Source organism: Ensifer adhaerens (assembly GCF_000697965.2).
Lineage (GTDB): Bacteria > Pseudomonadota > Alphaproteobacteria > Rhizobiales > Rhizobiaceae > Ensifer > Ensifer adhaerens.
In genome coordinates this window covers 1,384,584-1,442,254 of sequence record NZ_CP015882.1, presented here as the reverse complement: position 1 = coordinate 1,442,254, position 57,671 = coordinate 1,384,584, and the positions used below count along the sequence as shown (strand labels likewise).

The window sequence follows — 57,671 nt, the reverse complement described above, 5'->3', positions numbered from 1 at the left end:
CTTGCGGGCATGGAGCCTTCGCCTACCATGTGGGAGCACGAAGGTCGTAGACTTCCGGACCTCACGTCCATCTCCGAAACTTGGGCTGGCCGGAGATCACCATGGCCGGGCTCCGCAACATGGCGTTATCTCCGTTGGCAGCGGTGCCTTCCTGTGGCCATCATCCGCACCGCGATCGCTCAAGGTCTACTGCGCGAAGGGCCGTCGGGGAGCATGTGGGCGGCACATACCGACGATTTGGGTGCGGTTTGCGGATGGGAATCCCGTGGGCCGGAATGGCGTGGATTTGCGACCGGCGGCAACAAGGTTTTGTTCCGGCTTGGCTGCACAAATGCCACTCGCCTCTGTGTGACCGAGGCGGCGATCGATGCCATGAGCCTGGCGGCCATCGAAGGGATGCGAGCGGGCACCCTCTATCTTAGCACTGGCGGTGGCTGGGCGCCGGCGACGAGTGCCGCCTTGCGCGCGCTGGCGGCAGGCTCGGACGCGCAACTCGTCGCGGCAACAGACGCCAATTCGCAAGGCGACGCCTATGCCGGCCGGCTCCGCTCATTGGCTGACGACGTCGGTTGCGCATGGCATCGACTTCGCCCCTCCGCCGACGATTGGAATCATGTGCTGCAGCAGGATAAGGAAAGAATGAAAAACAAGGCAGACGTGCCGCATACCCGCTGACCGCATCAACGGAGGCTTCGCCCCTGCGCCGGACTTTGACCAGGCTGGCCGGGATGCCGGCGAGCCAGAAGGTGTCATGAAAAACCAAAGTGGAGACTGAGGTAGCGCCGGCGCACGCGCAGCGCGCGACCGCGTTTCTCCACGGGCTTCAGCCAGAAGAGACGGAAATGCGAGATGCGGCTTGGTAGCGTCGGAGGCGAATGATTAAGGCCGGTCGCCGCTTTTGGCGGTGGCCGGCTCCACGACCGGCTTCAGGTGGTCCATAAGGCTGTCAGCCACGCTCAGATCCAGTTTCCCCCAGATCGACGGTTTGTGAATTCCGGTTTTCGGCTTTCGGGACCGCTTCATCTCAACGATGAACGGCTTGGTCTGCTGACGCTTTTTTCCTCCGGGCGACGAAGCGCGATGTAACTCTAGCACTAAGTTTGTCTCGCAACCGACCCTTGGCGGAGGGGCAAGCGAGAAGCATGTCTTGACCGTTGTGCTGGCAGTCAGGTTAAACCCGGTGCGGCGTCGGCTTGGGATCGTCTGATGTCGATCGCCACAGTCATATCCTTTTTCCTGAGCGCCGGGGCACCATCCGCGGTCTCGATGGGGCATGTCTGCCCGGGGAACGGCTTCGCCTCGCTCTTGTTCCCGCAACGGCTCTCCGAAACTTTCATCCCCTGGCGGAGACCACCCCACTTGAGTGGGACCCCGGATCACCGCCATTCCTCGCGAAACAAGAAAGTTTCTCCGTTCCGCCCTTCACGTGTGTTCCGGCCCTTGCGGGTGCGGTCCGATCATCCCCGGCCTTTGCGACTGCCATCGAGGCCGCAATGGTGCGGCCCGAAAGCAAAAAGGAAAAGGACAATGGCTACCATCGGCACCTTCACCGCCAACGAAAGCGGCTTCACCGGCTCGATCCGCACCCTCGCCCTCAACGTCAAGGCACGCATCGCCCGCATCGAGAACCCCTCGGACAAGGGCCCGCAGTTCCGCATCTTTGCGGGCGCCGTCGAACTCGGCGCCGCCTGGCAGAAGCGCTCCGAGCAGGACCGCGACTACCTCTCGGTCAAACTCGACGACCCGAGCTTTCCGGCTCCGATCTACGCGACGCTGACGGAAATCGATGGCGAAGACGGATACCAACTCATCTGGTCCCGCCCGAACCGGGACTGAGGAGCGACCAGCCCCGCCGCAACGCGGGGCCAAGCCTCGTGTCTGAAGCCGGAAACAGGCATCGAGCCGGTTTCCGGCTTTTTGCTGCCACACGAGAGGTTGGGATTTGCTCAGATCATCCCATTTTGACGTGGTGAAAGGGCCGCCTCAAGGACGGGTGGTTCCCCCAAAATGCTTGCGCATTTCGGCTCCCCCACCCGCCGCGGTACGGGCGCTTGGCGCTCCTTGACCCGGCCCTCTCCCCACGACCGCGGATGTCATCTTTCTCAAACATCTGGAGATGACGATGATGACGATCGAACAACACATCGAAGAACTGCTGGCCGAGCTCAGGAACGCCGTCTGCACTGGCGAGCGTCGGCAAATCGAGACTGAACTTGAACTCGCCAAGGCCGGGCGCGAGCCCGCCCTGGCAGCACAGGAGGGCCGTGTCAGCGCAGAGCCTCCGTTCTGACGGAGGCTTTTATGCATGCAACTGACACCGTGCCCATCTTTCTCAAGTTGGAGGCGCGGACACCTGTCGGTATCACGCTGACGGCCTCCGCACCGATCGTTATTGCGCAGGCAGGCTCGCGGTCGATCGTGTGCGAGGCGCGGGGTGCAGTCGGTCCCGCCTCCCCTTCGGGCCTCTATGTTGAGGCTCCTGCGGCTGCTCTTTTCCCGCCCTCCGCACGACGAGAATTCCCGAAATCTCGCCCTTCGGGCGCCGCTATGCTGATTTCTCCGATACTCTTCATTTTTCTGGGTCAGCCTTGCTCGTGGCTCTTCGCGCCGGCTCGATCCTGGAGCCTCAGACGTCTTGCGCGATCTTGTGGAACCTGTTCGCATCGACGCAAGCCTTCATGTCTTTTCGCCTGAACCAGATCGCCCGTCCGCAGCGAAGCGGCGGGTTGCCGGCGGTGAAGACGATCTGCTCATCGGTGCGCATGCGAAGCACTTCGTGTGGCTGGATCAGCGCACGCGCGGCAAGCTGCTTTGATCTGGTTCGCGACGCTCCCTTCGATTGGAAACTTCGACTGACCTGGTCGATCTCGACCGTGGTCATGCCGCAGCGTTTAGAGATGTAGTCCGCCGTGTCGGGATCGTTGATCGCGGCGAAAGAAATCCAACTCGCACTCTCGAACCATTTGCTTGCGGCATCTCGGCCGCCATAGGTTTCGCGCATCTGTCCGATCGACTGGTAGATCATCGTCAGCGTGATGCCGTACTTGCGGCCAGCATCACGCGCGGTTTCGAGGATCCGCATGTAACCGAGGCGCGCGACCTCATCGAGAAGGAAGAGCGCCCGCCCCTTCACCTGGCCGTCGCGATTGTAGATCGCATTGAGGAACGAGCCGATGATCACACGCGCAAGCCCGGCATGCGTCTCCAAGGTCTTGAGGTCGATGTTGATGAACACATCGGTCCTTCCGGCGGCAAGGGCATCGGTAGAGAAGGTCGAACCGGACACCAGGGCCGCATAGTTCGGATAGGACAGCCAATGCGTTTCCTTCACAGCATTGGCGTAGACACCCGAGAAGGTTTCCGGCGTCATATTGACGAAGGCGGCGACGTTTTCCTTCACGAAGTCCGAGTTCGAATTGTGATAGATCGACTGTAGCCGTTCGCGCAGTTTCGGCTCGGGTTCCGCCAGATTGGCCCGAACCTGCCGCAAGGTCTGGTTCTCCTGGTCGGTATGGCCGGACAGGCAGACGTCAGCGATCAAAGCGGTCAACAATTGCAGCGCCGAAGCGCGGAAGAAGTCGTCGCGCAAGCCACGCGCACCGCCGCTGTCGCTGATGATCCATGAAGCGACCGACGCGATATCTTCTTCCTTGGTCCCGCCGAACCGACCGATCCAGTCGAGCGCATTGAAGCCGGTTTCCGGTTCCTTCGGATCGAGGATGCGGAGGAACCGCGCTGCGGCTTTGCGATGCCGACAGACCATCGGCGCCACTTCGCTTGAAGGGTCGAGCACGACAAGCGCGCCGCCCCATTTGAGTGCCGTCGGAATTGTCACCGATGTTGTTTTGAAGCCACCGGATCCGGCAAAGACGATCCCGTGCGACGATCCGAATGACCCGTCGAAGCAGAGCAATGGCGGTTTGCCGCCAGCGCCCCAGGTCTCACAATGATCCGAACGAAACGGCTGCGCCGCCGTACTGTCTTGGTCGACGCGATAGCACTCGCCAATGACAATTCCGCCTGTATCGGGAAAGAGCTTCGCCGCTTGCCCCATCTTCATCCAGTCGGCCTCTCCATGAAGGGCCCTTTGTCCCTTCACGCGTTTGGGCTCGGGACGTCTGAAGGCCGCGTTTCCGATCAACGCTATGCGGAGCGCGAAACCTCCAGCCAACAGCGCGGCAGCTGCGCCGACCATTGTTGCTGGATCCAGGTACGAGGCAACCGACATGCCCGGGGGCACCTCTCCAGTAAACGCGGAAAGACGTGATGCCTCACGGAATGCTGCCGTCAGAAGCGTTGCTGCGGCTCCGAAGAGAGCGCTCCAGCCCGCGAGCTTGATCTTGACTGCGCCCGCGCTTGCGAACAGGAAGATTACCCCGACCACCGCGGCGCTGACATAGGGCGCGGCGATGCCAATATGTCCGAGAGTTTGCCTTGCCGCATCCGTTTTGCCGAACGGCGAAAGCCAGTGCTCGATGCCATGCATGCCGATAACCGTCAGCGTCATCAGCGCGAGGGGGATGATTGCGAGCGCAAGCTTATTGGTCGTCATGGCTGAAAGCCTCCGCCCCGATGGCGATCAGCCGTGCCCGCTCGCCTTCGTCGGACTTCAGTCTGAGGCTCAGTTCGACCAGTGCTCCAAGCAGAAGCGCGCGTTTTTCGTATCGCAGGCCCGCCTTCACAATCAGACCACCGAGTTCAATCTTTTCCCGCGTGTCCTTCTTGCGGGAATCGGATGTCCTCATTTTCGCCATCCGCTTAAGCCTCGCCACTGCTGCCCTCAGCCGTGCCAGGCGCGAGCGTCGTAGTCCCGGCGGGTCCGCCGTTTTCGCCAGCGCTCCTTTTTCTTCCGGTCGAGGCGATGACGCCTTGGCGTTGGCGAAAGCGCATCACCAGAGCCTCGAAGGCGGCGTGAAGCTCGATTTCGTCGATCTCGATTTCGCCAAGGCCTGCCTTCAGCGCAATCCGGCCGATGCGTTCGGCTTCCCGTGTCTCCGCTTGTTTGAGCTGTTCCTGCAGTTTGGCGATTTCGTCGCGAATTTTTGAAGAAGGTTTCTTCATGTGCGCAGTTCTCCCTGGCTTCAGAAAGCTTGTCTTTCGAAGGCAGTTTTGCGGACCGGAGGGCGCAGCGCACTACGGTGAATCCTACAATCGCCAAGGGCGATGCTTTTGTGAATGATCACGGCCGTTCCGAAGGAGCGGCATCAAAGTGCGCAATTATACGTCGCCGATGCGACGCTTTGCTTTTCTCCCCCTGGCGGGGCTGCCGTTCCCCACGACCGTTTGAGTTTGTTCGCAATCGGGAAAGATTTCTGCCGTGGCCGTTCCCCATTTCTCCGTCAGCGTCGTCGCCCGCGGCTCCGGTCGCAGCGCGGTCATGTCGGCGGCCTATCGGCATTGCGCCAAGATGGACTACGAGCGGGAAGCAAGGACGATCGACTATCGCGCCAAGCAGGGTTTGCTCCACGAAGAGTTTGCCATCCCGGCCGATGCACCCGCATGGTTGCGGTCGATGATTGCAGACCGCCCCGTCTCGGGAGCAGCAGAAGCCTTCTGGAACAAGGTTGAGCAATTTGAGAAGCGTGGTGATGCCCAACTCGCCAAGGATGTCACGATTGCGCTGCCGCTCGAACTGACAGCTGAGCAGAACGTCGCGCTCATCCGAGACTTTGTCGAGCACCACGTCACCTCCAGGGGCATGGTCGCTGACTGGGTCTATCACGATGCGCCGGGCAACCCGCATGTCCATCTGATGACGACGTTGAGGCCGCTGACCGAGAATGGGTTCGGCGGCAAGAAGGTCGCGGTTCTGGGGGTGGACGGCAATCCAATCCGCAACGATCATGGCAAGATCGTCTACGAACTTTGGGCCGGAAACCTCGACGATTTCAACGCATTTCGCGATGGCTGGTTTGCCTGCCAGAACCGTCATCTGGGGCTTGCCGGTCTCGGCATTCGCATCGATGGCCGTTCTTTCCAACAGCAGGGTATCGAGCTTACGCCGACCATTCATCTCGGAGTCGGCACCAAGGCGATCGAGCGGAAATCCGCGGCGGACGAACAGGCAGCTTCGCTCGAGCGGCTGGTATTGCAGGAGGAGCGGCGAAGCGAGAACTCGCGACGCATCCAGGGTCGGCCGGAGATCGTGCTCGACCTGATCTCGCGTGAAAAAAGCGTCTTTGACGAACGCGACATAGCCAAGATCCTGCATCGCTATATCGATGACCCCGGCCTCTTCCAGAGTCTGATGGCGCGCATTCTGCAAAGCCCGGACGCGCTTTGTCTCGACCGCGAGCGGCTCGCTTTTGCGACAGGCTTGCGTGTGCCGGCAAAATACGCCACGCGCGAGCTGATCAGGCTGGAAGCGGAGATGGCAAGTCGCGCGGTTTGGCTGTCACGCCGATCCTCGCATGGCGTTCGGGATGCCGTGCTCAAGGCGGCGTTCACACGTCATTCGCGCCTGTCGAAGGAACAGATATCGGCGATCGAGCATGTAGCGGGACCCGAGCGCATCGCCGCTGTCATTGGCCGCGCCGGCGCCGGCAAGACGACGATGATGAAAGCTGCGCGTGAAGCGTGGGAAACAGCGGGCTATCGTGTCGTCGGTGGTGCGCTCGCCGGCAAGGCCGCTGAAGGGTTGGAGAAGGACGCGGGGATCGTCTCGCGCACGCTTTCGGCTTGGGAACTGCGCTGGAAAGAAGGTCGAAACCCGCTCGACAACAAGACGGTCTTCGTTCTCGATGAAGCGGGTATGGTATCATCCCGGCACATGGCGCTGTTCGTCGAGGTCGCGACCAAGGCTGGCGCCAAGCTCGTCCTGATCGGCGACCCGGAGCAGCTGCAGCCCATTGAAGCGGGCGCGGCCTTCCGCGCCATTGCCGATCGGATCGGCTATGCCGAACTTCAGACCATCTATCGACAACGCGAACGGTGGATGCGCGACGCGTCGCTCGATCTCGCCCGGGGCGATGTCGGCAAGGCGGTTGAAGCCTATCGCGCAAATGGCAGGATCGTTGCTTCCGAGCTCAAGGCCCAAGCGGTCCAGAACCTGATTGCGGACTGGGAGCGCGATTACGATCCTACCAGGACCATGCTGATCCTCGCCCACCTTCGGCGCGATGTGAGAATGCTCAACGATATGGCACGTGCCAGGCTCGTTGAGCGAGGCCTGCTCAACGACGGTTTCATGTTTCGGACCGAGGACGGGAACCGCCATTTCGCGCCCGGTGATCAGATTATTTTCCTCAAGAACGAAGGATCTCTGGGCGTCAAGAACGGCATGCTCGGCAAGGTCGTCGACGCGGCTCAAAATCGTATCGTCGCGGAGATTGGCGAAGGACAGCATCGGCGCCAGGTGACGGTGGAGAGCCGCTTTTACAACAATATCGACCACGGTTATGCCACCACGATCCATAAGAGCCAGGGCGCCACCGTGGACCGGGTGAAGGTGCTTGCTTCGCTCTCCCTCGATCGGCATTTGACTTATGTCGCGATGACCCGACACCGTGAGGATCTCGACGTCTATTACGGTCAGCGTTCATTCGCCAAGGCCGGCGGCCTGACTGAGATGCTGTCGCAGAAGAACTCGAAGGAAACCACGCTCGATTACGAGAAGGCGACCTTCTATCGCCAAGCGCTGCACTTCGCTCAAGCACGGGGCCTGCACCTCCTCAATGTCGCTCGAACGATCAGGTTTTGACTCTGGAGACACGAAGCGCAGAAAAATCGAGAGGATCACGGGAGCAGCCCTGGACTGGAATTCTAGATTTCAATTCTGGAACCGAACCAGTATTTGGGACTGCCCGCATGTTGTCAGACCGTCGTCGCGGCACTGCCGTGGCTCCGCGCAAAGCTCCGGAGAAAAAGGAGGAAAGACCGTGATCCCGAGAGAGTAGGCGTAACGCCTTGGCGGATAGGCTGCCAACGCGCACGGGCAACGGCACTTCAGGCTCATAAGCATGCTTTGCAGGATCCCCGCTTGTCGCTATGAGGCACAGACGGATAAGACCGTCGCTTCTATTTGCCGGCGGGTGGCAGAGGCCGTCCAGGGTAACGAGGCCCAAGTCGTGGCCTACCTGCATGATGTTGTCGAAAGGGAAGGGGTGGACTCTCGACCGTCTACCGGAGGAGGGATCTCCGAGATCCTGGCGGCCGTCAATGCGATGTTACGCCGCGACTACTAGGCCTAGGGAGGATGCCGTTCGCCGGGCGGCGGCGAACGCCTTGTTTCGGCGTGTCAAACAGGCCGATCACGAGGGCAACCTCGCGCAGGTACAGACGCTGGGGAGAATGGCGCGAAGTACGCAGAGAGCCTTGTGCCGCTGAATACGCCACGAAAATCACGAATAGCGAGGTGCTCCACGGAACCGACGGCCGGCCCCAAAAGTTTGTCACTCCATCGGAACCACTGCTAAACGGGAGGAATCCAATGAGCAGTTCGACGACCACCGACCATGACGTAATCCGTAAATGGGTTGAACAGCGTAAGGGCCGGCCCGCCGCGGTTCGCACGAAGGGCAAGGGTGGCATTCTTCGGATCGACTTTGGCGAGAAGGACGAGGACCTTGAAGAGATCAACTGGGATGAGTTCTTCGAGATTTTCGAGAGCAGCCGGCTTGCCTTTCTTCATCAGGAGAAGACGGAAGGCGGCAAGACTAGCCGCTTCAACAAGTTCGTCGAGCGTGAGTAGACGGACTAGATGGCTCGCCCCGGGTCTGATGAGAGGAATTCCTGGGTGAGGATTCCATCTGCGCGGAGAGGCGATTGCCAAGCGATGCGTTTTGTCTGCCCCGCTGGATACCGCCTCTTTTACGCGGGAATAGCGATGTGCAAGGTAAATGGCGACGAAAGCGGGTAGCGTTGTTGCAAAATGAAGGAAACCTCTGGACCAGTCTGATATGGTCGCCATTGCCTGCCGACGGGGCGTCGCGAGCATGACGCTCGTTGACTGGGAAGTCGGCGCGTTCTACTCGAATTGTCACCGTGCTTACGTCGGGGACTGGGAGCGGCCCGTCCAGCAGGAAAGTTCCACCGACGGCACGCCTATCGAAGGAGACCGTCGCTCCCGAATTCGTCCCATCCGCTCAAGCCGGTCGCGGCTTCGTCGGCTCGTTCGCTTGGTTTGACTTTTTCCTTTTTCTTCAGCGACCGCGTCAACTTCGCCTGATACGCGGCCCGCCTGCGATTTTCCGCTTTTGCCGCTATATCTTCTTCTCGCCACTCATCGACGGCGCCACGGTCGAGTAGATCTTCGACGACACGAGGATCGAATATGTGAAAGGTGATCTTCCTTGCGCGTCCTGGTAGCCTCACCGTTCGCGTCCCGGCGCTGGGCAGACGACCGTCTGCGAGCCAGCGCTTCCGCTCTGATGCCGTGATCGTCAGAATATCCTCGATCTCTCGAGGAATGATCGGAAGGTTTGCGATGCCGTCCAACGCGCTGGAGACGGCCGATGCCGTAGCTCTGAAGGCGGTCTTCGAAGTCTCTGGCATGACGAGGATCAGCCCGCCTGGCTGCATTTCCAGCGACTTCCGGATCGTGGATGGTAGCCGGGACCGGATTTCCTGCAGAATACCCTTAAGCCTGACACCAGATCCGAGGGTCGCCACCACGGGAAGCGGCCACTCCCTGATCAGTTCGGGATCGTCACTTTCCTTGCTCTTTGTCTTCGTCTTGGGCATTCCGCAGGAGATGGTGTTGAAGGGGCCGCGCGTCAACGGAGCTTGGGATGATTTGCCAGGTTCCCTCCTCATATCTGTGTCGATGCCGAGTTGGTTTCCGGTCATGGGACCGCAAAACCCCGTTTAGAACTGAGGAGATGCCCAGGTTCCGGCGGACCGCCGGGACAGACGCCTACCTCGGTCGATCGGCCGTTACATAAGCTGGGTGCGAGCCGAGGCGGCACCAGCGCTGACATTGACGCCAATCAGCAGCATGGTATCGCCTTCCGGGCTGTACTGCTCAAACCAGTGCCGAGCGAGCTCCCGGATCGTTTCAAGCCGGACACCTTGCGATTATCGCTTACGGTCTCCTTTTCCGGCCAACGCGCCGCTGCGCCTCAGCTTCGAAATTTCAGCGTCTGGACTTTTACTTGGAACGGGCGAGTTTCATGCGTCAGGACTTTTACCTTTCGCTCGCAGAGGGCCAGCCAAACTGACTCGGCACACGCCGGCGATGATACGCGGCACATCTCAGCGAGCCGGGCACGGTTCACCGTCCAGCGGCCGGTGAAGAACATGAAAGCGGCGATTGAGCCGATAACAATCCGGAGCGCAGCGATAGGCAGGCATAGGGATTCCAGGATGGCGCAAGATCTAAAGCGCCCGCGCGACTGGTTCGTGATCGTCGAAAACGATTATGTCCTTCAGCTCTGATGAGCCGGCGTGGGCTAAGCGGCGCGCGCTGTTATCCTAGCGCGCAGTGCTGGCTGTTGAGGAGGCCAGCATCACTGGAACCAATTCGGTGGCACTCGAGTTGGTGCTTCGACGGATGCGAACCGTACTACAGCCCTCTTAAGTTTGAAAGTCTTGCCATGCGCTACGAAGACACCAAAGAGCAATACAGTAAGGTAGTGCGTGGCTGGAATGCGCGTTACGACCTGAATGAGTTTATCGCGCAGCATGGGCTCCAACCACTGGCCGCGCGCGAACTCTTTGCAAAATTCGGACCGTACAAAGTGGATCTGGATCGCAAAGTCGCAGAGCTACGGAAGGAATGGCACAAGAATCGCTGATCCGTCAGCGGAGCATTCTTGCCGAGACAATGGCCAGACGACGTTTCGTGAACTCATCGGCCGCACCTGGGGTCCCTGTCTAACCGATCCCGAAAAAGGCTAGAATTGCGATCACAATAACGACGAGGCCGACGAGATAGATAATCTGGTTCATGTCACCTTCCTTTCCCCGAATCAACGGCTGCCAAGCCAATAGGTTCCTCGCGCCACGTTCGGGAATGGTTTGCGAAGTTGAGATGCGTCTTATGCAAAGCGATCACACCCGGTATTGATGATTGCGAGCCAGGTTTCATCGATCCGCGCGGGCTGGAAAGACCGAGCGCGGTCATCGCCTGGCTCTGGCCAAGTCTGCGGTCCCAACTCCTTGTCAGGCGCTCCTTTCCCGTGCATCCATCTCACCGGTTGCGTCTCTTCCACTCGCGATATGGCGCGAGCAACTGACCCGGAAATCGCTTTTCAATTTCTTCTTCGGTTATTACAATGCGCGCCAACACCTCGTCGCGTTCCGCGCCTTCGACACGTTCACTCGCAGCCTCCAGATCAGTCATGACCGAAAAGACTTCGTCCTTTGTCATCGCCTCAAGTCGGTAGGCGAAATCTGCGACGGGAATGTTGTTGAAGTTCGCCATGGTTCACCTCCAGCCTTCCCAGCCCTAAAGCTAAATTCGCCTCGAAAGTTCCCGGAGGCCTACCGCAAGGGCCGTCCTGACAAAATATCGATGTGGATTTCCTTTTCGTTTCGATTTCACTGTGGCTGGACCTCCCTTTCAGCAAAGCCAAGCACGACGTGTCCCGATCAGACCTCGGGCCGATGCGATACTGTCAAAGTCGCACGACGTGTGCGACCTTCGTCTGAATTCCCATGCATGCCAGTCCGACGGGTGCCCAAATGGATTGAGTCTCAACTTAAGGTTGGTACTTCTAGGATAGAAGCTGCGATAAAGCGCTCCGGGCCATCTCGATCGTTGAAGTAGTATACAACAATAATCTTGCCGTCCTGTCTAACCAAGGCGCATGGATAACCTAGGTCCGCATCGTCACCATCATCGCGGAGAACCGCCGGTTCGGACCATGTTCCGCCCCTATCGCGGCTGACGACAGCGCTTAGTCCGAAGGGTGGATCTCGAAAACCGTAGAGCAGCACCAATCTTTCGTCGGGCAGAGCGACAAGCGCAGGCGGATTGCCCATGATTCCCGTATTCCGGACAGGCGTACCGACACAGGACCAAGTCCGCCCCAGATCCGCTGACCGATATGCCTCCAGCCAGAACCGATCATGGGCCCTACGACGAACGACTGTGTAAATCGTGCCGTCTGCGAGGCGCGTCGACGACGGCATGATGGCGTACCCCGTCTGTTCATCCCAGACGAATCCTTCCGAGGAAAAACTCAATCCTCCGTCCTGCGTGCGGGCGCAAAGGATACGACCTTCTGTCCCATCGGCTTTCGGCGCGGTGAGCATAAACAAAGCGTCGTGTCGGCCCAGCGTTATGATGTCGGTACGCGCAGAGAGCGCCTCTTCGTGAGACTTCAACCCTTCGAACCTAAAAGGCCCATTCCACGAGCGAGCACGATCCTTGCTGACGTAAAACCAGCTCACTGATCGCCCCGATATCCCGGTGCGGGCTGCCATGACGACTTGCTCGCCATCGGCAAAGTCGATCGGGGTGGGGAGAGTAATGAGATCAAGCGCCGGGTCCACATTGGGTCCTGCTTCCAAGTCCTTCGTGACATGTTCGTCCGCCGAAAGACTGCGCGCACCCGGTACGCTCCCACAGAATGGTTCTGCCTGCCAAGTCAGGCCGCCATCGAGGCTTCTCGCCTGAACCGGAGTGAACGCGTGATGCTGATCTTCGAGATGAAGGTTTTCGCTTTCCCTCCCTAGACGGCCTGTGGCGAAGACGCAGACAATTTCGTCTCCCCACGCCCACACGCCGTAATTCGCGGGCCATCCCGCGAATGCGCCGAGTCTCCGATATACGACGGTATGAATCGCTTCAAACCTTGCGGTCATCTCTTCTATTCCCGCGCTCGCAGCCTCCAAGCTTCCGCAAAAGGATGAATGCTGAAAGGCAAAAGCAAATCGCATTGGCGATAATTATCGGCCACTCTCCTTTGAGGACACCAAAGACAGTCCACAGCGCAAAACCGGTAACGGTGAGAACGTACATCCGGGCAGAGAGCGCCGAGGTATCGCCTGTTTTTACGACCTTGCATGCCTGCGGAACGAAGCTACCCACTGAGCAAATTGAGGCGAGATAGCCGATGAGCAGCGTTGCTTCCAAGTGTTCTCCATAAACGTGCGACCAGGATTCTAGCCGGGCACCGCCGCAGCCGCTGTGACTGTGAGCAGACCGAACAGAGAGCCTTGCGAAATGTTCCTCTCATAGGACCGGCCTTGGTCGCGGTGAGCTAGCGAAAGGCTGGAAATACTTCGCGTGCCATGTCCGCCGATCGATATTGTTTCCTGCCGCAGCCAGAATGCACTGCTCGCACCGACTTCAAGATCCTCTGCACTTTCTTCGAGAGGCCATCGAGCGCGGCATGCGGTTAGTCTGCGACGGGGAAGCCAGCCAAGGTATCGCACACCCAGCAAATGTTGCAGTTTCGTAATCCGCGTTATGTCATTAACAGGTTGTTTGCTAATGCGTTTTTATGGTTTGAGAATACGCGAATTATTTCAGTTCCCTACGGATCCCGCGATCGGTGAGGCCTTCGCGATAGCCGATTAATTGTGTCATCCCCTGACGGAGCGGGGTACTGCTACCGGAACGGTTGGTCCCTGTCGGCCGAGATTTTGGTTAAAAAGGGCACATAGGCTTCTCGAAATTCCAATTGCCCGAAGGAAGTTCCCTATTGCTATGTTGCGCCCAACCCCGCGAACGGTGTTTCGCGCGTCGCACACTGTCGATTCCTACAATTCGAGCTGCGATATTCTGCCGTTAGGATCTAACCCCGGTGCCAAGGCGGGGGACGTCGTGTCCGAATTTCGAAGCGCTCGTCTGAGGGTCGACCATCGCATACTGTCCCTGTCGTTGAGGACGCTACGGGCTGCGAAGTATCAGGACACCTCTCGCCCGCTGTAAGCTTTGCGGGCGATACGGCGTGTCTCACATGACGTTTCTTGTCTGGGCCGGAGGAGCTTCTCATTCGTACCCGTATTAGTGCACCACCTATCCAGAGGCCTGGGTTACGACCTATCTCGAACCGGGCTACTTTGACGTAGATCCGGTCCTCGACATTATCCGGTGGGGGTTCCTGCCCGTGGACTGGTCTTTTTCGAGCACCGGTCAGATCCGTCCGCACCCATGGCATAGGTTCTTATGGCTTGACCATTCCCATCCGTGGGCCAAATGGCGAACGCAGCCTTTTTCCGTGACTTGGCGCCTTCCCAGACAGCAATGGACACATTGCGAACTTCTTTCATTCACGAAATGTAGGTCCTTGCAAGCCATCTCCATGAAACTGTGTTTGAGGCGGTCGGTTTTCGAAGGCTCAGCCGTATTCGCAAACTCTCGCGACGAGAGACACAGTGCCTGCAATTGCTCGCAATGGGCCGGATCGCTTCGGGGAGGGGCATGCCGGGGCGGGCAGCCTCAGTAACATACCCGATCTCATTCCGTGAGCCGAGAACAACGTGGGGTCGAGGGCAGGCCTGCTTGCACCGGCATTTCAGGATTAGATGGACCGACTGGGGCGTGAGCGCCCGTCGGTCGATGCTACGGAACCCCGGTCCTTCACCGGTGCAGGCCTTAGCAAGCGCCGCAGTACCTGGAGTTTTTTTGCCGTATCAGTGTGTTGATATTTGCCTGTCCGGCCGCTTAAATCTTCAAAGACGCTGAAGCCACTTCGACCTTCCGGACATCGGAGCAACATTTATGACCCGCCAACTTTCTCTCCCACGCGAGCGAATTTCCGTGCTTCTGCTGGAAGGCATTAGCCAGACCGCCGTGGACTACTTTTCTTCGTCCGGCTACACCAACCTCATTCATTTACCGAAGGCGCTCGACGACAAGGATCTTAAGCGCCACATCGCCGACGCACATATCATCGGCATTCGTTCCCGCACGCAGTTGACGGACGAGATTTTCGAATCCGCCAAGAAATTGATCGCCGTCGGCTGTTTTTCCGTCGGTACGAACCAAGTCGATCTGGATGCGGCGCGGCGGCGCGGCATTCCGGTGTTCAATGCACCTTATTCAAACACGCGATCGGTGGCCGAGCTTGTGATCGGCGAAATTATTATGCTGACACGGCAGATCTTTCCGCGCTCGGCTTCCGCGCATCAAGGTGGGTGGGAGAAGTCCGCTGTCGGCAGCCGGGAGGTCCGCGGCAAAACACTCGGAATTGTCGGCTACGGCAATATCGGATCGCAACTCAGCGCGCTTGCCGAAAGCATGGGCATGGTCGTGCGCTACTTCGATCTTTCCGATCGGCTGCGCCGGGGCAATTCGGAGTCGATGGCCTCGCTCGGCGACCTTCTTGAGATCTCTGACTATGTGACAATGCACGTTCCCGAAACACCCTCGACGCATAACATGATCACTGAAACCGAATTGCGCCGCATGAAGAAGGGCGCCATCTTCATTAACAATTCTCGCGGGACGGTGGTCGATCTCGACGCACTTGCAAAAGTCCTGAACGACGGTCATCTGGCGGGTGCCGCGGTGGACGTGTTCCCCAAGGAGCCCGCATCGAACAACGACCGTTTTGAGACGCCGTTGCAAGGTTTGAGCAATGTCATTCTGACGCCGCATATCGGCGGCTCCACTGAGGAAGCCCAAGAACGCATTGGCGGGGAAGTTTCAAGGAAGCTGGTCGAGTATTCCGACATCGGCTCAACAATGGGCGCCGTCAACTTTCCGCAAGTGCAACTGCCCGAGCGCCCGAACGGCACGCGTTTCATTCACGTGCATGAAAACCGCCCCGGCATGCTCATCCAACTCAACGAGATCTTCTCGTCGCGCGGGCTGAACATCGTCGCTGAGTTTCTTCAGACGCTTGGCGACACGGGCTATGTGGTGGTCGAGGCCGATGGCATTTCCGAAAATGCCGACGAAATTCTTCAGGCTCTACGCGCAATTCCTGGAACGATACGAACGCGATTAGTCTACTGACAGCTGTTAGGGCCGATCTGTTGCGGGGCAATAAGGGTGTTTTCGCGGGACAAGTGAAGACGTCCAATGCTTAGAATGCTCGATTCCAAGGGCTCGAGCGTTTCTGCCTGGGCAGGCTACCGAATGCGACAAGGGAGGGTCGAGCTAACGCGCACATGGCCAACGTATGCTGGCCGGGCTCGCGAGCATTCGCCCAAAAATACGCACCCATTGATGGTTTGACGGAAGAGTGGATTGGCAGAGCATGAGGCACGTCAGGCCGCTGCGTTTGAGCAGATGGCAGCGGAAGGCACCGACCCGCAGGAAGTGTGGAGGACGCGCCGATGACCGACTCCCCCGAAATGATCGTGTTGTTCAACAACAGCCACTTTGGCCTCACGAGCTGCGGCAAGGAGAGCCAGTCTAGCCCGCGTTGGAGAGCATTTTCCTTCGGTTGCGCGAGCGCAGAAGGCGAGGGCGCGCTGAAAGGCCGGGCCGTAGGTCACCGGCCATCTCTCGGCCAGGACGAACATGGCGTTTCGAGCGTCTTTGATCTCTATCGCACGGGACATTCCCGGAAGCAAAATTATAAGGGTGCTATCCCAGGTCGCAGCAAGCATTTCGAATTTCCCTGTCTCACCGGGGCTATGAATGCAAATTGTGCGCAGGTGGTTCCGTGTTTTTTCGATGAAATTTATAAGAGGCGGACGGCGTGAACGAGATCCCACTCCTCACGGACGAACTCGCCGAGCTCGAAGCTCAGATCTTCGGCATCGGGATCAGCATGCTGGGTCGATGGCGTGAAACTGCAGAAGCTGGCGGTGATCCATTGCCTGTGACCGGTGCAATCGGTCTCTGGACTCCCTCGAAAATCGGGTGGGCAGCATGACGAGAGTCAATTCAGCGCAATCTTGTAACCTTGGCCTCGGCGATCGCCGCGACGAACGCTACTCGGGCTTGTTCCCATGTGTAGGTACCAACCATCGCGTCCCTGCATTTTATCAACGGCGTTGAAGTAAGCGACGCCCGAGGCGGCAGGCCAGTTTTCACCAAGCAGGACCATGGCCTTGTTCGGTGTCCAGACTATCTGCGCGCCGTCGAGCTCGGGAAGTTCGATGATCACGCACTTGTTCCAGCTCTCAACCATGTTCCTTTTCTTTGTGATTGCTCCCCCGCCGTCAGGCGTTGAGCTTCGGTGGCGTGTCGTTCTCATCCGGGTTCGGGTTGGGAACTTCGTCAGGAAGGATGTCGGGCTCCGGTTCCTCGATCGGTGGCTGTGGCACGTCCGGGGGCATGTCCGGCGGGAAATCAGGTTGGGGCGGCCTCGGGATCGGTTCGGTAGGCATCATGATGGACTCCTGTTTAGGAGGGCAACTGATCTCGCGTTGGGATTGTTCCGATCTTTCGGTCAAGGTGCCAGCATGATCAAGCTTCACCTCCCATACCCGTCGGTCTGGGGCCTATACGACGGCTGGGGCGCGAAGCGCCGGCTGTCGCCGACCTACACGAAATGGCGCGTTTCTTCATCAAAGTCGAGGCTGACACTCGGCAGGAACTTCTTCCGCTAGCGATCTGCCGAGCTCATCATGCAGCAAATGCCAGACCGCGGCGTCCGATGGGAGGTGGTTCGTGCGCCGCTCGAATAAGTGACTGCCTGTGCGCGATGCGAGGATAAAGTCCTCATCGACTTGCTAGCGACACATTCGGTCTATAAATACACAGGCATCGATATTTGCTTGTTGAGCTTTGTTTTCTCGCCTTTCGCGTTCAAGCCGACCTTCCCTCTCAAAATCGATCTATCTGCCTTGGCTGTCACAATGTCGGTCGGGGTCTTCAATCATGATTTTGAAAGGAATTGTCATGAACACTGGAACCGTAAAGTTTTTCAATAGCGCTAAGGGCTTCGGCTTTATCGAACTCGAGAACGGCGGGACGGACGTATTCGTTCACGCATCTGCTGTCGAACGAGCCGGTCTGCGTTCGCTTGTCGAGGGCCAAAAGGTCACCTTTGACATCGTTCGGGACGCACGCTCTGGCAAGAACGCAGCTGACAACCTCGCAGCTGCCTAAAAAATTCGCTTCTGGCCACTGACCACGGATGTACTGGCAGTGCCGCTGAGGCGTGTGTAGAAGGTCGGGTTTTGCCCGGCCTTTTTTATTGGCAACGTGGTCTGTTTGCCGCCCCGCTCCGCGTTTTCGGCTGACCCGGCGGACCCTAGAAACTGCGGGGAAAAATGGGGCTCGTCTATAAGAGCGACGTTCTCGAACTGTTCTGTGCGTAACAAGCGCTGGAGGCTTGGCTCTCAACCGCTGCGAGATTGTAACGGAAAAGAGGGTCGAATGTTCATTAACCCGTAGGGATTAGAAATCCACTTTTGTACACGCCCCGTTCTCACGCCGTTCGGCGCGTATTAGCGATCAAACTTTCAGTAGAAATTCAGGGTTTTTCTCGGAAGAGAGAAGCGGGTAGCTCGCTAGCTTCGGGGACGCGCATCATTACGTGAGGCGTGCGTTTCACCCATAAATCAGCAAGGCACCGCCGGAAAAGAGGATCGCGCACCACGCCATAGAGGGTGCATTGGCGCTCAGAGGAACCGTTGCCCTCTTAGACAGTTGAACCCTATTAGGCCGCAATTCCTGCTGAGATCTGCCCATGAACCAGTCCTCGAATGGACGAATCTATGACTGCATCGTCGTTGGCGGTGGGCCAGCGGGCCTTACCGCTGCTATATATTTGGCACGCTACCACCTCTCCGTTTTGGTGTTCGACGATCAAGCAAGTCGCGCCGCCAGTATTCCCGTGTCCCACAATCATGCGGGCTTCCCAAACGGTGTGAGTGGCGAAGAGTTGTTGGCTCGTATGCGAACGCAAGCGGAGCGATACGGGGCCTATGTGAGGTATTGTCAGATTACGGAGCTGCGCAAGAGAGGTTCGCTGATCGAGGCGATGTCCCCGATTGGTCATTGGAGGGCGAAAACGGTGCTTCTGGCGACCGGGGTCATCAATCGGCGACCGCAGATGCCGGCGGCCGTTCATGATGACGCGCTAGCCCGGGGGCTTCTGCGGTACTGTCCGGTTTGCGATGGGTTCGAGGTTACGGATAAAACCGTAGGCGTTATAGGGGTTGGGACGAGAGCGTTCCAAGAGGCGATTTTCTTGAGAAGCTATACGCGCCACCTCACCATTATCTCGTGCGAGGATAGGCCTCATTTGAATGAGACGCAGATTTCTGAACTTCAGGAGATCGGCGTCAAGCTGGAGCGCGGTCCCGTGAGTTCCATCGAAATCGCGGGCGATCTTCTCGTCCTAAACACACCAGACCATCGTCTCTTCTTTGCTTCGGTCTATCCAGCGTTGGGCTCGGACGTGCGGTCGGATTTAGCATCGCGACTGGGCGCTCGGCTATCACGTGAAGGATGCGTGTCCGTCGATGCCCATCAAAGGACGACCGTGAGCGGCTTGTACGCGGCGGGCGACGTTGTACAGGGGTTGGACCAAATCAGTCGCGCAATGGGGCAGGCGGGCGTTGCCGCCACTGCCATCCGAAACGATCTGTGCGAGCAAGTGTTGCGGGTGCGGTAAAAGAGGCCGGACGGTCTCAGATGCAGTTGGGTCGCCCGGCCTATCATTTGTTGCTTCGATAGTTCCACTGCATACGCTTGAGGCGATCTATCGATCTGCAGCAGTCACCTTAGTTGTGCTCGGAATGACTTCGAGAACCAATCTCAGCTCCACCAGCAGGGCATGATGCTGATCGAGAACTTGGATGCTGATCATAGAAATTGGGTCCTGCGGAAGGCCGTCAGCCGCCATCTCCGCCAGGGTGACCTTTGCCTCTTTGATCGCCGCCTGTTCATCTGCGAATTCGAACGCCCGATCTTCGGCGCTGAACCCTTCCTGATCAGTTGTCCTGAAGTAGAAATTTGGCATGTGATGTTCTCCTACTGTCATATCGATACACGGGCTGCCGCGCAGTCGCTTCAACCTCAGAACCGGAGGGATGGCCGCCTAGCGTGTTGTGACCACGTTCTTAAGCAATCGGGTGACATCGACCTCGATCCGCGCGCAATCGGAGTCGAGTTCGGCCACATGACTGGAATTCCGGCCTTCAACTGCCCGCACCTGGTCGCGCTGATGAGCCGCAAATCCGTACGCGCGCAGGAGATCTTTCAGCTCGGGAACGCGCAAAAGCTCGATCTGGGGACGATACGTGGGCAATTGTATCAGTAAGCGCGAGCGCCCTATTGCTTCGAAATCCAACGACGTGCCTCCTAAGTTATGTTTTGGGCATCCAGTCGCGAAGGGCGAGAAAAGTTCCTCATGCCACGTGCGGACGGGGGTGTTGAGGCCCCGAAGGGCGACGTTGCCGCGCTTGTAGGGCTAGGCGCTTGCTGGCTTCTCTGTCGACGCTCTCTAGAAAATAACATTGTGTTTGAGGAACCGATTGGAGGTGCCCCGGTTTGGAAGGCCACAGCTACAACGGAGTATCCAATGGCAGGATCAACGGAACCACCCTGCTCCGCAGGGCGGCGGCCAGCAGAGTCGCCAGGGGTGACCAAGGCAACGACCAGGGTGGCCAGCAAGGGGGGCCGCAGCGAGATCGAGGTGGCACGGGTACTCCTCTTCCAAGAGTTTCCAACCTGAGGCATGGCCGATGACCGACCATCAGGTTAAGCAATGATCGCCAACATTTGTCTTAACTGTAGTTGCGGGACCTTCGCCATTTGCTCCGCGTTATACACACCGCAACGCGGCGCACGTCCAGCCATGTCTGAGCGGCCTTCGTTAATGGCACGAAAGGAGAAACCCACCGGCAGGCGTGACTGCGGGCATGGGTCTGATCCCTAGCTAATTGTGGAGATCTGAATGAAAATACTGCGCGACAACGGCCTGACGATCGTATTGCTGCTGGCCTCGTTGGGCACGGTGGTGGGCATGCTCTTTACCGGACTCCACGTCTATAACGACGAATTGGCCGAACACGGAGGGCAAATGGTAACGCTGCCAGCTTACCTTATAAGCGGTCATTTCCTCTCCGCCTTGTTCGAGAATTGGGAGTCGGAGTTTTTGCAGATGAGTGCCTATGTGGTGCTTACGGCGTTCCTGTTCCAACGCGGCTCAGCAGAGTCAAAAGATCCCGACGAGCCGTCATCCCAGAATAGCAACCCTGCGGACGACCAAGACAACGCCGAAGCACCGCTGCCCGTAAGAATGGGCGGCATGGCAAGCTCTCTCTACTCCTATTCGCTCGGTTGGACATTGTTTCTCCTCTTCGTACTCAGCTTTCTAATGCACGTGAGGGAGAGCGCGTCTGCGCAGGCGGTTGAGGCCATGCTGCATGGGCAGCAAGCACCTTCGATTGGCGAACAATTCTTCAGTGCGAGGTTGTGGTTTGAGTCTTTCCAAAATTGGCAATCGGAATTCTTATCGACTGCAGTTCTCGTCGTCCTATCGATTTTTCTGCGGTTTCGTGGGTCCCCTGAGTCGAAGACGGTCTCCGACCCTCATTCCAAGACAGGAGCATAGACAGGTAAAAGGGCCGGCGGATATTTACTTTTGGATGTCCTAGCGCTGACAATCCGTTCACGACAGCGCTCGAGAAAAACCAGGTTCCGCTGCTGCGCCGACCATCGCGATGGCAGCTACTCTGGCTGTTTCCATGTTCGAATGTTTCCGCGTCGTTCATCGACAGGTGGAGTGGCAGCGCTACGCTCACTCGCCGCCGCGCTCGCGGCTTGCCGAACCATGCGGCGCACCCGCCTTGGTAGCCCTGATAACGGTGTTCCGATTCCCTGCGCGGGCTCGCAATTCCGCGGTAGCCCAGCCCGCGCAGAATTTCTGACCGATTTCGCGGGGAGAAGGACCTTGGTCGTGGAAGACGTCCGCCCCACCTCCTGGGCTCGGGCGAAAGATTCATCTGTTGCACCAAGCCGGGCGTTAAGGAGGCGGTGCTGTGAACACGAAGCTGCATACTGACGGATCATTTCAAGCCATGCGTCAGGCGATCGACGATGCGCGCCAGGCGTTCGCGGGCGGAGGCGCCGATCATCATCGCGACGCCCTGCAACACCTTGGTCGCGTGGTAATGAACTCACTGGCTGAGATCATTGAAACTGACGGCGGCACAGATGGTTACCTCTACGACGCCGACGGCATCGCGCAGGATATCGAGGATTGCTACCAAAAGCTGGTCGAGGAGGAAGAGGCGGCGCAACCGGACAACGCAGCGCGCCAACCTACTCATGGAACGATGAACCTTCGACAGCAGGGAGTGGGGCGATGATCACTGGCCCGGACCTGCTGCAGATTTCCCTTGCACGCATAAACATGGAGCGCTCCGAAATCGAAGAGGCCGGCGTGATCGATAAGGGTATCGACGGCGACAAAGCATGGTCGAACTTCGGACGCGACATTGATACTTTCATTGTCAAGCTGCGGCAAAGTCGACTCGCTGCGTTAGCCGCGATGATCCAGAGACGAGCAAATCGTCTACGTTGACGGCATCTGGGGGGAATGCGGGATGGCTCGTTGAGCGACGGCTAGGAGCGGACCGTGGCGCGCGCTAGCGGCAACAGAGGTGCCGTTGCCGGCAGTGTCAACAGCCCGTGATTATTTCCTGACCCACGGAACGTGCTTCCTGCTCGATGGTTGGGTAGGTCTCTCTCAATAAAATGATCGGACCCTAAAATGCCTGAGAAGACATTGAACGACCTCTTCCTTGACACGCTGAAAGATATCTACTTTGCCGAAAAGCAAATCGTGAAGGCCCTTCCTAAAATGGCCCGCGCCGCCCAGTCGGAAGAGGGCAAAGCTGGTTTCCTGCAGCATCGTGATGAGACTGAAGGACAGATCGAGCGTCTCGAGCAGGTGTTCGAACTGATTGGCAAATCTGCCCGCGGCAAGACCTGCGAAGCCATCCAAGGGCTCATAGCCGAAGGCGAAGAAATCATGGAAGAATACAAGGGCACGGCCGCACTGGATGCCGGCCTCATTTCGTCGGCCCAAGCCGTCGAACACTATGAAATTGCCCGCTATGGGACGCTCAAATCGTGGGCCGCCCAGCTTGGCCTCGATGCGGCCGTCCCGCTCCTCGACGCTAATCTCCAGGAGGAGATCGCCACCGATCAGAAGTTGACGGCACTTGGTGAGGTTGCGGCAAACCCGAAGGCGTCCAAGCGGGCGGCCGAGTAGACCACCTCAACGAAAGCCGCGCACATAGTTGGTTTTTCATTTCGCATCGGCGTCGGATGGTCGGTGGCGCATTGCGACGGCACACGACCGGACGACCAAAACGCCCCTACCGTTGCAGACTGCACGCAACCGAGGCATCTCATCACCCTTTTTGCCGACGGGCATGGAACCTTTTCATGCGGCAATGTTTGGGTGATGGCGCTTTTCAACCGTAACCGCTCCAGAACAATCACGATCTGGTTTCATGGTTAGCAGCGGTTGGGCCGCGTTTAGCTTAAGGAGGTACGTCGATGGGTCGCGGTATTCTACTCTGGCTACTTGGTGTCCCGATACCGATCATTATTCTGTTGATGCTTTTCATGCGATAGGAGGCTGCCATGGCACCGTCAGTGCTTGCCGATGTTTCAACGCCGGCCGAATCATCTGTTCCAGCCGTCAGCTGGGCGCCGATCATTGCAGGTGCCTTCGCGGCCTCTACATTGACGCTCATTCTCATGCTCGTTGGCTCCGGCCTTGGCCTTACATTGATATCACCGTGGTCTGGGGAATCCGCCAGCGCCACCACTTTCGCGGTCTCAAGCGCCATCTGGCTGGTGATCGTCCAATGGCTCTCGTCGGGCCTGGGCGGCTATCTGACCGGGCGCTTGCGCACCAAATGGGTCGGGCTTCATACCGACGAGACCTTTTTCCGTGATACAGCGCATGGCTTTCTGGCCTGGGCGCTAGCAACGATGCTTGTCGTGTTCGTCCTCGGCTCCGCAACCTCCGCTGCAGTCGGAACGGGGGTGAAGGCAGTTTCCTCAGTCGCGTCAGGCGCGGCCCTTGGGGCGTCAGCGGGCGCAACGAGCGGTCCTGAGGTGGGCGATTCGAACGGGATGCCGTCTTATTTTGTCGACTCCCTTTTCCGTCCAACCGATCCCGCTCGCCTGACGGCGCCGGGCGCCGAGGGCGATGGAGCCGCAGCAGCGCAAGCTTCCCGAATTCTGGTCGCGAGCGCTGCGGCTGGCGAAATGTCGCCGGAGGACAAGACGTATCTGGTCCAGTTGGTCGCGGCACGTACCGGGTTATCGCAGGCCGATGCGACAACCCGGGTCGATACGGTACTTGCGCGGATCGAAGAGGCCAAGGTCGCCGCTCAGAAAGCTGCTGACGCTGCCCGAAAGGCGGCTGCGACATTTGCCCTTGTCGGCGCCTTATCTCTCATCATCGGAGCATTCATAGCGAGTGCCGCAGCCGCCCTTGGTGGACGACAACGGGATGACCTCGAAACGCTTTCCTGAGGGTCCTTCAGCTAAGCTTTGCATTCTACCTCTTCCTCGACGTCCTTTTTGCCGGGGCAATGGCTGCCTCGGCATCGCTGATCGACGTGCAGGCGGGCGCCGCGATTTCACTATCGCTCTGCTTGCTCTACTGCTCGTCGTCACGACGAAGACCAAGGTGCTTGGCAGGTCTGACCCAACTGATCCAAAGGAGATCACGATGAAAGCCCTTTGCTGGCATGGTAAGAACGACATCCGGTGTGACAGCGTCCCCGACCCGCAGATCGAGGACACCCGCGATGCGATCATCAAGATGACGGCCTGCGCAATCTGCGGCTCGGACCTTCATCTTATGGACGGATACATCCCATTCATGGAAAAGGGCGACATCTTGGGTCACGAGTTCATGGGCGAGGTCGTCGAAGTCGGGAGCGACAACAAGAAGCTCAAAGTTGGTGATCGGGTCGTCGTGCCCTTTACGATTTGCTGTGGCGAATGTCCGCAATGTCTCAAAGGCAACTGGTCTCTATGCGAGCGCAGCAATCGCACCCCCGAGAACGCGGCGAAGGCATTCGGCTATCCGACAGCGGGTCTGTTCGGCTATTCTCATCTAACCGGCGCTTACGCCGGCGGTCAGGCCGAGTACGTCCGCGTCCCCTATGCCGATATTTCGCCTATCATCATTCCGGGCGGAATGACCGATGAGCAGGCTCTCTTTCTCGGCGACATCTTTCCAACCGGTTGGATGGCCGCTGCGAATTGCGAGATCGAAGCCAGCGACATTGTCGCGGTGTGGGGATGTGGCCCGGTCGGCCAGTTTTGCATTAAAAGCGCATTCATGCAGGGCGCCGCCCGCGTCATTGCCATTGATAATGTACCGGAGCGGCTCGCTCTGGCGCAGTCGGCTGGCGCCGAAATCATCAATTTCGATGAAATCGACTGCACGATTCCCGATTATATCAAGGAAATGACTGGCGGGCATGGCGCGGAGAAGTGCATCGACGCAGTTGGCGCCGAGTCTCATGCCACCGCCTCGTTCGACGCCATCGTTGACAAAGTTAAAGCAGCGACACTGATGGGAACCGACCGACCCCACGTGCTGCGCGCGGCGATTATGGCGTGTCGGCCGGGGGGAATCGTCTCCGTGCCTGGCGTCTACGGGGGCGTTCTCGACAAAATTCCGTTCGGCGCGGCGATGAATAAAGGGCTGACCATCCGCACGGGGCAGACGCACGTCAATCGCTATTCGCTCGAGCTGCTTCGCCGGATCGAAGAGGGCGAAATCGACCCTTGCTTTATCATCACGCACCGTGCGACGCTTGAGGATGGTCCCGGTCTCTACGAGACCTTCCGCGATAAGAGGGATGGTTGCATCAAGGTTGTGCTGACCGCCTGACGAATGACGGCGGACGCGTTGAGAACGGAAAAGGACACAGACGACGTGCCCACACCAATGCAGGCAACGAGAACGACCCCGAGCATCAACATTGTCGGCATTTGCGACAAAATGCTCTCGCAAAGCCCTCGTCATTCTTGACGGGTCACGGCGTGCGCTAGGAAACAGGGGTCGAGCCGTTAACGGGCCGAGGGCGGTCGTCGGCATAACAGCAACGACAAAGATGCCAGAACGGTCGCGCAAGACAAGTAGAAGAGGCCTGAGCTTAGGTCGCTACACCAGTGACAGGGTTCACTTCCGGTTTTTCACTCGTATCCTTGGCGTCAGGACCTTGAACGGTTGGCGGCGCGATCGATTCCTCGTCGCGGTGCTTTTTGCGATCGGCGGGGTGATGGACGTCTTCCGGCTTCGCCTGCTCAGGCTTTGCATTGGTGTCTTTGGTTGCCATAGCGATACTCCTTTCCAGTACAACGGGCCTGGGTGGGGCGGGTTCCGCATACGGAGGTTTGATCGCGAAAAAGCTGGCCCCGAAAGGCGACTGACGAGCCCACAAGGCTGCGGTGTCAACGAGGGATCAGAAGCAGACCTTGTAACCTCGGCCGACGAAAAAGGTGGCTTCCCACCTTCAATTCTGCCTCCTCAAGGACACGATGGGCGCGAATGCTGACTAGCTCTATAGGCCGATCGGCCACCAACTCCCCACCTCAGGTGGCGCGATCTCCGTTCGGCTCAGCAATTCCTGCGTTGAAGAGTCCTCCTGAACTTCGCCAATCACGTAGCTGTCGTGGCCGACAGCAGGAGTCGCATGCTGCTTCGATGAGGTCAGAGACGAAGAACGGGATTTCGCTGGCGTCCATCTGACGTCGCCTTCAGTCATGTTTGGCCCTACTCTGAGGGCGGGGAACTGAGCGGCCGCCCGGATCGATAGGAGCGAAGCTCACGCGTAACCCGCTGGACACGATTAATCTGGTCATTCACCTGCGTGACCGGGATCGCCACTACCGTGAGCGGGACCGTCACCAGTGCCGGGGTCGCCGCCACCGCCGTGGCCCGGATCATTCCCGCCCGTGCCGGGGTCGCCGTCACCGCCGTGGTCCGGATCACCCCCGCCCGTGCCGGGGTCGCCACCACCGCCGTGGTCCGGATCACCCCCGCCCGTGCCGGGGTCGCCACCACCGCCGTGGCCCGGATCACCATCGCCCGTGCCGGGGTCGCCAACATTGCCGTGGCCCGGATCGCCAGCGCCGGGGCCGCCGCCACCGGTAGATGGGGTGCCTGGGTTTCTGCCAGCACCCGTTTTGGTGTCGGTCTTACCCGGATTGCCTTTCGATATTGTCGGGACGATTGCACTTGTCACCGCGGCCGACAGCGGCTCGCATTGTTCTTCTGCAGCCTCGACCATCCGGTTTGCCGGCCCACGGGGACTGCACTGCCCGGGGAAAACGGAGCGCTCAATCATCTGTCCTTGTGCTGGGGTGGCTGTCGATAAAAACCCGGCCGACACCAGGGCCAGACCGGTGGTTATCAGAAGTTCACGTATCGCGTTCATTTTAGCCTCACTAAATTAGCTTCATGCAAAATAAACTTGAGTGAGGGAAATGGTTCCGTCCGACGCCTGGCATGGGACCTTTGTCAGCGCCTGTGGGACCAAGGTCCCATGTGGAGGATCTTGGCCCCGCGTCTGAAAGCGAACCGCAGGGACGGAAAGGCTGTTCTGGTGTCGTTGTCAGTCCAGGGCGGAGTAATAAAATCGCTGCGCGAATAGTCTATTGCTAGGGGCTGGCACGGAGAAACGGAGCCTGGAAGCGACCGAGCGATCACAAAAAGGAATGGCCCCGTCGCGGGACGACGAGGCCAGAGGCGCTTATCGAAGAGACTTCACTTGGGGACAATCGTGAAGCTCGGGCCTGATCTCGATCGGGGAAACGGGATCAGGACAATTGAGAAACGCTTGCGTTATGAAAAGGTTCCTGGCCTCCCAATAAGAAACGGTCCTGAAGTCAACGACGGGGCCGGGAAGTGCTTTGTTGGGCCAGGAGGTTGGAAAAGCGCTGGGCCCGAATTGGGCTTCTGCTTCCCGACCTTAATCCGTTCCTGTCTCTGTTGCGGCGATGGCGCTGGGCCTCAGTTTCGCTAAGGCCATCAGGCGCATAGTTTTTGGAGTGGTAGGCAACGGTAAAAGACAGCCCCTCCAGAGGGCGGGCAAGTAGGCCCGCGGGGGGGGCGGGATTTTTTGATTGTTATTCAATCACCCGTTGAACCAGTGCCGGGATCCCCGCCGCTGCCGGTGCCATGATCGCCGCCACTGCCGGTGCCGGGATCGCCGCCACTGCCGGTGCCAGGATCGCCGCCACTGCCGGTGCCAGGATCACCGCCGCTGCCGGTGCCGGGATCACCGCCGCCGGTGCCAGGATCGCCGCCGCTGCCGGTGCCCGGATCACCGCCGCTGCCGGTGCCAGGATCACCGCCGCTGCCAGTGCCAGGATCACCGCCGCCGCCGGTGCCGGGATCGCCGCCACTGCCGGTGCCAGGATCGCCGCCGCTGCCGGTGCCGGGATCACCGCCACTGCCGGTGCCGGGATCACCGCCGCTAACAGGGGTACCCGGGTTGGTGTTACCGCCCGGACCGGTGGCGGTCCGATCCGTTGTGCCATTCGTTGTCGGGGCGATTGCGTTTGTCGCCGGCAATCGCTCACATTGTGCTCCTCCGGCTCCATTGATCTTGTTTGCGTCTCCAATCGGACCACACTGACCCGGGAAAATGGAGCGCTCGGCGATTTGCCCTTGCGCCGGGACGGCTATGAATAAGAAACCTGCCGACACCACGGTCAGACCGGTGCTTATCAGAAGTCTATGTATCGTGTTCATTTCGACCTCACTAATTTAGCTATATGTTATGTAATCTTTGGTGAGGAGAAAGGTTCCGTCGGACGACTCGGCTTAAAAACTTGCCTGCAGGGCTAGGGTACTATCCTGAGTGTTTTGGGCGCCGTTTAGGGCGAGCTTTAGTTCCTCCGGTTGAACAACGAGATGCTGCGACCGTCGTGTCTAAACGAAGCAAACTGCTTCCGCGAAATCTTGGGGGCATGAAAAGGAATGGCCCCGTCGGGGCGCGACGAGGCTAGGGGATCTTGTCGAGAGACTTCACTGGGGACATTTGTGGGAGCCCTGCGCCTAACCCTCTATCGGGGAAACGGTATCAAGACAAAGTGAGAACACTCGCATCTTGAAATAGTACCTGCGCGCCAAAAGAAATGACCCCGTCCCTTTGGACGGGGTCTTAGAGCGCGCGTGGTATACGAACCGTGCTACACAATAGGACTCCCTTCTTAAAACTATCGATGGAAGCCCTGCCTTTGATCCGTTTCGGGAATTGATCATCGGTATTCGAGAACGGTTGCCGATGCGGAATGTTCCCTCGTCGGCGGAGGACCACCAGCCCGAGACTTTTACGCGGCCATATGGGACTGAAGCCCGATGGCGGAATCGAGAGCCTGTCTCGCTTCGCTTTTGAAAACGCCAGGTTTGCACAGGCCCGCCCGACCTTTACCCTGTCGCGTTTGCCGCAACTTGGGTGAGCTGCCCTCAGCAGCAGGCGGAACCCGGCGGTACCGAACCAGATAGCGTTCTGGTAGGGAGGTTTCATCCGTATTCCCAAACCGATACTCTCGCGATGAAGTTTTACAAGTAGGTCAGCGGGCCTGCTGGTACGTGGAATGTTGCGTTTTGGCGCAAGCCGTTTCGAAGACCCTTCGTGTGAAGGCGAGATCTTGGAGGCCAAGATCTTGGATTGCGAGTTTGGGCCGAATGCGCACCGACACCTCGCAAAAAAGGAGCGGAGTGCGCGCCATATCGGGCTTCGACGAAGCCTCAAAAGGAGTGCTCAAAAGGTGAGTGTGCAATTACGCCACCTTCATTCTCCCATCGATTGATGGGTTCAAGTTTTGTCACTGCGGGCAGGGGCGAGTTTCAGCTCGATACAGGCCTGCCTTGGCAGCCCGATCCTTGCTTTGTGAACCTGATCAACAATGCTTCCAGCGACGGCGAAAGAACTTAAAGCCGCTTGATCGGCAACGCTCGAATGACAATCTCTTGCTGGCCAAACGCGCACTCCAATTCATGGCGATAAACCCGCCACCATAGCTGGTCGAGGTTTTCTGTCATTACTTCCGCCACAACGATCTGATCACGCTCCATTTCAGCTCCGGATACCCAATTTCCTTCCGCGGGAGCATTCCTGTAAAACGTTATGCCGCCGAAGGCCTCCGCAAGTTGTTGCCGAACGGTATCGAACATTTGGGAACCGAACGGTTGCCCATCCCGTCGTTTGAGAGGCAGTAAGATCTGGATAAGATGCATGTTCGGTTCCTTGATTTCGAGCAGTCCCATCCTCTAATTGCCAGGTGGTTTCTTCCAGCGAGATAAAAAGCCACAGTCATCGTCAATGACCTGCCCCTCGTAGGATCAGAAATGCTTGCGGACCACTGCTCTCACTCTTCGCGTAAAGTCATTGCCGTGTTTCGTTGGACGCCGCCAACCCACCCTGCAAAGCACCGCGTTCAACCACCAGGACCGAGAAAGGCGCCTGCGGAAACAGTATCGGCTGCAACTCCCGCGGCTTCAATCGCCTCCTGCTTGGCCGCAGCGATGCTTGTGGTGGTAAGTCTTTTCATACCGCTCGACATGCGTCCGTGCTTGCAGGCTTCCACATTGAACAGGTGAGGGTGAGCCAACAAGGGATTTGCACGATCCCGCCCGTATCGCGACACCTCATGCCTTAGGGTCTTGTTTCTCTCCCGCGCTTTTGCCGTCGGAGCTTCGCGAACGCTCCTCGAAACGTTCCTCCCCTTTTGCCAGGGGGCTTCCTTTTTGGAGTTCAATCCGGCGCTCCTCTCGTTGGGCACTCTCTTGAAGCCCTCGCGCAGACTCGTTGCCCTCGGGTTGTTCATCCCTCGGCCCTTGAGCCGAGAGCGCCGCGGAGGACGACTTTTGTTCGGCGTCAGGCATTGCTGAACTCGCGCTCGCGGCCTCATCGGCCGAGCGAAATCTCTTCAAAGCTGCGCGAACCTCATCTTCTTCCCATCCAGCCTCGACGGCCGCGGCGACCAATTCGGTTTCAAAGTCTCGCCAACTGTCCCGCCCTTCATGAGCTGAAAGAATGGACGAGAAGCACTGGTAACAGTCGGCCGACCTCTCCAACGTGCCCTTCGCAGTCCTTGGGGATGCAATGTATGTCATGATCTCGGACCTCGTATCTGACGGAGCGACCAGGCAGCGAAGTGCAAGGACCTGCATTCGCTATCACTGGCGCGCAAACCTTCGGCCTTTCAAAATGTTCCTGGGAATTTCATACGGAGGGTACGTCGTCGGCCAGGCAAAAAGGCGTGACATGGAGCCGTTGCCGCAGGATCGGAAACTCCTGAAGATCCGTGCAGCCGACGTCGTTGCGCGCGCTTCACCCAGGTTACGTAACAATCCTCTCGCGGGGGGCCCTCTAACCACAGGCTCATCGCCTATGAACTGCCTTGCCCAGGCTTGCAAGCAATTCGCCACCTGAACTCCTCCCGGCGTCTGGCGCGATGAACTCTATCAACCCTTGAACGAGCGCAGGTGTCTTTTCACATTTGGACGGAACCACCGTCTCTCGTGCGGGTTTCACTGATGGCCGGCCGCCAAGTTCGTTCCGATGGAGAAGTTGCAATGGTAAATATCAAAGCAAAGGGGTTTGAAAACCTCGCGCAGTTGCAAGAACATCTGGCTGAGCTCGAGGAAGAAAGCCCTGCAGACGAGCAGGTGCCGGAAGCCTCCCCTTCCCCACAGGAGCAGATCGCAGAATTGCGCCGAGAGCTCGCTCAATTGCAGGCGCGGCTGGTGCCAATTCACGCGAAAACAGAGGGGTTGGACGTTCCATCGCGCCGGGACGTCCATCTGTGGTTGAGGATCGTCATAGCGGCGGCGACAACGCTCGTACTCGCCCGCGTGGTTCAACACTTTCGTCCCGGAGCACCGGGTGCAGCGATCCTACCGTTGCTTACGGCTCGACGTGACGGCAGAATCTGATCCCTACAGGCAAAAGGCCACGGTGAATACTTCGGGAGGATCCTATGTCGAACGACAATGGAACGGATGACAGAAATAGCCAGCCAACAGCACCTGGAACCACGTTCGGACGCTCGCTCGAAAGCCAGGCGCAAATGGCGGACGCGCGAGTTGTTGCGACTGGTGAAGCGGTCGAAACCCTCAACGTCTACCGGCTTGTTCCCATTGCGGAGGCAAATGATCCCCGCTGGGCAAACGCTCCATCGCACGGCGTGGTTGTGGTGGCTGCGCGCACTGCCGGGGATGCCCGGGTTGTGGCGGCCGGCGGCGAGCTGGATTTCATGGAGGTCGACGCGGCTCCTGCGGAGGACGTAACGACGCTGCAGGCAAGTGCGTTTCGATCCGAAAAACTTTACAGCGTGGTCGAGATTGAAAGAGGAAGATCGGATCTCAGGAGGGGCGTACTTTCCGGTGCGATCTCGGTCGGCAACATCCGGCCGACTCAGGAGTAGAATCATGTAATCCGTTACCGTCGCCAACATCTTACGACCAACCTTGGGTCGGGGGAGACAATTTCCACCGCCTTGTACTGTCTGCATTCCACCCATTGATGTTGAGAAGGGGGCCGAGACAAGTGGCCCGGCATTGACCGGGATGTCCCCCGCCTCTTCTGCTTTGTGCAACTTGGCTTTTCTTCGTCGAAGGCATCGCGTCCCATTGGACCAGAGCGTTCCAACAAGCCGCGCGGTGCCCATGGCAATTTGTGGGTCGAGCGCTAGATCTATCTTGCCTCAACGGAGAACACCAAGGTGGGAAGACAAAGTGGCGATGTCCGGCGTGACAATATGGGCTCAGTCGATCCTCTGGACCCGGCAATCATGGCGGGCGAAGACGCACGCGCCTTGTTCGAAGCACTGCTCGCGATGAAGCGAGGAGACTTCTCGGTCAGGATGAGGCTTGACCTGGATGGTATCACAGGAAAGATAGCCGATACCTTCAACGACCTGGTCGCCGCCAACCAGAAGATGGCTCAGCAGCTAGCGCACGTTGGTCAAGTGGTGGGGCGCGACGGACGCACAAGCACCCGAGTCCGCTTCGGGCTTTCCGACGGGTCCTGGTCCGATATGGAAGACTCCATCAATACGCTGATCGATGATCTCGTATGGCCCACGGCTGCCGTAACCCGTACGATTGCCGCAGTCGCCAAAGGCGATCTTTTGCAGACCGTTCCGCTCGACGTCGATGGTCGCCTCCTCAAGGGGGAGTTTTTAAGATCCGCGAATATCGTCAATACGATGATCAAACAGCTCAGCGTATTCACCTCGGAAGTCACGCGCGTCGCCCGTGAAGTCGGCACTGATGGCAAGCTCGGCGGCCAGGCGCAGGTCCCTGAAGTCACCGGCGTCTGGAAGGACCTCACCGAAAGCGTCAACTCGATGGCGTCAAACCTGACGGCACAGGTGCGCAATATCGCCGAGGTTACGATCGCGGTTGCCAACGGCGATCTGTCGAAAAAGATCACCGTCGATGTCCGCGGCGAAATCTTGCAGTTGAAAGAGGCCATAAACACGATGGTGGATCAGCTTCGCTCTTTCGCCTCGGAGGTAACGCGTGTTGCACGCGAAGTGGGAACGGAAGGAAAGCTCGGCGGCCAAGCGCTCGTGCCAGGCGTTGCCGGGACCTGGAAGGACTTGACGGACTCCGTCAACGCCATGTGCGGCAATCTAACGGCCCAGGTTCGAAACATTGCACAGGTCACGACCGCGGTTGCCCGAGGAGATCTCTCGCGCAAGATCACTGTCGACGTGTCGGGAGAAATCCTTGAGCTCAAGGAAACCATCAATACGATGGTCGACCAGCTGAATGGCTTTGCAGGGGAGGTAACGCGCGTCGCCCGTGAGGTTGGTACCGAGGGGCGTCTGGGCGGGCAAGCACAAGTCCCAGGCGTTGCCGGCACGTGGAAGGACTTGACCGACAGTGTGAATTCCATGGCTGGTAACCTCACGGCTCAGGTTCGAAACATCGCCGAGGTGTCGACCGCCATCGCCAACGGCGACCTTTCACGCAAGATTACCGTCGACGTGAAAGGCGAGATCCTTCAACTGAAAGAAACGCTCAACACCATGGTGGACCAGTTGAACCGTTTCGCTTCCGAAGTTACTCGCGTCGCCCGCGAAGTCGGTACCGAGGGCAAGCTTGGCGGTCAAGCACAGGTTCCAGGCGTTGCTGGCACCTGGAAGGATCTCACTGAAAATGTGAACTTCATGGCATCGAACCTGACGGGCCAGGTGCGAAACATTGCCGAAGTCACGACGGCCGTGGCAAGGGGCGATCTTTCGCGCAAGATCACCGTCGACGTCAAAGGCGAAATCCTAGAGCTCAAGAATACCATCAATACGATGGTCGATCAGCTCAATGCCTTTGCCGGCGAGGTTACACGCGTGGCGCGCGAGGTCGGGACGGAGGGCAAGCTTGGGGGGCAGGCGCAGGTCTCCGGTGTCGCGGGCACCTGGAAGGACTTGACCGATAGCGTCAACTCGATGGCCGGCAACCTGACGGACCAGGTCCGCAACATCGCCGAGGTCGCGACCGCGATTGCCAACGGCGATTTGTCGCGCAAGATCACCGTCGATGTCCGCGGCGAAATCTTGCTCCTGAAGGACACGCTCAACACGATGGTCGATCAGCTGCGCTCGTTCGCGGGGGAGGTGACCCGTGTGGCGCGCGAGGTCGGTACCGATGGCCGACTGGGTGGCCAGGCTGTTGTTCCCGGTGTCGCCGGCACATGGAAAGATCTGACCGACAACGTCAATCTGCTTGCGGCCAACCTGACGACCCAGGTGCGCAACATCGCCGAAGTCACCACGGCTGTCGCGCGCGGTGATCTCTCCCGAAAGATCACGGTCGACGTCAAAGGGGAAATCCTCGAACTCAAAAACACCATCAACACGATGGTCGATCAGCTCAACGCCTTTGCAGGCGAAGTGACGCGTGTGGCCCGCGAAGTGGGTACCGAGGGAAAGCTCGGCGGACAGGCGCAGGTGCCGGGTGTCGCTGGAACCTGGAAGGACTTGACCGACACGGTAAACGTCATGGCTGCCAATCTGACTGAGCAAGTTCGTGGTATCGTGAAGGTGGTGACTGCTGTTGCAAACGGGGACCTCAAGCAGAACCTGACGGTTGCCTCCAAAGGCGAAGTTGCCGCTCTTGCCGAGACGATCAACAACATGACGGGTACGCTTGCAACCTTCGCCGACCAGGTCACGAGCGTGGCGCGCGAAGTGGGTGTCGAGGGCCGGCTCGGCGGGCAGGCAAACGTTCCTGGCGCCGCCGGGACCTGGAAAGACCTCACAGGCAACGTCAACTTGCTCGCGGCAAACCTGACGACGCAGGTCAGAGCGATCGCTGAGGTGGCGACGGCTGTGACGAAAGGTGACCTGACGCGTTCAATCCAAGTCGAGGCCCGCGGCGAGGTGGCCGAGTTGAAAGACAACATCAACACGATGATCGGCAACCTAAGGCTCACGACGGAGCGCAACACCGAGCAAGACTGGCTTAAGACTAACCTGGCCCGGTTTACCAATATGTTGCAGGGGCAGCGCGACCTGACATTGGTCGGGCGGATGCTGCTGTCCGAGCTCGCAGCGCTGGTCGGCGCACACCAGGGCGTCATCTATAAGGTTGATAGCGACGAGCGCCGGTCGACACTTTCGCTTTTGTCGACTTATGCCCACGGGATCGATGCTACCCACCCGGCGCGTCTGGATTTTGGTCAGGGGTTAATCGGACAATGCGCGAGCGATGCACGCCGTATTCTCATTACCAATCTGCCGGACAACGTCGTTCCGATCAGTTCAGGCGTGTTTTCCGCACTTCCCAAGAGCGCGATTGTGCTGCCCGTTCAATTCGAGGGTCAGGTCAAGGCAGTCATCGAATTAGCCTCGGCTGGCGATTTTACAGACCTGCAGTTGTCGTTCCTGGACCAGCTGACGACATCGATCGGGATTGTGCTCAACTCGATTGAAGCGAACATGCAGACAGAGGGACTGTTGAAGCAATCGCAGCAGCTGGCAACGGAACTTCAAACCCAACAGAGAGAGTTGCAGCAGACCAACGAGCAACTTGAACAAAAAGCACAGCAGCTCGAAGAGCGAAACGTCGAGGTCGAAGGCAAGAACCAGGAAATCGAGCAAGCCCGCCGGGCTCTGGAAGAAAAAGCGACCGAACTTGCACTGACATCGAAATACAAATCCGAGTTCCTTGCCAACATGTCCCACGAGCTGCGGACGCCGCTAAACTCGATCCTCATTCTGGGTCAGCAACTAAGCGACAATCCCGACGGAAATCTGTCGGGTAAGCAGGTGGAGTTCGCCAAGACAATTCACGGAGCCGGCACCGATCTCCTCAACCTCATCAGCGATATCTTGGACCTTTCGAAGATCGAGTCCGGGACGGTTTCGGTCGATGCTGAGGAGATATTCATCAACAACCTGCTGGAGATGATGTCGAGGCCATTCCGCCACGAGGCCGAAAACCGCAACCTCAGCTATTTGGTGGAGATCGGCGACGACGTTCCCAGAAGCGTCATCACAGACTCCAAGCGATTGCAGCAGATCCTCAAGAACCTGCTGTCGAACGCGTTCAAGTTCACCGCAGAGGGCGGCGTGACGCTACGGGTGACCGCGGCAACGGAGGGCTGGTCTTCGGATCACCCCTCGCTCCAACACGCTCCCTCAGTGATCGCGTTCGAAGTGTCTGACACCGGGATCGGCATTTTGCCGGAGAAGCAACGCATTATCTTCGAGGCATTTCAGCAGGCTGATGCTTCGACCAGCCGCAAATACGGCGGCACCGGGCTCGGTCTCGCCATTAGTCGAGAACTAGCAAACCTCCTTGGCGGAGAAATTCAGTTGCGCAGCACCCCCGGGATCGGCAGCACCTTCACGCTCTTTCTACCGCTGACATATGTCGGTGCGTCGACGGCGCTCAAATCTGTTCCCGCTCCAACCAATGTGGTGCAACTGGCGGAGGCTGCAGCCGCATGGCGCGGCGAGAAAGTGGCTGAACAGATGGATGACGATCGCGACGTGATTGAACCCGGCGACGTTGTTCTTCTGATCATCGAAGACGACGCTCACTATGCGCGGGTTCTTGTCGACCTTGCCCGTGACAACGGCTTCAAGGTCCTGGTCGCCAGCCGCGGTAGCGACGCATTGGATCTCGCCCATGAGTTCAAACCCGCCGCGATATCGCTCGACATCTTCTTGCCGGACATGCTCGGATGGACCGTACTGAGCCATTTGAAGCAGAGCGCGGCAACACGACACATCCCGGTCCAGATCATCAGTCTCGATGAAGACCGGCAGCACGGCCTCGCGCGAGGTGCCTTCGCGTTCATGACCAAGCCCACCACCGCACATAGCGTGGGCAAGGCTTTTTCGCGATTAAGAAACTACGCCGAGCCCCGTCGCAAACGCCTCCTTCTCGTCGAAGACAACGAGGCCGAGCGCCTGAGCGTCACCGCACTCCTTGGTGACCATGACATCGACATTGCGAGCGTGGGGTCCGGTGCGGAGGCTCTGGTCGCCCTCCGTAACGATCCCATCGACTGTGTGGTTCTAGACCTGACGCTCCCCGACATGACCGGCTTTGAGGTTCTGGAGAAGATTCGGGACGACGATGACATCGTTGAAGTGCCGGTTGTCGTATTCACGGGGCGAGAACTCTCTCCGGAGGAAGACGCACGACTACACTCCATGGCGCGCAGCGTCGTCGTGAAGGGGGTGGAATCGCCGGAAAGACTCCTCGACGAAACCGCGTTGTTCCTCCATCGGGTGGTAGCTGACATGCCCGCGGCGAAGCAAACCATGCTCGAAGAGCTGCACAGTTCGGATGAGGATCTGCTCGGGGAGGCCGTGTTGCTCGTCGATGACGATGCGCGTAATATTTTTGCGCTAAGCAGCGTGCTGGAACGGCGGGGTATGCGGGTGCTGACAGCGACGACCGGCAGCGAAGCCATCGAGGTCCTTCAAAACGAACCAGGCGTTGCCATCGTTCTCATGGATATCATGATGCCCGGGATGGACGGCTATGAAACCATGCAGGTCATTCGATCGGATTCGAAATTCCGCAGGCTGCCCATCCTTGCGCTCACGGCCAAGGCGATGAAGGGAGATCGCGAGAAATGCCTGGAGGCAGGCGCTTCGGATTACCTTGCAAAGCCGGTCAATACGGAGCAACTGCTGGCAGCTCTTCGTATGTGGCTTCATCGTTGAGGGTTTGGGCATGAATCCTGTCAACATTCTTCTTGTCGATGATCAACCGACGAAATTGCTGAGTTACGAAGTGGTCCTCCAGGATCTGGGTGAAAATCTCCTGAAGGCGCAATCCGGACGGGAAGCTCTGGAGCATCTTCTTCGAAGCGACATCGCGGTAATCCTGGTCGATGTGTGCATGCCGGAACAGGACGGGTTCGAACTCGTCAGCATGATCCGCGAGCATCCGCGATACCAAAACACGGCGATCATCTTCGTGTCGGCCGTCATGATGGCGGAACCCGACCGATTGCGCGGTTACGCCGCTGGCGCCGTCGATTATGTCTCGGTCCCGATCGTACCGGATGTCCTACGTGCCAAGGTTAGGGTCTTTGCGGATCTCTACCGCAAGACCCGCGAGCTCGAACGTCTCAATGCGGAACTCGAGAACCGAGTCCGCGAGCGCACAGCCGAGCTGGAGGCGTCTGCGACCGAACTCCGGCAGCTCAATGAGGAACTCGAACAGCGCATCGAACAGAGGACGCGCGAACGAGAGGCAGCGCTTGCGCAACTGTTCGAAGCGCAAAAGCTCGACACCGTGGGTCAATTGACTGGCGGTGTTGCTCATGACTTCAACAACCTGCTGATGGCGATCCTCGGCAGTTTGAAGCTTTTGAAGAAGCAGCTCCCTCAGGGAGGTAAGAGCGAGCGGCTGGTCGAAAACTCGATCCAGGCGGCCGAGCGTGGTGCCGCATTGACCCAACGCTTGCTGGCGTTCGCCCGTCGTCAGGAACTGAAACCTCAACCGATCGATTTCCTCGATCTTTTTCAAAACATTGAAGACATACTCGTCCGCGCTCTTGGCCCCGGCATCGACGTGCGAAAACACATTCCCGCATCTCTTCCGCCGTTGCTCGTCGATCGCAACCAGCTCGAGCTTGCCTTGCTCAACCTGTTCGTGAACGCTCGCGATGCGATGGTAGGTGGCGGCACGCTTGGCGTGTCGGCTGAGGAGGATTTAACATCGATGCCCGTTAACCTCAAGCCGGGTCGCTACGTGCGAATAACGGTTTCGGACAGCGGTGAAGGCATGGACGAGGCCACTGTGGCGCGCGCGACCGAGCCATTTTTTACCACCAAGGGGCAGGGAAAAGGGACGGGGCTCGGCTTGTCGATGGTCCACGGCCTTGCAGCTCAATCCGGCGGTGCGTTGAGCCTTTCGAGTAGAAAGGACGAAGGCACTACCGTCGCGCTTTGGTTGCCCGTCGCCGAAGATTCCGTGCCGGCGAGCACGCCCTTGGAAACCACCGCGCTCGAGGTTTCCCAAGTCCAAAGTCCTTTGAGGGTACTTGTAGTCGACGACGATGTTCTCGTCAGTATGGGGACAGCCGCTATGCTGGAGGATCTCGGCCATACCGTTGTGGAGGCATCTTCGGCAGCCACCGCACTCGAGATCCTTGGATCGGGACATACGTTCGATCTCGTTATCAGCGACCAGGCGATGCCAGGCATGACGGGTGCGGAGCTGGCACGTTTGATTTTCTCGTCCTATCCGGGTCTCCCAGTGATCCTTGCTTCGGGATATTCTGAGTTGCCCGACGACGAGGGACTTCAGGCGCTCTTGAGAATGACAAAGCCGTTTACGCAGGAAGAACTACAAACAACGATCGGACGCGCGGTGGCCCACCGGGCCACAGCCGCTTGAGAACTTCGTCACGTGCTGAACATCGCAGCAATGAAGAAGCGTTCGGAATTCTCGCGGCTGTTGAAGTAGTAGACGGCCAAAAGGGAAGGACACAGCCGATGTCTGGTCCGCCGCGTCGGCTTGGATGACCGTTTCCGAACGCCGCTAGGCGACAGCCTCTATCCATAGCTCGCGCGTGCCAAGCCACTTCAACATTTCCAGCTGACGATAATCAAAGAAGCTGCGGGTGGCGTGGGGGGGAGACGATCGCTGCGAAATCTTTCACGCGGAACCTGCCGGCGGCAGACTGAGCTCAGGCGTCACCTCAGAGAGCGGCTTTCTGCAAGCTCACATCTCGATCACGACGATGTGTACTTTGACAAAGGAACGGGAGTTTGGCTCGATGGTTCGTCCGACATCTACTGGATCAAGAGGAGATTCACGATGCTAAAAACAATGTTAACGGCAGCTGCGCTGTTTGTTGCAGCGACGCCTCCCGCATTTGCCCTATCGGATATCGTGTGTGACCAATCGAACATGTCAAAGCTCGAGAAGGACGTAAAGAGCATCAAAGACGAGATGAAGAAGGACTACGCCAACAAAGAACTCGCCATGGCAAAGGACGCGCTTGCATCAAACGACAGCGACAAATGCAAAACGCACATGTCGAATGCGATGAAAGGCAATGACCCGATGTGATGGGTGAGCGGATTCGGAGGCTCCCTTTTCAAACCGGCCCTGTTGCATGCCCAGACGGAGTGTTGATGCAATATATCGGAGCATTGGAGTGGTTGCCCTTCCTTTTCGCTCGACTCCAGCGGCGCGAGCGCTGCAGCCACCTCAAAAAAACTTGAGGCCCTCGAGGGAGTCGGAGGGTCTCAAAATGCCCACGTCGCCTTCGTGCCACGCGGTCTTTTAAGCTGCCCCCTCAACCTCTGATCTGGTGCCGGACGCGGAAAGCTTCGCTCCAAATGGTTCCCGCCGCTCCTAAATCAAAATAGTCCGCCCCGCCAAGGCGGGCAGACAACGTCACCAGGTTTGCCGGCCATACCAGTCGTCGATGTTCTTGCCGGACGCGATCCTTCTCGAGGCCGTAAGGCTTCCTGAATCTTCACTTCTAGCTGATCTTGTTCTTCCCCTTACTTGATCAAGATCGTCGTCGGTGAGTTTGCCCTACTTTCCTTGATTTTTCCCTTGAATTGCTTGCAGTTACCTTCATGCGATCCGGCGGCGAAACGCCTGGCGGCTCCTTTGTTCACCGGTTCGTCCAGATTGGGGTTTGAGGAGGGTGATCGACATAACGGCCGCTTCGCTTCGCGGGATGGCTGGCGGGTGTGAGGCTGCAGAAGAGGACTAGATTTCGATTTGGCTTAGGAAGCGAGCAAGTGCCTTCGACAATTCCTCGGGTGCTTCCTCAGCCATATGATGGCCTGAACTGATGGAGTGGCCCTCGAGGTTCGTTGCCCAGGGGGTCCACACCGCCAGAACATCATCGTAGAGATCCGCGAGGTCGTCCAACCTGGACCATAGACACAACATCGGGCACTCGATCAACCGGCCGGCCCGCCGATCGGCGAGGTCGTGTTGCCTATCGACACCCAGCCCAGCCCGGTAGTCTTCAAGCATACCGTGAACAACGGAAGGATTGCGGGTGGCGGCTCGGAAGTCCTCATAGGCAGCCTGACCCATTGGTTCCATTTCGCCGCCGTACCACGCATCCGGATCGGCAAGGATTGCGCGTTCCGGCTTATCAGGGACGGCAAAGAAAAACCAATGCCACCATTTTCTCGCAAACTGCTCACCAGTTCGTTCGAGAGCTTCCAGGATTGGAACAGCGTCGAGTACGACCAGGTGCGTGACGCTGTCGGGATGATCCATTGCGAGCCGAAACGCGGTGTAGGCGCCACGATCATGCCCGACAACGGCAAATTGAGTATGTCCAAGCGCCCCCATCAGCTCGACGCATGCGGCAGCCTTGGCCCGTTTCGACGAGCCGGAGTGGTCAGGCGTATCCTGCGGAACATAGGATTGACCAAATCCCGGCAGATCTGGACAGATAACCCGAAAGGTGTCTGCCAGCCGCTCCGCCACCTTCCACCAGGTGACGTGGGTCCGGGGGTGGCCGTGAAGCAATAGAACAGGCGGACCGCTTCCGCCATGTCGCACCCGCAGCTGGCCAGCTGTTACAGGTATCGTTTCAAGTTTGAAGCCCTCGAACATGGTAGTGCCATGAGTGCCATGGGGCCGTTTTGCATTATATCCGGGCCGCAGATCGGTTAGTAACCGAAGAAACTCTAGCAAAGTCCGATAGTTCCAACCGAGTGTCTGCCTCCCCCAACAAATCGTGGGCCCCACGGGTTAGCATTCGGAACACGTCCGACGCCCTGTCACGCCGCCCATTCTGGCCATCATCACGTCCGCAGGACTTCGTCCATTTGTGTCTCCCGTCGGCGCAACGTGGGAATTTTACTTCGGCGCTTTTGGCGAATTCTCGCCCGTCAATGGTCGAAGAAAGCCACACGGAGGGATAGCGGCGGCATGAGACCCTTCCAGCAGTTACGCTCGACAAGCGCGGAAGCGTCCGCTTGGGGGCGAAAGCGACGAGCGCCCTGCGGAACGTTCAAGCTTCTCGCCGGTTTTGGCCTGAGAGAGGAGCCAATTATGGGAATCAACGAATCAAAAAGCGGCGCGCGAGGTACTCCATCACATAGGCTTGGGATACTTGTCCGGGGCCGATTGGAACTTTCCGTCTTTTAGCGCGCTTATCGGATTTGCGGCCAATGCCAGTCGAGCGATGATGCCCGCCTGCCCAGATCAAGGAAAAAGACGATGCGGAATTCAGTTGCCGCGGTCATTGTCAGCGTTTCGCTCGGCGGATGCACCGCCGGCGTCGCGACTTACGGCTTCTCGCCAAACTTAGAACCGATACCCGGTAGCATCACCTATCGCGGCCAGCCTCGCACCAAGCTGACGAAAGCACCTGTGGGCAGCATCGTGCCACACGAGTTTCGAGACCAATTCGGTCGGCGCGTTTCTGAGATCTATGTCATTCAGCCGGATCGCTCTCTTCGTCTTGTCTCCCGACGCAGGCAGACATTTGATTTTTTCGATGACGATTAAGGGGGCTTGGCATCCGTAGATTGACGGATGAAGAAATCGCAGAGGCGATAACTTTTAAGCGGCAAGAGGTCGATGTGACGAAGTCAAGGGAAGCCGTGGAACCGGGCAGGGGGCGAAATGCTTCAACGCCTGAAGAGATACCGCCGAAAGGCATTCGCGATGTCTTTTGGCGTGTTGTTTCAGAAATGTTCGAGGAGCGTGTTTTCCTGATCGCGGCGGGGGTGAGTTTCTATCTTCTGTTGGCACTCTTTCCCGCTCTTGCTGCCCTCGTGTCCTTTTACGGCTTCATCGCCGATCCCATCGACATCGGAACCCATATGAGCGTGCTGGACGATCTGTTGCCACCCGGGTCTTACGCTTTGATTTCGGACCAGTTGAAATCTTTGACATCCCAGAAGACGACAACGCTTAGTTTCGGTTTCGTCAGCGGCCTGTTCATCTCGCTCTGGAGTTCTGCCAATGGCATTTCGGCGCTTTTTGATGCCATGAACGTCGCCTATGGCGAAACTGAGAAGAGGACATTCGTCACCCGGACGCTGCTTTGTCTCGCATTCACGTTCGCCGGGTTGCTTTTTGCGGTGGTCCTGATCGTGGCAATCGGCGTCATTCCCGCCTTGCTGGCGTATCTGTGGCTCGATCGGTGGACTGAAATCCTGACGAGGACGGTGCGGTGGCCGATGATCCTCTTCCTCGTCGCTATCGGCACGGCCTCGATCTACCGGTACGGGCCGAGCCGCGAGCGGGCGAAGCTACGGTGGCTCAATTGGGGTGTCCTATTCAGCACGTTTATGTGGCTCGCCGCCTCATGGCTCTTTTCCTTCTATTTGCAGAATTTCGCGAACTACAACGCGACTTACGGCGCTCTCGGCGCGCTAGTGGGTTTCATGATGTGGGTATGGATTTCGACGGTTATCCTCATCATAGGTGCTCTGATTAACGCGGAGCTCGAACACCAGACAGTCGTCGACTCCACCACCGGTATACCCCTCCCGATGGGTGAACGCGGCGCCTACGTTGCTGACACACTCGGCAAAGCTGCCGACTAGGCGCGTAAAGCCACGTCGGTTCGCGCACCGCTCTCCGAGGCGGGGATCTGCAGACCCGAATGAGCCGATCACTCTGAAGGTCGGGTGTGCGCACCGTCAGCAAGAAACGCTCCAACGACCGACGTTGTGGCGCGTGCTCAGCTCCGTTATAGTGACACCGACACCAGTGCGCTCGGCGTTCGCACTTCGACGAAACCTCAAGCCGCGGCACATCGCGTTCGCTCATCGCTATGAATGCGCGATCTCCCAGGTCATCCGCCCTCCGGGAAGCGCGTGCACAAGTCCAGGGTGAACCGTGGTTAGGGATCCTGCCGTTGCTCCGACACGAAGCCGAATGGCCGGTTCCGCCCAACGTCGGGTTAGCTGTGCCCTTCGATTTCCGCGGCCGGTCTGCGAGCAAGTCCGAGAGTTCGCAAACTCCTGCTTCGTGAGGCCGATGCACTAGCGCATACCCGGCAAACGCAAGCCGCCGCGGCGCGCCTCTCAGTAGATCCTGGCGCATCTGCGAACCTCGCTCTTTTGTGGGCCTTCTCCGTCGTGCCACTTTGATCAAGCTCCTTCCCGGCGCCGATCTCAGGCGCTGAGTGAATGCCCGCAGGGGCGGTCAACTGCCTCATTGCTACGAACGGCAATTGTCGGAGGCCCCGGGCGGGAGGTCCTGGTGGAGCTCACCGCTCGACCCCAAAATACAGGCCATATAGTCCCAGATCGTGAAGGGGGGTCGCACAGCGGCCCTCCAATGTTTCCGATAGAGATGGCAAGCCAGATAGGGCTATAGGCAAAATCTGATCAAAGGGGGTCTACTCGAGCAGCAGCTCCGACAGGCGCTTGGCATTCTTGATCGCATGACCATCACGATCATTGTTGAAGTAAGCCCAGACCGTTTTCGCTCCGCTTTGGCGGATGCGTTCCGCCCATATCCTCAGTTCGGCGTCACTGTAATCGTGCCTATACCATTGATATGGCCCGTGAAACCGCACATAGATGTCATCGCAAGTCTTCACGAGGGCGTCGGGCAGCCGAGGGCCACTGCAGGAGCAGAAAATAGTTCCATTTTTCTCAAAAGCGTCGAAGACGTCGTCATTCCACCAACTCTTGTGGCGGAACTCCACAACGTTTCGACGGGAAGGGTCAAGCTGAGCCAGTATGGTGTGCAACATCTCGGCGGAGTAACGGACGCTTGGAGGCAATTGAAACAGAAAGCAGCCCATCTGGGGGCCGAGAACGTCGGCTATGTAGCCAAAGTCCTTGACCAAGGTGCTGGTGTCGTCGAAGCGCCTGACGTGGGTAATGAGCTCACAGACTTTGACCGTGTAAACAAAATTCGGTCCTGCTTGTCGCAGCCAATTCCTCACCGCGGCGATCGTCGGCCATGAATAAAAGGGCGCATTGAGCTCCACCGTTTGGAACTGCTGGGCATAGATGGGAAACCACTTGCTCGAAGGAATATCTGCCGGATAAAGCTGTCCTTTCCAGTGCCAATAGTACCAACCCGAGCAGCCGATATGGAGGCCGTGTAACAGGTCCCGCGGAATGGTGAGCGCGCCTCCATTCGTCCCCAGCGCCAATCTCAACGCATGCATCTTTTCGGCCCGGCCTATATTCGCAAGCCGCTGCCTCTGTCGGCGCTGCGCGCGACGGGCGCGACGTTCTGCAAGTTCTTCCGAAGAGCGCTCCACCATCTGACAATCCGCCGTTTTCCCTGGTCAGAAAGTCTCGAGACGGGATTTGGTCCCTGCTTTCCAAACACCTATCCATCTTTGCGCCATTACATCCGTGAAGCACGCGAACTCCGGGGCGGAGCATCATGTTTGTTTGCAATTTCTTGAAGAAATGCCTCGATCGTTTTGACCTGATGGAACAACTGATCCGCCAACGGCCTGTAAACATTGCGAAGAGGTGGCGTTGGTTCAGCTGACAAAAGGCCATTGTCGCAAGGGCGACCGTCATCCCAGCCCGCATGATTGGCAATAGGATAAAGACATACTGCCTCTATAGGCACTCCCCACATCATGGCAGCCCTGACTTCTTCGCCGACATATGCCAGCCAATCGGACCGGCGATCGCCTTCAGTACCCGTCTCTGCGATCAGCATTGGCCTGCCATATCGAGCGTAGGTTTCGACAAGAATTTTGCGGAATGGTTTGTAGAGAGGGTGTTCGACGTCGATCGTCGGGCCGCCGTGGATCCACTGGTTGTTATGGTAGTAGTTGACGCCGATGATATCGAGATACTTTTCCGCGCCTCCCAACTGGGGCCACAAGCGTCCCGAAATCATGTCCCAGGCTTGGTATTGTGCCAATCGATGGCCTTCAGCAGCAAGTCGATCGCCTGGTCGCTCGGGATCGGCCAAAACATTGATGGCCGGCTCGCAGTGGACAAATCGGGCCCGAGGCTCGACCTCAAGAATAGCATCCATCGCCGCGATCGAGGCGCGCGCAAGCTGCACCTTGAGCTCAAAGCCCCTGCGCCCTGCCCAAGGGTTGAGGTAAGCAGCATCTCCACCCGCCCATGAAAAGAAAGAGATTTCGTTGACAGGCACGAAGAACGGCGGGGCCGCGATTTCGCTTCGCAGGAGTTTTGCGGCAGCCCCCGCAAAACGCGCAAACCGTCTCACAAATTCAGGCGACCATATATCGATATCATCGGGCCAGCCGTAGTGCATAAGATCCCAGATGACCTGCGTTCCGGTGGTGCGCGCTGCGCGCATTAACGGTAAAACACTGCTCCAGTCATATGTTCCGGGCAGTTGCTCGACCAGATGCCAGCGAAAACCATCCCGTACGCTGCGGATATGATGGCTCGCCAGCTGACGGTAATCATTTTCCGCATATTGTTCGTGTTTTATCGAGGCTATCATATCCAGGCGCCGACCCCGGCCCACCCCATCCCTTGGTCGGACGCGGTGGGTGGAACATTCAAAGCCTCCTTGGAAGAAAGACTGGAACAGTCCGGTCGGAGCGCACGGCGTCCTTTCCTCAAGGACTTCGTCAAAAAGCGCCTGCCACTGCGGAACCACCGCTTCGACGCTGTAAGTCTTCTCTACATGCAAACGCAACTGTAGACCGAAGCTGGCGCGCAACTCCGGCGATCCGGCAAGCATTGTGACGGCCTCTGCCACTGCTAGTGGATCGTCATGTCCGACAAAATAGCCAGAAAGGCCGTGTTTGATCTGTTGTCGTGAACCGTTGTCGGCCGTTGCAATGACCGGAAGGCAGGCGGCCCCAGCCTCAGAAATGACATGGGGCATGCCCTCATCCCGCGAAAGCCAGACGAACACGTCGAACGCTGCAAGCAGGTCCGCGACGTCGACCCGGTCACCCAGGAAGCTCAAGACGGCATCCAATCCAAGCTTGCTACACAGAGCCTTCAGATGCTGCGCATACTCGGGCATGAATGCATCTGGTCCTCCCACGATCACAAAGCGCATGGTGTGATCTTGTGCGTGAATAATCGCGGCCGCCTCGATGAAGGTCTCGACATTCTTTTTTGCATCAAGACGCCCTACCCACCCGACCAGGATCGTGTCGTCGTAGATGCCGAGTTGCCGGCGCGTTGCAGACCGCCGGCTCGGCTCGAACTCCTTGAGATCGACCATAGATGGGATCTCTCGGGCATCACATTCCCGCCCAGGCATTCGAGACGCGGCGGCGTCGCGAATGGAGCGACAGACACCCACATAGCGACTGGTCAAATGTTTCGGTCCGCTCAAAGCTTCCAGGACCAGGCCACCATGCTCGATCAACGGCGGGCGAATGTGCAGCCGTTCAAGTGCCGGGTAAATGTCTGCAACATTCTGACATGAAACCACCACGTCATAAGAAGGAATTTTGTCGGCGAGATAGGCAACGGTCTCTTCGAGCGACATGGAATAGGGCGCAGTGTCCACTTCGATGCCCAAAGCCCGCAGCTGCTGATGCGTCTGCGCGGGCATGCCGTCCTTGTGCAAACATGCGACCACATCGATTTTGTAGCGCGAACGGTCGATATTGGCCGCAAGAAGACGAACCTCGGTTTCCTCTCCTCCCACCACCAACCAGCCGAAGACGAAGAGGACGGTCTTGGGGCGGCATGATCCCGTCATGGCCCCACCTTGAAGACGATCTGCAAGAACTCAAACCTCCGCTGCAGCAGATCCGAAAGAAACTCCGGAGCATCCTCGAAGGGGATCACATGGGTGATCATGTGCTGTTTGATCAGTTCGCCCTCACGGGCCAACAGGTCGATTGTTTCGCCCGCAAGCCGGCGTTGGCTCCAATGCGATGAAAGACCGCGTGGAACACGATTGATCTGCGCGCAGCGTATGTTAAGGCCATTGTGGTGAAACTCCTCACCCAATCTCAGCCTGTCAGCTCCACCCTGATAAAATGCCAGGTCAATCACGCTCCCCTGGGGTCGTACGGCCTTGAGTGCGACGTTAAGGCTTTCCGAATGGGCCCGGGTCTGAAACACGATATCGGCTCCGCGGCTTGCAGCGCCGTCGTGCCAGTGCGTCTTCACGTGTTGCCAGGCGTGTTCCTCTGACATTGCCTGAATGCCCATCGCCTCTGCCTTTTCTCGGCGGAACTGTGACGGATCCGCGACGAGGACCTGGCAAGCGCCAAGGGTCTTGGCAAAGAGCGCTGTGAGCAAGCCTACGGTCCCAGCTCCGATAACCAATACGCGTCGACCGATGACACCGCACCCCAGGAAGGGCAGTGCCGTTCCGAACGCATCGGCATCGGCATGGAGAATGCCATTGGCAGCTATCGGGCCCATTTGTGCGACGAAGATGCCAAGCAACGGATCGATCGTGGTGGGAAGTGGGACGAGAAGGTCGCAAAACGGGTCGGCTACATGGCCGGTCTTGTGGGCGTAGGTTGCAGCGACGATATCGTTTGTTGCGTAGCCGGCGGCGTTCGTGTCTGCGACCCGTGCCACCTCCATGTAGCCTAGAAAGGGAACGGGATATGACAGGTCAGGTTCGTTCGCTATGAAAACCCCCCGCTCGCGGTCGAAGCGCGAGTGAAAGTAGGGGTTGGTGTTTTTGAGGAACGTTAACTCGGTCCCGGCCGAAAACCCGGTAAAGAGTGTGTCGAGCTGTACGTGACCGTCGGCTGGCGCCTCTTCCTCATATTCCAGGAAGTACATTTTGCCAGGGCGCTCGACGCCGAGGGATCTTATGGTGCGGCTGAACATCGGCACAATTCCTAAAAGTTGTGGAGGTCGATGGGCTGACCGGTTTCGGCAGACTTGCTCAGAGCTAAAGCAATGCGGTGGGTCGCGAGCGCCTCATGGTAAGGGCAACGAATGCGATTTTCGCGGCCCCGCACCGCATCGACGAAGTCGCGATCCTCCAGCCGCACCGGGTCTCCGTCGGCTCGGCGCACCGGCCTCCCCGCCCCGACATCCACCATGATGTCATGGTCTGTCAGTTCAATCGCCAAGCCATCTGCAAAGAGGTTCAATCCCATGTGATGCCCCCACTTCAAGGCACACGTGGACGCAATGTTTCCGATTGCACCTGTTGCGAATAAAAAGCTGGCCGTGCTCGAAGTGGCAACATCGAGATCAGGAAAGTCATCCCTTTTTCTATGCGTCGTCTGGCCGAATACCCGGACGATATCGCCGACAAGATAACGGGCGAGATCGACGATATGGGTCGTCTGTTCGACGGTTTGCCCGCCTGATGTCTCCTTTTTCCACCACCACTTCGGGGGTGGAGTCTGATCGAGCCAGTAGCCCGAAACAAGTTGCGCAGGGTTCTCAGCCAGGCATCGGCGCGCTTCCTCGACGGTGTCGAGGTATCGCCAGTGATAGCCCACCGCGGTAATCAGGCCGGCCGCAGCAATGCCCGCGGCGAGCTCCCTGGCAAGATCGAGATGCAGGCTGATTGGCTTCTCGACAAAAAATGGAATCCGAGCCGAAATGAGCTCTCGCTCGACATCGCCATGCGCAAATGGGGGGACACAGATATAGGCGGCATCCAGTTCCAGTTCGCCCAGCATCTGGGCAGAGGAAGTAAAGGCTCTGGCGCCAAATCGGCCTGCCGCATGCTGGGCCCGTTCGATGGCGGGATCGGCAAAGCCTACGAGTTGCACGTCGTCGAATTCCGCCAAAATATCGAGATGGCGGGACGCGATCCCGCCCACTCCAATAAAACCGATGCGCGTGCGTTTCATGGTTCGATGCTCTCTTTCGTTGGCGACCGCTGAATGGAGAACGGATCGGTAGATTTCTGCGGTCTCCTCGACCATCCGGGCTGCGGTGAATTGTTGCTTGAACCTTCGTCGCTGCGCCTCTCCCGTGCGAGCTGCCCCTGCCGGATCGGCTAGGACGGAGATAATCCCCTCAGCAAGCCCTTCCGGATTGCTGGGCTCGACAAGGAAGGGATGCTCGTCTCCAAGAGCGTCAATCGTGCCTCCGATCGCAGTCGCAACGACAGGGACCCCCACCGACATCGCCTCAAGAACCGCCAGCGGCAGCCCTTCGAACAGCGATGAGAGAACGAAAACGTCCGCCGATGCCAGCAGCGAGGCTATGTCGTTGCGCTGTCCTGCAAACAACACAGAGCGTTCAAGTCCGAGCTCTGCGACCAAATCCTTCACATTGCCGACTTCAGGACCCGTACCCACCAGTAGCAGCACAGCATTGGGGAATTGTTGCAGGACGCGAGGCATCGCCCTGACCAAGGTCAGGTGGTCCTTCTGCCGTGTGAAGCGCGCGATCGATATAAGGGTGTTTGATCGTTGGGAACCCCACTCAGACCGCACCTCGATGCCATCGCGAAGCGGTGGAATTCCGTTTCGGACAACCTTGATCTTGTTTGGATCGACGCTCTCATTGGGGAAAGTCGACCGCGCCGCGGGGGAGACGACAACCAGTCGCTCGACGAAGCCAAGGCCCTCGAAGAACGCCGCCTTCTGTTCTCCTTCGGTGAGGAGAAACGGCAAATGCTCCGTTCTGATAACCGGAACACCTGCGACTTTTCCGGCGTGTGCGAGCCCATGGCCTTCCCAGCCGATGCCTGCGTGAACATGAATAAGATCGGCATCGACCGATTTCAGCCACAAGCCGCACTCGGCGATGTCGTCGAACTCTTTGACCGCCAAGCCGAGCGCGAAGGCTTTCGAAGCAAGGTTGCCCTCGCATCCTCGCGGCAACACCATCGTAACTTCAAAGTGTTCGCTCAACCCCTCGCCGAGAATAAGCATGTGGGCACCCATGCCCGATGCATCGCAGCTATCGGTCGCAATGACGAGCTTTTGTTTTGGCTTCATGAGAGGGCTCATCGAACACCCGAGCTATGGTCCGCCGTGTCCCTGGCCGCAAATCGCTTGAAAGTCGAAAGTGCCTGACCCACAACCTGGTCCATGTTGTAGTAGCGGTAGCTCGCCAGTCGTCCGACGAAGGTCACATCGCTGCGCGAGCGTGCAAGAAGCGCGTACTGGTTGTAGAGCTCCTGATTTTCGGGCCTTGGGATCGGATAGTAAGGGTCTCCGGCTGAACACGCGTACTCGTGACACACACTCGTCTTAGGATGGACTTGCCCGGTGATGTGCTTGAATTCGGTCACTCTCGTGTAAGGAATCTCTTCAGAGGGAAAATTCACGACCCCGACGGGCAAAATTCGCCGCTGGTCGTAGGTCGTGTGTTCGAACCGCAGGCACCGGTAAGGAAGCCGACCATACTGATAGTTGAAGAACTCGTCGATCGGTCCGGTGAAGATGATATGCGTGCCGGGGAACTCATCCCGGACATCTCTAAAGTCGGTGTTGAGCCGAATATCGATGCGATCGCTATCCAGCATATTCTCAAACATCTTCGTGTAGCCCTCCTTTGGCATCGCCTGGAAGGTGTCCTGGAAGTAGCGATCGTCGGTGTTCGTGCGAGTAGGAATGCGGGCGGTAACTGCCTTGTCGAGTTGAGAAGGATCCAGTCCCCATTGCTTGCGCGTATAGCCCTCGAAAAATGTCCGGTACAAATCCAATCCGACCTGCGCGATAACGACGTCCTTCGAAGTGCGCACCCGGTCCATCGGCTCCGCCTTGGAGGCGAGGTACTGGGCAGCCGCGTCGTCGTCCTTCAAATCAAGTCCGTACAGCCCATTGAGGGTTGTGCGATTGATCGGTATCGGCAAGAGCTTGCCCTCTACATCAGCAAGCACGCGATGTTCGTATGGCCTCCACGCGGTAAAGCGCGAAAGATAGTCGAAGATCATTTCGCTGTTGGTGTGGAAGATGTGCGGGCCATATTTGTGAACAAGAACGCCATGTTCGTTGTAGAAATCGTACGCATTGCCTGCGATGTGGGATCGCCGATCGCAGACGAGCACATTGTGCTTGCCTTTGTTTGCCAGCCTCTCGGCAAGGACTGCCCCAGCAAAACCGGCGCCGACAATCAAAAAATCATAAGCACGGCGCTTAGATCTCATTTTTGCCGGTTTTCGCGAAATGGGCGATATCGAGCGCAGATTTGTTTCAGCCGCTTCCTGCACCAATCCGTCCATTTTCCGGTGAGTCTCATCCCATGAGACCGTCGACAGAAATTCATCGACGCCTTTCAGCCATTTTCCTGACCGGGGCTTTAAATTCATTGCGGCTTCGCATGCCTCAACGAATTCGCTCGCATCGGATGCAAAGAAGACCCCGCTGATGTCTTTGTATTGACGCACGACGTCGACAACCGGCGTAGTGACCACGGCAAGCCCGGCTGCCAGGTATTCCGGGGTCTTTGTCGGGCTGATAAACCGGGTGGCCTCATTCATGGCAAACGGCATTAGAGCCACGTTCCACCCAGAGAAATAGGCAGGCAGGACCTTGTAGTCCTTCTGGCCGAGGTAGTGGATGTTGGGTGCGCGAGGAAGATCCTCTTCCCTGATCTTGGCCACCGGACCAATGAGAACGATTGACCAGGACGGCCGTCGTGCCGCCAAGACGCTTATCAGTTCCAGATCAAGACGCTCATCGATGACTCCGCAAAAACCGAGGACAGGGCCAGCAAGATCCGCTTGGTCCGGTGGGCTGATCGGCACCGTGCGTGCCGACCGAAAGTGCCCCACATCCACGCTGGAGGGAAAGGGATGAATGTTGTCATGCAGGAGGCGCTTGGCGTCGTAGAGGCTATGGCCACCTGTGAAGACCACATCAGCCCGATGCATCAGCTCACGCTCCAGTTTCACCATATTTGCCGGCGCGAATCTGAAGTTGGCAAGTTCGTCCATGCAATCATAAACAATTGCGGCCGCGTCGACATGCCGGGCAAATGGAAACATCATTGGTGTGTAGAACCACAGGACTGGCTTGGGATGACCAACAAGGTCCAGAAGCTCGTCGAGCAATCCGGCCAAACCCGTGTTTCGTTGTGCCTCGGTCCATTCCCTGGGAATTCGGGGCCTAACGGATTTTACGGTCGTGCCCGCGAAAGGATGGATTTCCAGATAGGCCAGATGGTGGTCTGTCGCAATAAACTCTTCAAAGAAGTAGACGTGTCGGTCGCGAGCAAACCGCTTCATGAGGTGTTGTGGCCGCTGCACGACATAATCCCACCGCAGGTGTGAAAAACAAATCACCGGCGCGCGAGCATTAGAAGAACTCTCTTTTTTCTTCGGATCTGCGGTTAGAACATCCATACTCATTCCGCGCTGAGATGTTCGTAGGCCCGAACAACTTCAATTGACGCGCGCCTCCTTGTTTGCTGACTGTTCGGCTCGAATGAGCTGGCGAAGTTTCTTGATGGAGTGTGGCCAAGTCCAAGATCGGAGGACTGCGTCGCGCGGACTAAAGTCGGTAAGCCGCGACAACATCTGGGCAATAGCAATATGAAACTCGTCCGACGTTGCGGTCGCGCCGGTCTGCGGGGTTATGTATTGCTGGCCGCATCGCAGTTCGGCGTTGGCAAGTACAGGCAAACCTGCGAGCATGTATTCGGTGAGGACCGCCGGGGCCCCGTCATCGACCCCGCACACCACGCCCATGCGAGCGAGATTCATCAACCTGTTGACCTCCGCAAAGGAGACGCCTGGAGGTCCGACAAAGTCGACATCAATCTGCAATTCCGCCGCGTGTTGACGCAACTGATCCGATCGATCGCCGTAGCCGAAAACGCAAAGTGCGCGCACGGACTTCGGCATCTTGGCGAGCGCGTGAAACAGGACATCGTGACGCTTATAGGCTTGCGCGGCGGCTACATAAATTATGTCGTAAGGCTTGGCCCCCTCGATTGGGTAGAACATCGACGGTGCTGCAAATTCCGGACCGATCGGAAGGACCGCGGTGCGTTTGCCCGGGTGACACGCCTCGACCTCGCGGCTCTGCTCTTCTGATCCGGTCAGGATCAGATCGAAGTGGCGGCTCGTGGCGAAAGGGACCCGCAACGCCGGCGCGTCGATCGAGTTATAGATTTTGAAGCTGTTTCGACAAGCCTGCAGGATTTCCTCATCGACCCCTAGGCCCCAGACACAGAGAATATCCGGAGCGCCATAGATCTCGATATGAGCAAGCATGTCGTCCGACGAAAACGGAGGGGTGTTACCGTCGAGGTGGAACGAGCGCCGTGTCAGGAAGGAACTTTCTCTTACCGTTGGTGGGGGGCCGCTGGCCAGCCAATGGCTCCAGATCTCCGCCCGATCGACTAGGCCATCGGCTACGCAGGCAATTGGCATTCGTTCGAGATAGCTACCCTTTACCTCGACATTGTCTTCTGCGGTTGGCCGAGCAGCCAAATCATCCGCGAAAGTCGATGCCCAGGCCGCCAAGCGCTCTGACTTAGTCGGGACTGTTGAAACCGGTGGCCAGCCGTCCTGGAAATCACTGATGACGACAATCTTTCGCATTACTCACTTCGCACATCTACATTCGCGAACGTCTTGACGACCACCGCGTTTGGGGAAACGGAGTTGTATTTGTCAGGAATCTAATAGTCTCGGCTTGGAACCGCCGGGCACACTGTTTGTTCCAGTTTTGGCCAACTTAAATTTCCCAACCCGTCTATTCGGGACCACCGGTGTCAATCGAGTTCCCATTGGTGGCGCCGATTCTGCTCACGAAAGCCGAACTTCAAACGTCCCTGAACACGGGATCGTCAGAAGGAAAAAGGCATCTTGCAGAAAGAAAGAATGAGTTCACTGCGTCGCCGATCTTTGGCACTGCGAGTTTTCGACGCTCCTTTTCACAGAAACCGGAACATAGCCGGCGCCACAACGTTTGGTGTGGTCTGAGATCATGCGGATTGATGACTTGGTGACCCTCACCTGTGAACTGTTCAAAGAGTGAACTGACGTAGTTCAACTCGAAATGAGAGAAAGGCCACCAAATGGCTACCAAGACGAAAGTCCTGAGCGATCTCTTCCACGATACCCTCATGGACATCTATTTCGCGGAAAAGCAAATCCTCAAGGCGCTCCCAAAGATGGCACGGGCTGCGCGCTCTGAAGAAGGCAAAGCTGGCTTCCTCAAGCACCGGGACGAGACCGAAGGTCAAATCGAGCGGCTGGGGCAGGTTTTTGAGATTATCGGAAAACCTCTGCGGGGTAAGACATGTGAAGCCATCCAAGGCATCCTCGCCGAAGGCGAAGAAATCATGGAAGAGTACCGTGACAGCCCCGCCCTCGATGCCGGCCTCATCTCGTCGGCCCAGGCGGTCGAACACTATGAAATTGCCCGCTATGGGACGCTCAAATCATGGGCCGCCCAGCTTGGTCTCGATGAAGCCGTTCCACTGCTCGACGCCAATCTCCAGGAGGAGATCGCCACCGATCAAAAGCTGACGGCACTGGGCGAAGCTGCGGCAAACTTAAAGGCGTCCAAGCAGGCCGCCGAGTAGTCCAACTCGACATGGAGAAGCCGCCGTGAACGGCGGCTTTTTCATTCCGGCACAGGCAAGTGCGCACTCTCCGCGTAGTGACCCGGCCAATCAATTCGAAACAACGGAGTTCGCCCCATGGCCAAGAAATCTCAAGAAAAGTCGACCTTGAAGCAGCGGGAAACTGTGACGATCCATGATCAAAAGGTGCGCCGCTGGGAAGGAGGCGAGCTTCACCAGATCGCGGAAGACGATACGCCCGTCCTGACCACCGCTCAGGGCGGCCCCGTTGCCGACGACCAAAATTCCCTGCGCGTTGGGCCACGCGGTCCGCTTGTGATTGACGACTTTCATTTCCGTGAAAAGATTTTCCACTTTGACCATGAGCGGATCCCCGAGCGGGTAGTCCACGCTCGAGGCTATGGAGCGCACGGCTATTTCGAAACCTACGAGTCGCTCGCCGCCTATACCCGGGCTGATGTTTTTCAGCGAGCAGGTGAGAAGACACCGGCGTTCGTCCGCTTTTCCACAGTTGCCGGCAGCAAGGGGTCGTTTGATCTTGCCCGCGACGTCCGCGGTTTCGCGGTAAAAATCTACACCAAGGAGGGCAACTGGGACCTGGTAGGCAATAACATTCCTGTCTTCTTCATCCAGGATGCAATCAAGTTTCCCGATATTATTCATGCGGTGAAGCCCGAGCCGGACCGCGCCTTTCCCCAGGCGCAATCTGCCCACGATACATTCTGGGACTTCATCAGCCTCACGCCGGAAAGCATGCACATGATCATGTGGGTGATGTCGGATCGCGCGATCCCCCGCTCGTTCCGGTTCATGGAAGGGTTTGGCGTTCACACCTTCCGCCTCGTCAATGCAAAGGACGAGTCGACCTTCGTTAAGTTTCACTGGAAGCCGAAGCTGGGCCTCCAGTCGGTAGCCTGGAACGAGGCGGTGAAGATCAATGGCGCCGACCCGGATTTTCACCGCCGCGATCTTTGGCAGGCAATACAGTCGGGCAATTTCCCGGAATGGGAATTGCAGGTTCAGCTTTTCGATCAGGAATTTGCAGACAGCTTTGATTTCGACGTGCTTGATCCGACGAAAATCATTCCCGAGGAGGTCCTGGCGCCCCAGCCGATTGGACGGCTCGTCCTTGATCGCATGCCGGACAACTTCTTTGCCGAGACCGAGCAGGTAGCATTCATGACGCAGAACGTTCCGCCTGGCATCGATTTCAGTAACGATCCTCTCCTACAGGGGCGTAACTTCTCCTATCTCGATACGCAGCTGAAACGTCTCGGCAGTCCCAATTTTACCCATCTTCCGATTAATGCGCCGAAGTGTCCCTTCGCGCATTTCCAGCAGGATGGCCACATGGCTATGCGCAATCCGATCGGTAGAGTGAACTACCAGCCGAACTCCTTTGCGGAGGGGCCACGGGAATCGCCGATGAGCGGCTACCGGCATTTCCCCGCCGAAGAGACAGGGACGAAGGCGCGGCTACGGCCGGAGAGCTTTGCCGACCACTACAGCCAGGCTCGCCAATTCTACATCAGCCAGACCGCTCCCGAGCAACGCCACATTGCGGCCGCGCTGACATTCGAGCTGAGCAAGGTCGAAACGCCGGCTATCCGCGAACGGATGGTGTCCCATCTCCTCAATATCGACGAAACGCTAGCAACCGCCGTTGCCCAGAAGCTCGGCTTCCATTCGATGCCAAGCCCGGCTGATGCGGCCATGCCAACACGGCAGGATCTTGAACCGTCCCCAGCGCTCAGCATCGTGGAACGCGGACCGAAACGCTTCGAGGGCCGCAAGCTCGGCATCCTGATCACCGACGGTCTGGATGCAGCGTTGTTAAACGGCCTGACGGCGGCGGTCGCCAAGGAAAAGGGGGCCTGCGAACTTGTCGCTCCGAAGGTCGGGCGCGCTACGGCCTCGGACGGGACCTGGATAGAAGCACATCACATGATCGATGGCGGTCCCTCCGTGCTGTTCGACGCCGTCGTCCTGCTGACTTCGGCTGACGCCATCGACGACCTCGTAAAGGAAGCCACCGCCCGCGATTTCGTGG

The 57,671-nt window shown here is 58.1% G+C and carries 44 protein-coding genes and 5 pseudogenes (1 of these 49 only partly in view); 26 read left to right on the top strand and 23 right to left on the bottom strand.

Features of this window, described 5'->3' with window-relative positions:
* Positions 1–153 precede the first annotated feature (153 nt).
* The 3 genes from FA04_RS36650 to FA04_RS35530 all read left to right on the top strand — a co-directional run bounded on the left by FA04_RS36650 (position 154) and on the right by FA04_RS35530 (position 2,290).
* A complete protein-coding gene (locus FA04_RS36650) occupies positions 154–675 on the top strand; it encodes a DUF3991 and toprim domain-containing protein (protein WP_335669420.1) in 522 nt (173 codons plus the stop codon).
* Positions 676–1,527: 852 nt separating this feature from the next.
* Complete coding sequence (locus FA04_RS34115; RefSeq protein WP_034796839.1) at positions 1,528–1,836, top strand: DUF736 domain-containing protein; 309 nt, start codon at positions 1,528–1,530, stop codon at positions 1,834–1,836.
* Positions 1,837–2,122: 286 nt separating this feature from the next.
* A complete protein-coding gene (locus FA04_RS35530) occupies positions 2,123–2,290 on the top strand; it encodes a hypothetical protein (RefSeq protein ID WP_156553160.1) in 168 nt (55 codons plus the stop codon).
* Positions 2,291–2,626: 336 nt separating this feature from the next.
* Here the strand turns inward: FA04_RS35530 and traG are convergent, their stop codons facing one another.
* The 3 genes from traG to traC are packed head-to-tail and all read right to left on the bottom strand — an operon-like array spanning position 2,627 to position 5,061.
* The gene (traG, locus tag FA04_RS34110; protein WP_034796840.1) at positions 2,627–4,552 is read right to left on the bottom strand and encodes a Ti-type conjugative transfer system protein TraG; all 1,926 of its coding nucleotides are present in this window, start codon (positions 4,550–4,552) and stop codon (positions 2,627–2,629) included.
* Entirely contained in the window at positions 4,539–4,754 is a 216-nt protein-coding gene (traD, locus tag FA04_RS34105) for a type IV conjugative transfer system coupling protein TraD (RefSeq protein WP_034796842.1), read from the bottom strand. Before traD ends, traG begins: the two co-directional genes overlap by 14 nt.
* A 4-nt stretch (positions 4,755–4,758) precedes the next feature.
* A complete protein-coding gene (gene traC / locus FA04_RS34100) occupies positions 4,759–5,061 on the bottom strand; it encodes a conjugal transfer protein TraC (RefSeq protein ID WP_034796843.1) in 303 nt (100 codons plus the stop codon).
* A 256-nt stretch (positions 5,062–5,317) separates the two neighbouring features.
* Between traC and traA the strand changes: the two are divergent.
* Together traA and FA04_RS34085 are read left to right on the top strand one after the other, a co-directional pair.
* Positions 5,318–7,690: pseudogene (gene traA, locus FA04_RS34095) on the top strand (Ti-type conjugative transfer relaxase TraA); the annotation flags it as partial.
* A 738-nt stretch (positions 7,691–8,428) separates the two neighbouring features.
* A complete protein-coding gene (locus FA04_RS34085; protein ID WP_034796848.1) occupies positions 8,429–8,689 on the top strand; it encodes a hypothetical protein in 261 nt (86 codons plus the stop codon).
* Between the two features lie 353 nt (positions 8,690–9,042).
* Here the strand turns inward: FA04_RS34085 and FA04_RS34080 are convergent, their stop codons facing one another.
* Complete coding sequence (locus FA04_RS34080) at positions 9,043–9,681, bottom strand: hypothetical protein (protein WP_064817089.1); 639 nt, start codon at positions 9,679–9,681, stop codon at positions 9,043–9,045.
* 851 nt (positions 9,682–10,532) lie between these two features.
* Here FA04_RS34080 and FA04_RS34075 point away from each other — a divergent pair.
* Entirely contained in the window at positions 10,533–10,733 is a 201-nt protein-coding gene (locus FA04_RS34075; protein WP_034800025.1) for a hypothetical protein, read from the top strand.
* Positions 10,734–11,128: 395 nt separating this feature from the next.
* On the opposite strand, the gene FA04_RS34070 is transcribed toward FA04_RS34075, so the two are convergent.
* The 3 genes from FA04_RS34070 to FA04_RS34925 form a co-directional block, all read right to left on the bottom strand.
* On the bottom strand, positions 11,129–11,362 hold the full coding sequence (locus FA04_RS34070) for a hypothetical protein (protein ID WP_029742822.1): 234 nt from the start codon (positions 11,360–11,362) through the stop codon (positions 11,129–11,131).
* A 272-nt stretch (positions 11,363–11,634) separates the two neighbouring features.
* Positions 11,635–12,747: an exo-alpha-sialidase gene (locus FA04_RS34065; protein WP_034800058.1), complete on the bottom strand. Its 1,113-nt coding sequence runs from the start codon at positions 12,745–12,747 to the stop codon at positions 11,635–11,637.
* Positions 12,731–13,018 (bottom strand): SemiSWEET family sugar transporter, encoded by a 288-nt coding sequence (locus tag FA04_RS34925; protein WP_082936639.1) that lies wholly within the window; start codon positions 13,016–13,018, stop codon positions 12,731–12,733. The genes FA04_RS34065 and FA04_RS34925 overlap by 17 nt, the downstream gene beginning before the upstream one ends.
* Before the next feature lie 937 nt (positions 13,019–13,955).
* On the opposite strand from FA04_RS34925, the pseudogene FA04_RS36780 reads away from it, so the two are divergent.
* A pseudogene (locus FA04_RS36780) lies at positions 13,956–14,336 on the top strand (hypothetical protein); the annotation flags it as partial.
* Here the strand turns inward: FA04_RS36780 and FA04_RS36285 are convergent.
* Positions 14,290–14,493, bottom strand: a pseudogene (locus tag FA04_RS36285) (site-specific integrase); the annotation flags it as partial. The pseudogenes FA04_RS36780 and FA04_RS36285 overlap by 47 nt on opposite strands.
* Positions 14,494–14,611: 118 nt before the next feature.
* Here FA04_RS36285 and serA point away from each other — a divergent pair.
* Entirely contained in the window at positions 14,612–15,850 is a 1,239-nt protein-coding gene (gene serA, locus FA04_RS34060) for a phosphoglycerate dehydrogenase (RefSeq protein ID WP_034800024.1), read from the top strand.
* A 254-nt stretch (positions 15,851–16,104) separates the two neighbouring features.
* Here serA and FA04_RS36775 read toward each other — a convergent pair whose 3' ends face one another.
* From FA04_RS36775 to FA04_RS35770, 3 genes are all read right to left on the bottom strand, one after another.
* Positions 16,105–16,362 carry a DUF982 domain-containing protein gene (locus tag FA04_RS36775; protein WP_414436885.1) on the bottom strand — a complete coding sequence of 86 codons (258 nt, stop codon included), beginning with the start codon at positions 16,360–16,362 and terminating at the stop codon, positions 16,105–16,107.
* Positions 16,363–16,724: 362 nt separating this feature from the next.
* Positions 16,725–16,976, bottom strand: coding sequence for a DUF982 domain-containing protein (locus tag FA04_RS36795; RefSeq protein WP_423201968.1), 252 nt, complete (start codon positions 16,974–16,976; stop codon positions 16,725–16,727).
* Between the two features lie 31 nt (positions 16,977–17,007).
* Positions 17,008–17,178, bottom strand: coding sequence for a hypothetical protein (locus FA04_RS35770; protein ID WP_167550739.1), 171 nt, complete (start codon positions 17,176–17,178; stop codon positions 17,008–17,010).
* 511 nt (positions 17,179–17,689) lie between these two features.
* On the opposite strand from FA04_RS35770, the gene FA04_RS34040 reads away from it, so the two are divergent.
* Positions 17,690–17,899: a cold-shock protein gene (locus tag FA04_RS34040; RefSeq protein WP_029742828.1), complete on the top strand. Its 210-nt coding sequence runs from the start codon at positions 17,690–17,692 to the stop codon at positions 17,897–17,899.
* A 583-nt stretch (positions 17,900–18,482) separates the two neighbouring features.
* A complete protein-coding gene (locus FA04_RS34030) occupies positions 18,483–19,412 on the top strand; it encodes an NAD(P)/FAD-dependent oxidoreductase (RefSeq protein WP_177235796.1) in 930 nt (309 codons plus the stop codon).
* 87 nt (positions 19,413–19,499) lie between these two features.
* On the opposite strand, the gene FA04_RS34025 is transcribed toward FA04_RS34030, so the two are convergent.
* Positions 19,500–19,760 (bottom strand): DUF6894 family protein, encoded by a 261-nt coding sequence (locus tag FA04_RS34025; protein WP_034800021.1) that lies wholly within the window; start codon positions 19,758–19,760, stop codon positions 19,500–19,502.
* A gap of 78 nt (positions 19,761–19,838) precedes the next feature.
* A complete protein-coding gene (locus FA04_RS35525; RefSeq protein WP_029742831.1) occupies positions 19,839–20,090 on the bottom strand; it encodes a hypothetical protein in 252 nt (83 codons plus the stop codon).
* 606 nt (positions 20,091–20,696) lie between these two features.
* On the opposite strand from FA04_RS35525, the gene FA04_RS34015 reads away from it, so the two are divergent.
* The 6 genes from FA04_RS34015 (at position 20,697) to FA04_RS33990 (ending at position 25,676) form a co-directional block, all read left to right on the top strand.
* Positions 20,697–21,356, top strand: coding sequence for a DUF6766 family protein (locus FA04_RS34015; protein WP_029742833.1), 660 nt, complete (start codon positions 20,697–20,699; stop codon positions 21,354–21,356).
* A gap of 427 nt (positions 21,357–21,783) precedes the next feature.
* Positions 21,784–22,113: a hypothetical protein gene (locus FA04_RS34010; protein WP_127890444.1), complete on the top strand. Its 330-nt coding sequence runs from the start codon at positions 21,784–21,786 to the stop codon at positions 22,111–22,113.
* Entirely contained in the window at positions 22,110–22,328 is a 219-nt protein-coding gene (locus FA04_RS34005; protein WP_051659527.1) for a hypothetical protein, read from the top strand. The genes FA04_RS34010 and FA04_RS34005 overlap by 4 nt, the downstream gene beginning before the upstream one ends.
* A 189-nt stretch (positions 22,329–22,517) precedes the next feature.
* Positions 22,518–23,021 (top strand): YciE/YciF ferroxidase family protein, encoded by a 504-nt coding sequence (locus FA04_RS34000; RefSeq protein ID WP_029742835.1) that lies wholly within the window; start codon positions 22,518–22,520, stop codon positions 23,019–23,021.
* Positions 23,022–23,398: 377 nt separating this feature from the next.
* Positions 23,399–24,301 carry a membrane protein gene (locus FA04_RS33995; protein WP_034800018.1) on the top strand — a complete coding sequence of 301 codons (903 nt, stop codon included), beginning with the start codon at positions 23,399–23,401 and terminating at the stop codon, positions 24,299–24,301.
* Positions 24,302–24,500: 199 nt separating this feature from the next.
* A complete protein-coding gene (locus tag FA04_RS33990) occupies positions 24,501–25,676 on the top strand; it encodes a zinc-dependent alcohol dehydrogenase (protein ID WP_034800017.1) in 1,176 nt (391 codons plus the stop codon).
* 265 nt (positions 25,677–25,941) lie between these two features.
* Here FA04_RS33990 and FA04_RS33985 read toward each other — a convergent pair whose 3' ends face one another.
* The gene (locus FA04_RS33985) at positions 25,942–26,124 is read right to left on the bottom strand and encodes a hypothetical protein (RefSeq protein ID WP_029742934.1); all 183 of its coding nucleotides are present in this window, start codon (positions 26,122–26,124) and stop codon (positions 25,942–25,944) included.
* 555 nt (positions 26,125–26,679) lie between these two features.
* On the opposite strand from FA04_RS33985, the gene FA04_RS35520 reads away from it, so the two are divergent.
* Positions 26,680–27,165, top strand: a complete 486-nt coding sequence (locus FA04_RS35520; protein ID WP_156553158.1) for a hypothetical protein — start codon at positions 26,680–26,682, stop codon at positions 27,163–27,165.
* Between the two features lie 751 nt (positions 27,166–27,916).
* On the opposite strand, the gene FA04_RS36510 is transcribed toward FA04_RS35520, so the two are convergent.
* Both FA04_RS36510 and FA04_RS33970 read right to left on the bottom strand, forming a co-directional pair.
* Positions 27,917–28,243 (bottom strand): hypothetical protein, encoded by a 327-nt coding sequence (locus FA04_RS36510; RefSeq protein WP_156553156.1) that lies wholly within the window; start codon positions 28,241–28,243, stop codon positions 27,917–27,919.
* Between the two features lie 1,486 nt (positions 28,244–29,729).
* The gene (locus FA04_RS33970; RefSeq protein ID WP_234798844.1) at positions 29,730–30,065 is read right to left on the bottom strand and encodes a hypothetical protein; all 336 of its coding nucleotides are present in this window, start codon (positions 30,063–30,065) and stop codon (positions 29,730–29,732) included.
* Between the two features lie 1,311 nt (positions 30,066–31,376).
* Between FA04_RS33970 and FA04_RS33960 the strand changes: the two genes are divergently transcribed.
* The 5 genes from FA04_RS33960 to FA04_RS33940 all read left to right on the top strand — a co-directional run bounded on the left by FA04_RS33960 (position 31,377) and on the right by FA04_RS33940 (position 40,352).
* Positions 31,377–31,736 (top strand): hypothetical protein, encoded by a 360-nt coding sequence (locus FA04_RS33960; RefSeq protein WP_034800013.1) that lies wholly within the window; start codon positions 31,377–31,379, stop codon positions 31,734–31,736.
* 44 nt (positions 31,737–31,780) lie between these two features.
* On the top strand, positions 31,781–32,227 hold the full coding sequence (locus FA04_RS33955; RefSeq protein WP_034800012.1) for a hypothetical protein: 447 nt from the start codon (positions 31,781–31,783) through the stop codon (positions 32,225–32,227).
* A gap of 333 nt (positions 32,228–32,560) precedes the next feature.
* Positions 32,561–37,990, top strand: a complete 5,430-nt coding sequence (locus FA04_RS33950; protein WP_051659525.1) for a HAMP domain-containing protein — start codon at positions 32,561–32,563, stop codon at positions 37,988–37,990.
* A gap of 10 nt (positions 37,991–38,000) precedes the next feature.
* On the top strand, positions 38,001–39,674 hold the full coding sequence (locus FA04_RS33945) for a response regulator (protein ID WP_034800010.1): 1,674 nt from the start codon (positions 38,001–38,003) through the stop codon (positions 39,672–39,674).
* A 423-nt stretch (positions 39,675–40,097) separates the two neighbouring features.
* Positions 40,098–40,352, top strand: a complete 255-nt coding sequence (locus tag FA04_RS33940) for a hypothetical protein (protein ID WP_034800008.1) — start codon at positions 40,098–40,100, stop codon at positions 40,350–40,352.
* 330 nt (positions 40,353–40,682) lie between these two features.
* Here FA04_RS33940 and FA04_RS36270 read toward each other — a convergent pair.
* Positions 40,683–40,912, bottom strand: a pseudogene (locus FA04_RS36270) (CsbD family protein).
* A gap of 94 nt (positions 40,913–41,006) precedes the next feature.
* Positions 41,007–41,873, bottom strand: a complete 867-nt coding sequence (locus FA04_RS33935; RefSeq protein ID WP_034800006.1) for an alpha/beta fold hydrolase — start codon at positions 41,871–41,873, stop codon at positions 41,007–41,009.
* Between the two features lie 609 nt (positions 41,874–42,482).
* Between FA04_RS33935 and FA04_RS33930 the strand changes: the two genes are divergently transcribed.
* A complete protein-coding gene (locus FA04_RS33930; protein WP_034800005.1) occupies positions 42,483–42,773 on the top strand; it encodes a hypothetical protein in 291 nt (96 codons plus the stop codon).
* A gap of 47 nt (positions 42,774–42,820) precedes the next feature.
* Positions 42,821–43,819, top strand: a complete 999-nt coding sequence (locus FA04_RS33925; RefSeq protein WP_034800038.1) for a YihY/virulence factor BrkB family protein — start codon at positions 42,821–42,823, stop codon at positions 43,817–43,819.
* Positions 43,820–44,619: 800 nt separating this feature from the next.
* Here FA04_RS33925 and FA04_RS33920 read toward each other — a convergent pair.
* The 5 genes and pseudogenes from FA04_RS33920 to FA04_RS33900 form a co-directional block, all read right to left on the bottom strand.
* The gene (locus FA04_RS33920; protein WP_034800004.1) at positions 44,620–45,501 is read right to left on the bottom strand and encodes a DUF72 domain-containing protein; all 882 of its coding nucleotides are present in this window, start codon (positions 45,499–45,501) and stop codon (positions 44,620–44,622) included.
* 86 nt (positions 45,502–45,587) lie between these two features.
* A complete protein-coding gene (locus FA04_RS33915; protein WP_034800003.1) occupies positions 45,588–47,903 on the bottom strand; it encodes a glycosyltransferase family 4 protein in 2,316 nt (771 codons plus the stop codon).
* Positions 47,900–51,078 (bottom strand): annotated as a pseudogene (locus tag FA04_RS33910) (glycosyltransferase). Before FA04_RS33910 ends, FA04_RS33915 begins: the two are co-directional and overlap by 4 nt.
* Positions 51,079–51,086: 8 nt before the next feature.
* Positions 51,087–53,429, bottom strand: a complete 2,343-nt coding sequence (gene glf / locus FA04_RS33905; protein WP_034800036.1) for a UDP-galactopyranose mutase — start codon at positions 53,427–53,429, stop codon at positions 51,087–51,089.
* A 39-nt stretch (positions 53,430–53,468) separates the two neighbouring features.
* The gene (locus FA04_RS33900; protein WP_167550738.1) at positions 53,469–54,632 is read right to left on the bottom strand and encodes a glycosyltransferase; all 1,164 of its coding nucleotides are present in this window, start codon (positions 54,630–54,632) and stop codon (positions 53,469–53,471) included.
* 479 nt (positions 54,633–55,111) lie between these two features.
* Between FA04_RS33900 and FA04_RS33895 the strand changes: the two genes are divergently transcribed.
* Positions 55,112–55,621 (top strand): YciE/YciF ferroxidase family protein, encoded by a 510-nt coding sequence (locus FA04_RS33895; protein WP_034800002.1) that lies wholly within the window; start codon positions 55,112–55,114, stop codon positions 55,619–55,621.
* Positions 55,622–55,738: 117 nt separating this feature from the next.
* A protein-coding gene (katE, locus tag FA04_RS33890) for a catalase (RefSeq protein WP_051659524.1) crosses the window boundary here: on the top strand, positions 55,739–57,671 show its 5' portion. 215 nt of this gene lie beyond the right edge of the window; 1,933 of the gene's 2,148 nt are visible here — the first part of the coding sequence; it begins with the start codon at positions 55,739–55,741; the stop codon falls past the right edge of the window.

What these genes read in the sequence shown, in the direction of transcription:
- FA04_RS34115 (WP_034796839.1), top strand. Translation starts at nt 1,528, where the DNA reads ATGGCTACCATCGGCACCTTCACCGCCAACGAAAGCGGCTTCACCGGC.
- FA04_RS35530 (WP_156553160.1), top strand. Translation starts at nt 2,123, where the DNA reads ATGATGACGATCGAACAACACATCGAAGAACTGCTGGCCGAGCTCAGG.
- traG (WP_034796840.1), bottom strand. Translation starts at nt 4,552, where the DNA reads ATGACGACCAATAAGCTTGCGCTCGCAATCATCCCCCTCGCGCTGATG.
- traD (WP_034796842.1), bottom strand. Translation starts at nt 4,754, where the DNA reads ATGGCGAAAATGAGGACATCCGATTCCCGCAAGAAGGACACGCGGGAA.
- traC (WP_034796843.1), bottom strand. Translation starts at nt 5,061, where the DNA reads ATGAAGAAACCTTCTTCAAAAATTCGCGACGAAATCGCCAAACTGCAG.
- FA04_RS34085 (WP_034796848.1), top strand. Translation starts at nt 8,429, where the DNA reads ATGAGCAGTTCGACGACCACCGACCATGACGTAATCCGTAAATGGGTT.
- FA04_RS34080 (WP_064817089.1), bottom strand. Translation starts at nt 9,681, where the DNA reads ATGCCCAAGACGAAGACAAAGAGCAAGGAAAGTGACGATCCCGAACTG.
- FA04_RS34075 (WP_034800025.1), top strand. Translation starts at nt 10,533, where the DNA reads ATGCGCTACGAAGACACCAAAGAGCAATACAGTAAGGTAGTGCGTGGC.
- FA04_RS34070 (WP_029742822.1), bottom strand. Translation starts at nt 11,362, where the DNA reads ATGGCGAACTTCAACAACATTCCCGTCGCAGATTTCGCCTACCGACTT.
- FA04_RS34065 (WP_034800058.1), bottom strand. Translation starts at nt 12,747, where the DNA reads ATGACCGCAAGGTTTGAAGCGATTCATACCGTCGTATATCGGAGACTC.
- serA (WP_034800024.1), top strand. Translation starts at nt 14,612, where the DNA reads ATGACCCGCCAACTTTCTCTCCCACGCGAGCGAATTTCCGTGCTTCTG.
- FA04_RS36775 (WP_414436885.1), bottom strand. Translation starts at nt 16,362, where the DNA reads ATGTTCGTCCTGGCCGAGAGATGGCCGGTGACCTACGGCCCGGCCTTT.
- FA04_RS36795 (WP_423201968.1), bottom strand. Translation starts at nt 16,976, where the DNA reads ATGGTTGAGAGCTGGAACAAGTGCGTGATCATCGAACTTCCCGAGCTC.
- FA04_RS35770 (WP_167550739.1), bottom strand. Translation starts at nt 17,178, where the DNA reads ATGATGCCTACCGAACCGATCCCGAGGCCGCCCCAACCTGATTTCCCG.
- FA04_RS34040 (WP_029742828.1), top strand. Translation starts at nt 17,690, where the DNA reads ATGAACACTGGAACCGTAAAGTTTTTCAATAGCGCTAAGGGCTTCGGC.
- FA04_RS34030 (WP_177235796.1), top strand. Translation starts at nt 18,483, where the DNA reads ATGAACCAGTCCTCGAATGGACGAATCTATGACTGCATCGTCGTTGGC.
- FA04_RS34025 (WP_034800021.1), bottom strand. Translation starts at nt 19,760, where the DNA reads ATGCCAAATTTCTACTTCAGGACAACTGATCAGGAAGGGTTCAGCGCC.
- FA04_RS34015 (WP_029742833.1), top strand. Translation starts at nt 20,697, where the DNA reads ATGAAAATACTGCGCGACAACGGCCTGACGATCGTATTGCTGCTGGCC.
- FA04_RS34005 (WP_051659527.1), top strand. Translation starts at nt 22,110, where the DNA reads ATGATCACTGGCCCGGACCTGCTGCAGATTTCCCTTGCACGCATAAAC.
- FA04_RS34000 (WP_029742835.1), top strand. Translation starts at nt 22,518, where the DNA reads ATGCCTGAGAAGACATTGAACGACCTCTTCCTTGACACGCTGAAAGAT.
- FA04_RS33995 (WP_034800018.1), top strand. Translation starts at nt 23,399, where the DNA reads ATGGCACCGTCAGTGCTTGCCGATGTTTCAACGCCGGCCGAATCATCT.
- FA04_RS33990 (WP_034800017.1), top strand. Translation starts at nt 24,501, where the DNA reads ATGAAAGCCCTTTGCTGGCATGGTAAGAACGACATCCGGTGTGACAGC.
- FA04_RS33985 (WP_029742934.1), bottom strand. Translation starts at nt 26,124, where the DNA reads ATGGCAACCAAAGACACCAATGCAAAGCCTGAGCAGGCGAAGCCGGAA.
- FA04_RS33970 (WP_234798844.1), bottom strand. Translation starts at nt 30,065, where the DNA reads ATGGGACTGCTCGAAATCAAGGAACCGAACATGCATCTTATCCAGATC.
- FA04_RS33960 (WP_034800013.1), top strand. Translation starts at nt 31,377, where the DNA reads ATGGTAAATATCAAAGCAAAGGGGTTTGAAAACCTCGCGCAGTTGCAA.
- FA04_RS33955 (WP_034800012.1), top strand. Translation starts at nt 31,781, where the DNA reads ATGTCGAACGACAATGGAACGGATGACAGAAATAGCCAGCCAACAGCA.
- FA04_RS33950 (WP_051659525.1), top strand. Translation starts at nt 32,561, where the DNA reads ATGGGCTCAGTCGATCCTCTGGACCCGGCAATCATGGCGGGCGAAGAC.
- FA04_RS33945 (WP_034800010.1), top strand. Translation starts at nt 38,001, where the DNA reads ATGAATCCTGTCAACATTCTTCTTGTCGATGATCAACCGACGAAATTG.
- FA04_RS33940 (WP_034800008.1), top strand. Translation starts at nt 40,098, where the DNA reads ATGCTAAAAACAATGTTAACGGCAGCTGCGCTGTTTGTTGCAGCGACG.
- FA04_RS33935 (WP_034800006.1), bottom strand. Translation starts at nt 41,873, where the DNA reads ATGTTCGAGGGCTTCAAACTTGAAACGATACCTGTAACAGCTGGCCAG.
- FA04_RS33930 (WP_034800005.1), top strand. Translation starts at nt 42,483, where the DNA reads ATGCGGAATTCAGTTGCCGCGGTCATTGTCAGCGTTTCGCTCGGCGGA.
- FA04_RS33920 (WP_034800004.1), bottom strand. Translation starts at nt 45,501, where the DNA reads ATGGTGGAGCGCTCTTCGGAAGAACTTGCAGAACGTCGCGCCCGTCGC.
- FA04_RS33915 (WP_034800003.1), bottom strand. Translation starts at nt 47,903, where the DNA reads ATGACGGGATCATGCCGCCCCAAGACCGTCCTCTTCGTCTTCGGCTGG.
- glf (WP_034800036.1), bottom strand. Translation starts at nt 53,429, where the DNA reads ATGGATGTTCTAACCGCAGATCCGAAGAAAAAAGAGAGTTCTTCTAAT.
- FA04_RS33900 (WP_167550738.1), bottom strand. Translation starts at nt 54,632, where the DNA reads ATGCGAAAGATTGTCGTCATCAGTGATTTCCAGGACGGCTGGCCACCG.
- FA04_RS33895 (WP_034800002.1), top strand. Translation starts at nt 55,112, where the DNA reads ATGGCTACCAAGACGAAAGTCCTGAGCGATCTCTTCCACGATACCCTC.